Here is a 54,869-nt window from a genome sequence, read left to right as displayed (position 1 = left end):
CGAGATACGCGCCGACCTCCACCTCGGCCTGCTCCAACTCGCCTGCAGCATCATCTGCCTGCGAAAGCTCCGAACCTCATTCTGAAACGATCAGTAAGGGAGTCGACGGCCTCAAGGGTGATCTCTGTCCCCTCGCAGTCCGCGTGCGGTGCGGTGCCCTTCACGCACCACGGATGAGCACCGCAGCCGTCGGTGGCTCGCGGGGAGTGGGCGGCGGCGAGGCGCTCGGCCTCTTCGTCGATCCGGGAGGCTTGGTCGCGTAGTTGTGCGGCGAAGTCATGAGCCCCGGCCTGGTTCATCTCCAGGCTGGCGCCGTAGCCCCAGCCTTCGATGATCGGTTCGCAGCCTTCCGCTGCCAGCCAGGTGCGACGGACGGTGAAGACCGGATATCCGGAAGGATCACGGATCGTGTGCTCAGGTCCGTGGTGGTCGAACTGGTTGCACGGAACCACATAGCTGGCCGGGTCCGAGTGATCCATGATGCAGCCGAGCATCTCGGTGCAGGGCTGAGCGCCCGACAGGACGGCCTTTGCACCGGAAGTCGGGCGAGGTGGCACTGATGCCTGCGCAGGGAAGCTGGCGAGGAAGACATTGTCCGGCATATCGCTCCGTAGGTAGCGGGAATCGACGCATTCGTGACTCTTGCATCTGCCATCGAGCGACTGGATCTAGATTGGGAAACCGTGCTGACGCGCGTCGCCGGATAGGTACGCTGCTCGGGCTGTGAGCCGCCTTCGGCTGACGAATTCCGGCACTGCCGGATCCGGACTCATCTGCCGGCGCCTGCGCCAGCGGGGCGGCGGAGACAGGTCACCTCTCGATCCGCGTTGGCGGAACATCCTGTCGTGGAACCTCAGTGTGTTCCGCCGGGGTGCCGGGCTGGTCAGTTTGGGCGGCCGTTGAAGGGCTCTCCGCCGTTGTCGGAATGCGTAGTTTCCTCAGGACGAGGGCACCCGCCACAGTGATCACTGAGACGATGGGGGTCGCCACCACGTCGGGCAGTCCGATGAGATTGATGGCTACGCCTGTGCCGACAAGTGCCGCGACCAAGGCCAGGTTGCCGATCGCGCTGGTCATCGCGGAGGCAGGGCGTGAGTCCCGGTGCCACGCAGGGTCGTCGCTCAGGACCTCATCGTCGGCGAGCTTCACGGTGGCGCCGATCACGTTGGCTGGCCGGGTTGCGTGCCGGAGGACGGACGCCAGGATCCTGGCCAGGTCAGTCCGGGCCACAGTGTCTTCGGACAGCAGCCGGATCTTGGCTGCCTGCACATTGCGGACGATCAGGTAGGCGCGGTCCCGGACCCGCTGTCGGAGGATGTGATCGGCATCCTTCGGCACGAAGCGTGCTTGACGTTCCAGGGTCGAACAGAGCTCACCCATGGCCTTGGACACAGAACCGTCCGCAGTTCGGCCGCGACGCTCAGGCTTGTCCTCGGTGCAACTCTCCAGAGCAGCCAGGGCCGTGTGAACCGTCCACTCCCTCGGAACGGAACGCGTGGTTGCTCTGCGGTCTGCCTCGGCGAGGCACAGGGAGAGGAAGAGCAAGCCCCAAGGAAGCAGGGGCGCAGTGCTCTTGAAGGCATGGTGATCCGGGTCGCCAATGGAAAGACCCAGCCACATGGCGAACGAAGCAAGGAGTGGGGGAGCCCAGACCACACCCATGCCGACCAAGGACCGTGACCGGTCGGCGATGACTCGTTCCAGCAAGGCGACATCGGGGAGTTTGTCGGCACTCACCCCGCTGTCCTCCAGGAGGCGGCGAGCAGTCTGCGCGCGTCTGCGAGCCATGGAACGGAGAAGGGAATCGAGAGGGCGCAGACGGCGGAGCCAGTTGCCGGGCACGCGAGGCCCGCTGATCCACGCAGAGCTCACGGAGAACATGGCGAAGAGCAGGTAGATGCTGACGCAGTAAAAGGTCAGTTCGAGGGCGATGTTTGCTGACATGGGCAGAGCTTCGCAGGTAGGCCTGACACCGACAGAGGAACGCCCGGCGGAGTTCTGGGCGCGTCGCGGAGCAGGATCCTCTCTGCCGTATCGGCGGCCCGCGTTCCTTCGACTGCTTGCTTCGGCAGGCTACCGTTGGGCCGGACGCAACAGGCTGGGGCAGTGGTGAACCTTGCCCCACGAAGGACCGGGGGGTGGGTGCGGTGGATCCGTTGTCGTTGTCGATGGTGACGGCTTTCCTGGGCGCGGCCGGCGCGGGGATGGCCAACGAGGCGGGGAAGCGGGCCTGGGAGACGGTCGGCGGGCTGGTGGCCCGGGCGGTGGGGCGGGAGGTGTCGGCGCCGGTCGGGCAGGCCGAGCGGGAGTCCGTGGCGGGGCTGCTTATGGCGGAGGCGATGCGCAGCCCCGAGCAGGCCAGGGCGCTCGCCGCCGTGATGAGCGGGAAGGGCGCCGGTGGGGCGGCGGCGCACGGGGTGCCGCGGCTGCTGCCGGCCTCGGCCCGCTTCTTCACCGACCGGAAGGGGCCGTTGACGCTGCTGGACCGTGAGGCAGAGCGGAAGCCCGACGGTCTCCCGAAGGTGGCCGTCCTGCACGGCCCGTCGGGGATCGGTACCAGCGCGCTCGCCTTCCACTGGGGCGGCCTCGCGGCCGGCCGGTTCCCGGACGGAACCTTGTACGCGGACCTGCGGGGCGGATCGGCGAGCACCGCTCCGACGGCCGCGACGGTCCTGCGGCACTTCCTGCTGCGCTTGGGCGTGCCGGCGGAGTACGTTCCGCCCGCCTTGGAGGACCGGGTCGACCTCTTCCGCTCCCTGCTCTCCAATCGGCGACTGCTGGTCGTGCTCGACCACGCGCAGTCGGCGGCCCAGATCAAGCCGCTGATCACGGCCGCGCCCGGAGTCTTCACCCTGATCGTGGCCCGCCGTCCGCTCACCGGACTGGACGCGGTCACCATCCCGGTCGGCCCGTTGTCCGACAAGGACGCCAAGCGGCTGCTGGCCGACCTGGCGGGCCGACCGGCCATGGTGACGGCCCGCGCCGCGCTTCCCTCGGTGCTGGAGCGGTGTGCCGGCTCCCCGTTCGCCCTGCGGGCCGCGGCCCCGTACCTGGCGACCGGGCCGATCGGCAACGGCAGCCCGGCCGGCCCGCTGCCCCCGGTTCGGGCGGCGGCCGAGGACGCCTACCGGCGTCTCGGGGCAGAGACGGCGAGGATCTACCGGCTCGGGTCGCTGTGTCCGTGGCCCTCGCTGAACGCGGCCGCGGTGGCGGCGATGGCCGAAGTCCAGGAGGCCGAGGCGGAATCGGCCCTGGCCGAACTGGTGGAGCTCCAGCTGCTGGAGAGCACCGGGGACGGCCGCTACCGGTACCGGCCGGCGGTGCGCGCCCACGCGGAGGAGGCGGCGGCCCGCGAGGACGGCCTGGCGGGGTGTGCCGCGACCGTGGCCCGCGCCGTGGACTGGTACCTGCACTTCGCCGTCCGAGCGGACTATGCGGCGCTGAAGGAGCGTTGGCACCTCGGCCCGCTGTACGCAGAGCTGGGGCCGGGCCCGTACGAGGACGAGGGCGCGGCGGTCGCCGCGCTGGTGGCCGAGTCGGGCAACCTGGTGGAAGCCGTACTCGCCGCCGAGGAGTTCGGCCGCTTCGATACCGTCTGCCAGCTGGTGGAGGCGCTCTGGGCCGTCCAGCTCAAGGCGGGTTGCCACGATGCCCTGCTGCCCGCGCTGAGGGCCGGGGCCCGTACTGCCGGCCGGCACTGCCCGGGCACCCGGACGGCGGGCCGGATGCACACCCAACTGGCCTTCGCGCTGATGGAGTTGCGGCAGGACGAGGAGGCCGAGCGTGAGCTGCTGACCACTGCGGACGACGAGGCCAGGGCCGGGCACGCCCGCGGCCGGGCGACGGCGGTCGAGTCGCTGGGGCTGCTGCGGCTGCGCCAGTGGCGGTTCCGGTCGGCCTTGGAGTGCTTCGAGGAGGCGGACAGACTGCTGGATGGGATCGGCCCGGCTGGCGACGGTGCCGCCGACGTGCCGCGGGCCCGTGCGCTGCTGCACCGGCACCGGGGGCGGGCGCTACGAGGCCTTGGCCGGTTCGAGGAGTCGGAGCAGAGGCTCACCACGGCACGGGAGTTCTTCCGTGGCAGCGGCGAGCGCTACAACACCGCCCGGGTGTTGACGGATCTCGCGGAGCTTCACCTCGACGTGGTCGATCACGTCGGGGCGCTTCCCCTGATCGACGAGGCCGTCGCGCTGCTGAGCCGGGAGAACGCCACCATCCATCTCACCTACCTGGCCGGGCTGCGTGCTCAGTGTCTTCCCGAACAACCGTGACGTGCACTCGCGCGAGGTGGCTGCCGGTCTTGACGGTCAGGGTGGTGTCCTCCGGTGTCACGATCGGCGGGCCGGTGTGCAGCCGGGCGTAGAGCGCTGAGGCGTGCGCGGCCGGGTCTCCGGCGGTGTCGGAGGTTAGCTTGTACCGCAGTCCGCCGCGGTGCAGCACCTCGCATTCGTGAGGGCTGGTGACGTAGGCGGCGAGCGAGGCGGAACGGTACCGGTCGAGGACGTCGGCCGCCCACTCGTGAGGTGAGTCGAACCGGGGGTCGTCGGCCGCGCCGTACCGGAGGATCACATCGGCAATCGTCAGCGCGCCGGGATCGATGGTTTCCTCGTGCACGGCGAGGTGGCCCTCGCCTTCGGCGTCGTCGGGTTCGTACCGGGGCTCGGCGAAGCGCTGGACGGCGATGGTGTCGTCCGCGGTGGCGCGGGTCAGGACGCGCAAGGGCGCTGTGCGGAGCGGCGGCTCGTACGGTGGCAGCGGCAGCGGGTCGAGCACTGCCGGGGCGGCCGGTTCGGGGATGCCGATCATCCGGTAGAAGAGGTCGCGCAGCAGGGCTGCCGACTCTCCCGGCACCGAGCTGGTCAGCGTGGCCGGCCCTGCGAGGGGACGGTGTTCGGCCACCAGTTCGTCCAGTTGGGGCGGCAGCGCGCTGTACGGATCGAGGCGGGGCGCGTCCCGGACGAACGCCGCCACGGGGGACTCGGGTCCGAGTGCCTCCGGGTCGGCGGCGCCCAGCAGGACCGGCGTGCCGCAGGCGGCGGCGTAGTAGCTGACCGAACCGAAGTCGCCGAGGACCACGTCCGCGGCGATCAGGGCCTGGCGCCAGCCTTCGAGCGGGTCGACGAGGGCGAGCCCGGCTCGACGGGCCTTGTCCAGCCAGAGGCGGACCTGGCCGGGGCCGTGGCCGTGCCAGATGTTCGGGTGGAGGACGGCTGCGACCCGGTACTCGTCGGCGGGGAGCTCGGACGTCAGCCTGGGTAGTAGGAGTGGGAGGACGTCCTCGGGGCCGGAGTCGCCGAAGAGTGAGGTCGGGTTCCAGGTGGAGTTCAGCAGGACGAGACGCTGCCCGGGACGGACTCCCAGGGCCCTGCGGTAGCGGTCGCGGTGGTGCCGGGCGGCGAGGATGCGGTCGAAGCAGGGGTCGCCAGCCAGGACGGCGGTCGACAGGGCCGTGGGGCAGGACTCGGCGAGTCGGTCGATCTGCTCGGGGTGGGAGAAGACCATGGCGTCCGCGATCGGGACGCCTTCCGAGGTGAGGATCCACTCGGGCCCGAGCCCGAAGACGGCGTCCGGCGTCCGGCGTCCGGCGTCCGGCGTCCGGCGTCCGGCGTGGCCAGCTTCTTATTATATCCGACACCGTGAGATAGGACGGTCAACTTTCCCTTAATGCCGGCAAGTTGGCCGCCGAAGCTTGCCGATATGGCCAAGTCCACAGGAGTCGACATCGCTTGTTCCCAGGGCAGTACCGAAATGCCCGTCGATGCGAGCAGCTCTGTCACACCGGACTGGAATGGGGAAGACCCGGTACAGGTGGCCAGCAGTTGAAGGCGCAGATCGTCGCGGAACAGCGGAAGCACATCGAGCAGCCGCGTCGCGGACGTCACGTTGTGGACGACCAGCAGGACCCGTCGGCACCGCCCGCGGGTGGCCCATCGGGCCGCGTCAGGCCCCACCGGTACGCGAACCCAGTGCTTCAGGTCCTCGCCCACGTTGCCATCCCAACCCTTCCGCTTCGACGTCTGTGCAGCCACCGTGCCCGATCTTGGAATCGGAAGTGCCAACGTATCGCGTTGAGGGGTGAAGCCATGGCGGCTCCGGCATTCCGGCCCTTGCGCTGATGACGTCTCCTGGCTGCGGAGGCAGCACCGAGCCCGGTTCCTGGGGCGACGCAGTTGTCTCCGCTGATGCTGATGGGGTACGACGGCAACATGCTTCGTTGGTCACCGCTCAATGAGCGTCAGCTCGGTCTTCTTGCCCGCATCGGTGGGAGTGGGAGCCCGGTCACTTCTGGTGAGCCTGAGCTCGCCCTTACCGCTCGTGCCTTGAAGGGGCGCGGCCTCATTGCCATGCCGAAGGGCGAAGGGGTGAAGTGGCGGGCGGAGATCACCGATGCAGGCCGGTTCTACCTGGAGCACGGGCATCATCCGGATCGCCCGGCTGCGGCACCCAAGCCCGTGACCAAGGCCAAGGGCCTCGCCGGCCCGGCGCCCCAGAGCAGATCTGCGGAGGCGGGCCCGCCGGAAGCCCAGGCAGGCGCCCAGACGCCGACAGTGCGACAGCAACCGAAGACACCGAAGGAATCCAGGGCGGCGAACGGTCAGGCACTGATCGAACAGGTCCAGCAGGCAGGGGGAATCCTGAAGATCTCCGACCCGTCGCCGGAGGAACGGGCCAGGCTGCGCCGGGCCTTCGACGCGGCTCGTACATGCGCGCCCGACGGCTACCAGCTGAAGTACAGCGGCCGGGAGAAGGGTGACTTCTTCCTCGGTCTGCTACGCGACAACGGGCTGGACGAGACCGAGTGGAACCGGATCCGGCTCCAGCGCAGCCGGGTCATCACGGACGTGGACGATGTGATCGCAGCTCTGACGGCAGACCACAGCGCCTTCGAGATCTCCGAGGAGGTGCTCCCTCGCGTCCTGTCGATCGTCCGCCTCATCGCCCAGGAGGCGCTGGCACGCCATGGTGACGTGACGATCTCCAAGAAGCGGAAACAGCCGCGGCCACTGCTCTCGGTCCACGGCAGGACATGGGAGTTGAGCTTCAAGGAGCGGCAAAAGCAGGTCCAGTTCGTGCCCCGGGCCAATGGACGGCGCAAGACGTACGACTGGCAGCGGGTGACTCCGGCCTACCGATCCGAGCCGTCCGGCGAGCTCGACCTTCAGCTGGTGGAGACGCATGCCGGCGGTTACGGATACGGCGGCGGCTGGAAGAAGGACTGCGCCGACTCGCCGAAGCGGCCGTTGGAGGAGCAGATCACATCGCTCTTCCGGGCGCTGAAGGCACGCGCCGAGGAACAGGAGCGCCTCCGACTGGAGCGCGAGGCCGAGCAACGCCGACTGGGGGAGGAACGGGAGAGGGCCGAGGCCGAGCGGCGGCGGCTGGCCGCCGAGGAGAAGGCGCGCAGGCAGCGGGACTGGGAAGCCGTCGTTGCCGCAGCCCGGGGCAAGGCCGCGGAGGCGTCACGCCTGGAGAGGTTCGGGTCAGCTCTGGAACGCTGGCAAGGCGCGCGCGAGATCAGGGAGTTCTGCGCTGCGCTGGACGAAGCCGCCAGCCGGGCCGACGCGGTGGAGGCGCAACGATTCCGGGAATGGTCCGCCTGGGGAAGGGCCGAGGCAGACCGGATCGATCCGACGGCTCCCCGGAGCGGACTCGGCGTCGAGGTCTTCGACACCGAGCCCACCGGTGATGAGCTTCGCCCCTTCCTCGACGGGTGGAACCCGCACCGGCCGGAGAAGGAGGTGGCGCCCGCCGAGCCCGCCGTGTCACGGCAGCAGACCGATCCGTGGCGTGGTGTCAGCGCCGGACCTCGGGACCAAGGGTGGAGGCCCGGACCCCAAGGTCGCGCTCAATGGTGGAGGCGATGACGCCGTGTCCCCGATCGCGCAGCGCTTTCAGCGCCCGTTCGACGATCGTTCCGAGTCGCTCGACTTCGGCCCGCAGAGCAAGCAACTCATCGAAGCGGTCGACCCGATCTTGGCCGCACCACTCCCGGACGGTCCGGAGCATGTCGTCCTCGGCCTGCAGCTTCCGGTCGTCGCGGCGGTTCCACGATTGCCATGAGGGCTGCGCACGGTCTCGGTCGAGAACTTCCTGCCTGCGTTCGACCTCCGGGAGGAGGTCCTCGGCCAGGACCTCTGCGGCGCGCCGGGCGATTCGCTCGGTGACCGGCCAGCCTGCCAGGAACAGGCCGGTCCGGTTCTCATACAGCATCGGGTCGGCCCGGAGCGCGGCAGCATCGAGCCCGAACTGCTCGGCGACGGCGGCCAGAGAGGTGAACTCCAGAACACCGGCATCGGCCACGGTCGTGCGCAGTCGCAATCGGCTCTTGGGCCGGACGAAGCCGAGAACCATCCGGGCGGTCTCGAACTCCACAGTCTTCCGCACCTGCCGGGACGCCTCGGCCAGGGCGAGTTCGGCATTGTCATCGGCCTGGAAGGCCGCGACGCCGTCCCATGGCGAGACCAGGGATGCCGGAGTGACCCAGTCCTGTAGACCGGCATCCTCGCCTTCGAGGAACCGGACATGCACCTGCGAGGAACGGCGTGGGCCGCCGACACGGACGATCTCCACTTGACGGACCGCACTGCCGAGCAACTTGGGCTGGGCTCGGTAGGCCCACTTCTCGCCGATCTCCATCCTGCTATTGAGCCAGGTCAGGATGGATCTCCGCTACCACTTCCCGGTAGTTCGTCGTGCACGGGACGCCCGCACACGACGGAGCGGCGTACCAGTAGAACCGGTACGCCGCTCCGCCGTTCCGGCTCCGGAGCCCTCAGTGGCCGTCGGCGGGGATGGTGCCGAGGCGGCCGGCCTGGAAGTCCTCCATGGCCTGCTGGAGCTCGCGGTGGCTGTTCATGACGAACGGGCCGTAGTGGGCGACGGGTTCGCGGATCGGGAGGCCGCCGAGGAGGACGACCTCGAAGTTGTTGTCGCGGGAGTCCTGCTTCTCGTCGGCGCGGATGGTGATCGAGTCGCCGTCGCCGAAGACGACGGCCTGGCCGCGGTGGAAGGGGCGGTGCTCGGTGCCGGCCGAGCCGTTGCCGGCGAGGCCGTAGGCGAGGGCGTTGAAGTCGGAGCGCCAGGGGAGGGTGATCTGGGCGCCGGGGCTGATCGAGGCGTGGATCATGGTGATCGGGGTGAAGGTGGTGCCGGGGCCCTGGTGGCCGTCCAGCTCGCCGGCGATGACGCGCAGGAGCGCGCCGCCGTCCTCGGTGCTGAGGAGCTTGACGCTGCCGCCGCGGATGTCCTGGTACTTCGGGGCGATCATCTTGTCCGAGGCGGGCAGGTTCACCCACAGCTGGAGGCCGTGGAAGAGGCCGCCGGACTGCACCAGCGACTCCGGCGGGCTCTCGATGTGCAGCAGGCCGGAGCCGGCCGTCATCCACTGGGTGTCGCCGTCGGTGATGGTGCCGCCGCCGCCGTGCGAGTCCCGGTGGATGAACGTTCCGTCAATGATGTAGGTGACGGTCTCGAAGCCGCGGTGCGGATGCCAAGGGGTCCCCTTCGGCTCCCCGGCCGCGTAGTCCACCTCGCCCATCTGGTCCATCATGATGAACGGGTCGAGGTACTTGGTGTTGATCTTGGCGAAGGCGCGGCGGACCGGGAAGCCCTCGCCTTCGTAGCCCTCGGGCGCGGTGACCACGGTGAGGACCGGCCGGGCGCTCGTGACGGCGGGGTCGGGGGTGGCGACGCGCGGGAGGGTCAGCGGGTTGTCGACGGTCACGGCGGGCATGTCGGCCTCCTTCGGGAGTTTGTGGCCTGCATGCACGAGATTAGTTCAATCCTCAACAAGAAGCAAGTTGAATTTTGAACCATGTGGTGACGGGGGAGTCCCTGGGCTCCCGTCGCGGCGGATCAGCCGTACATGCGGCGCATGGTGAAGTCGACCATCTGCTCCACCGCCTTGGCGTCGAAGACCATCCGGTGCTCGCCCTCCATGTCCAGCGCGAAGCCGTACCCGGTCGGCAGCAGGTCGAGGACCTCCGCGCCGGTGACGGTGAAGTGCTTGGAGTCCTTGCCGGCGTAGCGGCGCAGCTCCTTCAGGGAGCTGAACATCGGGATCACCGGGGTCGGCGTGTTGTGCAGCGCCAGGAAGCCGGGGCGGTCGCCGCGCGGGCAGTGCACCCTGGAGGTGATGAAGATGGCCTGGAAGTCCTCCACCGCCATCGACCCGGTCGTGAAGGCCCGGACCGCGTCCGCCAGTGAGGGCGGCGACGGCTCGGGGTAGAGGGACTGCTGCGGCGCCTGCTGCTGCTCGCCGTACGGGCCGGGGCCGGGCATGCCGTTCATGCCCGGCTGCGGACCCGCCTGCTGCTGGTAGGGGTCGCCCGGGTATGCGTTCTGGTCATATCCGTACACACGGACAGGCTATCGGGAGCGCACCCGCCCGTGCGGGCGTCGATCCTGACAATGAGTGGTCGTCCCGGCTTGTGGGACGTGACCACGTTCATAGCGGATTCACCGCCAGGGGCTTGAAACAAGTTACCGCTGGGTAGCATCATGATGCTTACTGGTGGGTACGGGGCGCCCGAACGCGGCGGTCTCCCGGAAGCGACGAACCGGAGAAAACGGCCATGGGTCACTACAAGTCCAACCTGCGGGACGTGGAGTTCAACCTCTTCGAGGTGTTCGGCCGCGAGCAGGTGTACGGCACCGGACCGTTCGCGGACATGGACGTCGAGACCGCGAAGAACATCCTGAGCGAGATCGCGCGCCTCGCCGAGAACGACCTCGCCGCGTCCTTCGCCGACGCCGACCGCAACCCGCCGGTCTTCGACCCTGAGACCGGCACCGCTCCGGTTCCGGCCTCGTTCAAGAAGAGCTACGACACCTACATGGCCGCCGAGTGGTGGCGCCTGGGCATCCCGGAGGGCATCGGCGGCCAGGTCACCCCGTCCTCGCTGATCTGGGCCTACGCCGAGCAGGTGCTGGGCTCCAACCCGGCGATCTGGATGTACTCCTCCGGCCCCGCCTTCGCCGGCGTCGTCTACGACGAGGGCACCGAGGAGCAGCGTAAGGTCGCCCAGCGGATGACCGAGCGCCTCTGGGGCGCCACCATGGTGCTCACCGAGCCCGACGCCGGCTCGGACGTGGGCGCCGGCCGCACCAAGGCGATCAAGCAGGAGGACGGCTCCTGGCACATCGAGGGTGTGAAGCGCTTCATCACCTCGGGCGAGCACGACATGTCCGAGAACATCATCCACCTGGTGCTGGCCCGCCCCGAGGGCGGCAAGCCGGGCACCAAGGGCCTCGGCCTCTACATCGTGCCCAAGTTCGACTTCGACTGGGAGACCGGCGAGCTCGGCGAGCGCAACGGTGTCTACGCCACCAACGTCGAGCACAAGATGGGCCTCAAGGCCTCCAACACCTGCGAGATGACCTTCGGCGCCAAGCACCCCGCCAAGGGCTGGCTGCTCGGCGAGACGGTCGACGGCATCCGCCAGATGTTCAAGATCATCGAGTTCGCCCGGATGATGGTCGGCACGAAGGCCATCGCCACCCTCTCCACCGGCTACCTCAACGCGCTGGAGTACGCCAAGGAGCGCGTGCAGGGCGCCGACATCTCGCAGTTCGGGGACAAGGCCGCCCCGCGCGTCACCATCACCCACCACCCCGACGTGCGCCGCTCGCTGCTCACCCAGAAGGCGTACGCCGAGGGCATGCGCGCCCTGGTCCTGTTCACCGCCTCCACCCAGGACGACGTGCTGGCCGCCCGCCTGCGCGGCGAGACCGACGAGGCCGCCGAGCGCCTGAACGACCTGCTGCTGCCGATCGTCAAGGGCTACGGCTCCGAGCGGTCCTACGAGCAGCTCGCCCAGTCCCTGCAGACCTTCGGCGGCTCCGGCTACCTGCAGGAGTACCCGATCGAGCAGTACATCCGGGACGCCAAGATCGACACCCTCTACGAGGGCACCACCGCGATCCAGGGCCTGGACTTCTTCTTCCGCAAGATCGTCAGGGACGGCGGGCAGGCGCTCACCGCGCTGTCCGAGCAGATCCAGAAGTTCCTCGGCTCGGCCGAGGGCGGCGACGCCCTGGCCGCCGAGCGCGCCCTGCTCGCCAAGGCCGCCGGCGACCTGGAGGCCATCGTCGGCAAGCTGCTGGCCGACCTCACCTCGGTCGAGCAGGACGTCAGGAACATGTACAAGGTGGGCCTCAACACCACCCGCCTGCTGATGGTCTCCGGTGACGTCGTGATCGGCTGGCTGCTGCTGCGCCAGGCCGCGGTGGCCCTGGCCAGGCTGGAGTCCGGCGCCAACGGCAAGGACGTGTCGTTCTACCAGGGCAAGGTCGCGGCCGCCCGCTTCTTCGCCAGGAACGTCCTGCCGACCGTCACCCCGCAGCGGCTGATCGCCGAGGGCGTCGACAATGAGATCATGGAGCTCGCGGAGGAGGCGTTCTGATCCCGTCGGGATGAGTTCCTCCCCTGCCGCACAGGCCGCCTGACCCACCCTCAGCACGAAGGGGGCCCGCCATCACCGGCGGGCCCCCTTCGTGCTGTTCGGATCTTCTCCGCCGTGCCCCGCCGGGCTCAGCCGCTGCGCAGCGCCTTCAGGGGGTCGGTGCGGGCGGCGCGCACCGCCGGGTAGAGGCCGGCCAGCAGGCCGACCACGGTACCGACCAGCGGGGCCGGGAGGGTGGCGGCGGGCTGGAGGACGGCCGTCCAGTCGCGGGCGGCGGCGACGGCGACGACGGTGACCACGCCGAGGCCGGTGCCGATCAGACCGCCGAGGGTGCCCAGGGCCGTGGACTCGGTGAGGAACTGGGCGGCGATGTGCCCGGTCCGGGCGCCCAGCGAGCGGCGCAGACCGATCTCCTCGGTGCGCTCCAGGACGGCGACCAGCGTGGTGTTGGCGATGCCCACCGCGCCGACCAGCAGGCAGATCCCGGCCAGCGCCAGGAAGAGGCCGGTCAGGTCGGAGGTCACCTTGTCCTGGAGGCTGTGCGGGTCGGGTGGCGGGACGACGGTGAAGGAGTCCGGAGCGTCCGGCCGCAGCGCGAGCGGGATCTGCGCGGCCACCACGGAGGCGGCGCCGACCCGGGTGGCGACCAGGCCCTGGGCTGCGCGGTCCGGTTCGGCGCCGGGGTTGCCGTACCGCTCCAGCGCCGTACTGGCCGGGATCACCAGGCCGAGCAGGGCGTTGGGCTGCCGCTGGACGTCCGAGTAGATGCCGATCACCGTGTACGGCATCCCGTTGACGAAGACGGCCGGCTGGGAGTCGAGCCGGCTGACGCCGAGGCGTTTGGCGGCGGCCTGGCTCAGCAGCACCACCGGCTGGGCGGTCCTCTGGACGAAGTCGTCCATGGTGACCCCGGTGGCCAGGGTGGGTTCCATCGCCGCCACGGCGCCGGGGGTGGCGGCCAGCACGGTGAGGCCGGTTCCCTCGTTCTCGCCGTTCGGGCGGGTGGAGACGGTCAGGTTGCCGGGCACCGGCCACCAGACGCCGGCCGCCCGGACGCCGTCGATCGCGGCGAGCCGGCGGTCCGCGTCCGCCGGGAAGTCCGTCGGCGGGTTGGTGCCGGGGGCGAGGCCGTCGGTTCGGGGCCGGTCGGTCACCTGGACGGTGGTCGCCTTGGTCAGACTGAACTGCTCGCCGATCTGGCCGGAGGCCGTCGCGGTCAGGCCGAGGACGGCGACGAAGGCGCCGATGCCCAGCACCGTCCCGAGCATGGTCAGCACCGAGCGGCCGGGCCGCTGGAGGATGCCGGAGACCGCCTCCGAGCCGAGGTCCCTGAGGCCGAGCCGGGAGCCGGGCCCGGGCAGCACGCCGCGGGCCATCAGAGCGGCACCTCGGCTTCGACGGCGGGGGTTTCGGCGGAGGGGGTTTCGGCGGTCAGGGCGGCGGCGCCCGGGGGTTCGGTGGTCCCGGTTTCGCTGAGCACGCCGTCGCGGATGGCGACCTGGCGTCCGGCCCGGGCCGCGACCACCGGATCGTGGGTGATCACCACCAGGGTGAAGCCCTGCGCGTGCAGCTCGTCGAACTGGGTGAGCACCGCCGCGGCGTTGGCCGAGTCCAGATTGCCGGTGGGCTCGTCACAGAGCAGCAGGCTGGGCCGGTTGACCAGGGCGCGGGCGATCGCGACCCGCTGGCGCTCACCGCCGGACATGGTGGTGGGCAGCGCGTCCGTCCGGTGACCGAGGCCGACCTGGCGCAGCGCCGCCAGCGCGGTGGCCCGGCGGGTCCGGGCCGGGGTGCGGTTGTAGACCTGGGCCAGGACCACGTTCTCCTCGGCGGTGCGGTGGGGCAGCAGATGGAAGGACTGGAAGACGAAGCCGATCCGGCTGCCGCGCAGCGTCGAACGGTCCCGGTCACGGAGGCTTCCGGTGTCGATGCCGTCGAGTTCGTACCGGCCCCGGCTGGGGGTGTCGAGCAGGCCGAGCAGGTGCAGCAGGGTGGACTTGCCCGAGCCGGACGGCCCGGTGATCGACAGGTACTCCCCGCGGTGGACGGTGAGGTCGGACGGGTGCAGCGCGGTGACCGGGGGCTCGCCCGGGTAGCTGCGGCCGACCCCGGTGAGGGCGATGACCGGTGGTCCGTCGTTCACTTGCCGACCACCACCTGGTCGCCGGGCCTCAGTTCGGTCCCGGCGGCCGGGGTCACGGCGACCATGCCGTCGGCCGTCACCCCGGTGGTCACCGGCACGGTCGTCCGGGTGCCGGCGGCGTCCACCTTGGTGACGGAGGTCTGGCCGGCCGCGTTGGTGGTGATCGCGGCCACCGGGACGGCCGTCACGGGGGCACCGGCCTTGTCCTTCAGGACGGTGAGGCGGACGTTCTTGCCGTTCAGCGTGGCCGGCAGCGGGGCGGTCGGGCTGATCGTGATCGGGGTGTAACTCACTCCGCTGCCAGGAGCGTTGGGCTGGCCCCCGGCGGCTCCCGGGTTCCCGCCGGCCGTGCCGCCGGCGCCCGCGCCGCCGCCCGCGGCGGCTCCGCCGAGCGTGATCACCTTGCCGGCCGGGGGAGTGGTGGTGGGGGCGCCGACCTCGGCCACCGTGCCGGTGAGCGTGGTGTTGGTGTCCTCGACGAGGATCTCCACGGCCATCCCCGCCTTGACCCCGGCGGCCTGACCCGGGGTCAGCTGCCCGGTGAGGCTCAGGCCTCCGCTGGTGAGCGAGAGCAGGGTGCCGTTGACCGGCGAGCCGACCGAGCCGTTGACCGCCGTGACGGCGGCCGGCAGCGTGGGCAGGAACACCACGTGTGCGGCGGGGACCATCGGGCCGTTCGCCGCGGCGGCCTTGGCGAGGGCGGCCTTGTCGGCGGTCAACTGCTTCTTCGCGTCGGCGATCTGCCGGTCGAGGTCGAGCCCGGCGGTCGGGGCCGGGGCGCCGGTCTGGGGTATGCCGGTCTGGGGTGTACCGGGCTGGGGTGTACCGGGCTGGGGTGTACCGGGCTGGGGTGCGCCGGTCTGGGGTGCACCGGTCTGAGCCGGTCCCGGCGGAGCGGCGGGCGGTGCGGCGCCCGCCTTCTTCTGGGCGGTGAGCGAGTCCACGGCCTTCTGGCTCGCGTCCACCGCCTTCTGGGCGGTGTCGACGGCCTGTTGGGTGGTGGCGCCGGTGACGGGCACGGGATAGCCGAGCTTGCGGTAGAAGTCGCTCACCGCCTGCGCGGTGCCGGGGCCGTAGCTGCCCTTCTCGTCGGGCCTGCTCGAATACCCCAGTTCGGCCAGCGTGTCCTGGAGTTCGGTGACGTCCGGGCCGTTGCTGCCGGGCTTGATGTCGCGGTAGGCGGGCACCGGCCCCCTGAGCGCGAAGAGCGGCTGCCCGGAGACCTCGGCCAGCAGCTTCCCGCTGGCCACGCTGTCGCCCGTCTTCACCCCCAGCTTCGAGACGTACAGCTGGGTGACGTCGGCGGAGGCGGCGGCCGGGACGATGTTGTACTGCGTCGGCGGGTACACCACGCCGCGGGTCGGCACCGACTGGTTCACCACCTGGCTGGTCACCGGCGCGGTGATCAGGCTGTTCGCCGGCGGAGCGGTCCGGGCGGCCCGCTCGGCCGGGGACTTGACCAGTGTCGCGGCCCCGAGCCCGCCGACCGCGACCAGCGCCGATCCCGCCGCCACCGCCAGCAGCACCCGCTTGCGCCGTGCCGCCCGGGAACGGCCCGGCGACGGGGCGGCGGTGTCGTCGGCGTGGGCGTCGCGCAGTCGGTCGGCCTTCTTGCCTGTCATCAACAAAGCTGTCTCCCCGAGGACTTCACTACGGGAGAGTGTCGTCCATGGGTTGTCGGTGGGAGGTAAGGGGGTGGTCCGGAAGTCAGCCCTGGCTGCCCGCAAGGACTTGTGCGGCCCTCCTGAGGAGATCGTCGGTCTGTTGCCTGAACGTCGCGAGCTTGGCCGCGTTGGCCTCGACGTACTGCTTGGCGTAGGCATTCTGGACCGCCACGACGACCCCCACCGTGTTGCCGGCGAGCTTGCACTCGACATCGGCGGTGGCGGTGGCGACCTGCTCGGTGCTCGCCTGTTGAGTTTCTGACGGCTGGTGCCACTTCTGGTCGAGGTTGGCTGCCACAGGATCCTTGTAGCTGTAGCCCTTGGCCCGCATACAGGCCGACCACTTGGCATACGCCTCGACGATGCGAGGGTCGGTCGTGGGTATCTTCGGGCCGCCGTCGGGAAGCGAGGTGTCGGAGATTATGGGCGCGTTGCCGACCGTGTCCCGTCCCTTCCCCGAGCATCCACCAGGGGGAACGGACTTTCCGTTGATCTTGTCTGTGGCCTGGCCGGCCGTAATGCCGGAGCCGGTGAAGGCGATCTGTTCCTCGACGGAAGGGGTGTGTGCCGGACCGGATCCGGCAGGAATCGACTGATCCGGCCTGAGGACGTTGTCGTACCCCTTCGACTGGTTGCCGACCACGTCGAAGTAGCCGTACAGCGGGCTGTGTGTCAGCCGACGCCGGGGCTCCTCGTCGACTCCCACCAGGGTCGTCGTCTGCCCGGCGAATCCGAACTCCCGCATGCAGACTGCCGCCACCGCGTCCTGGGCCTGTACCACCTGGCGGACCTGCGCGACAGTGGGAAGGTAGGCGTCGGTCGGCAGGGTGATCTGGCTCGGGTCGGTGATCACGGGTATCGGGCCGGCCGCCGGCGGAGCGTCCTTCGTGTTCTCGCCGGGCCCTCCGCAGGCGGAGACCGTGACCGCGCCGACGATCATGATGGCCGCAGGCAGGAAACGGGTCGTCAGATGGTGTGCCAAAGTCTCTTCCTCGCGATCTGTCCGGACACGCACCCGGGGCTGCCGGTGGTGAGCCCTTTGCTGAACTCACCACCGACATGATGCTCAGTTTTCTTTCACGCCCGGTGTTCTCAGTGGATCAGCGGCCGTTGATGTAGATCCAGGTCACCTTGACCCGGGGGTCGAAGGTCTGGTAGTAGCCGTTGCCAAGGTGGCTCTGGTAGGAACCGCCGTTGGTGCTCTGCCAGTTGAAGTAGGAGTTGTTGTTGCCGGAGTTGACCTGGTAGACGTCGAAGATCTCCACATTCGCTGCGCCGTCGCCCGCGAAGCAGACCTTGGGCGGGTAGTTCCAGAGCGTGAAGAAGTCGCTGCGAGAGTTGCAGGTGTTGGTGTCGACCCGGTCGATCGCGGCGGCCGGGCCGGCGGCCACGACGGTGCCGGCGAGGGCGGCGCTGCCGGCGATGGCCAGGGCCGCTATGCGCTTGCGAAGTGCCATGATGGGGTCCAGCTCCTCTGGTCGTGCCACTGAATGGCTGATGACTGTGCGGTGGTGCGACGGAGCAGATGCGCGGTGGCCTCGCCCGGCATGGCGGGGCCGCCGCGTGCGGGTCGCCGGAGCGGTTCGCACGGCTTCGATCCTGGTTCGGGAGCGACCTGATGAACAGGAACTTGGGCCGGAACTTCTCTGCGGGTTACCCGTTCATGGGGATGGTCTCGCCATGTGAGACGGGGCGGGCCCAAGTTGCCCTTGTTCGGAGCGGATTGACTTGTGATTCAAGTCATATCAGAGGCTGGTGTCCGATCGATTACCTAAGGTGAGATCGGACGTGGCTGCCTCCGGGGGGACGGGGATGAAAGAGCGGCAGGAGTACTTTGGCGGGCTGCTGCGTTCTACGCGTGAGGCGGCCGGTTTGACACAGGAAGAACTCGCCGAGCGCTCGGGGCTGAGCGCGCGGGCCATCGGGAACCTCGAACGCGGCCGGGCCCGCCCGCGCGCGGATTCGCTGCGGCGGATCGTTCAGGCGCTGGGCGTGGCGAGCCGCGAGGAGGCGGCGCTGGTTGCGGCGGCCTGTCCGAAAGCGGGCCCGGGCGAAGCGCTGGAGGGGCCGGCCGACCCGTCGTCGGCCGGCCGGCTGACGGACGCCGAGGCGCTGCTGCTGCTGGAGCTGTTGGGTGGGGTCGATCCCGGGAGCTGGGAGCCCGGGGTGCGGGCGGCGTTGTTGCGGGCGTGCTCGGGATCCCCGGCGGCGGTGCGGCTGGCGGGGGTGGTGCTGGCGACGGTGCCGAGCCTGCCGCTGGAGGAGTTGACGCGGCGGCTCGACGGTCTTCAGCCGGTCTGACGGGCATTCAGGAGCGGCCTGTCGGTCGGGAGGCCTTGCGCAGTGCCTCGCCCGGCTTCTGTGCCCGGGCGGTGGCGGGGCGCGGCGGTGCGGTCGGCGTCGCCGGAACCGCAGCCGGTGACCACTGCGGCGAGTGCGGCGCAGCCGGCGAGTGCGGCGAGCGCGCGGTGCGTCACGGACGGGTTCCTGGTCACGGTGTGCGGCCTCCTGGTCGTGTGCGGGCCGGCCTGCCGCCGGTGCGTACCGGTCCCATCATTGCTTCAACTCGGTGGTTCGGGAGGGAAGTTCAGAAGAGTTCCGGCCGACTCCCGGCGCGCCGGGGATGACCGTCCGCGATCAGTCGAAACCCCTGGGTGCCGGGGGTCCTGAGGCGGCCACTTCACGGTTGTGTCTGCGTTCTGCATCCGTTGGGACGTTCCGAGTGTCATGTCCGTGTACGGGCATATGCTCAAGGTGCGAAGCCGATCCCCCATCCGGCTTCGGCCCTCCCTCGACTCAGGAGCAGCATGTCGACCGCCGCCCGCCAGGCTTTCTTCGACCGGACGCACACCGATGATCTGATCGCCTTCCTCGGCACGTCACCGTCGCCCTATCACGCGGTCGCGAGCGCCGCCGAGCGGCTGGAGAAGGCGGGCTTCCGGCAGGTCGCCGAGACCGACGCCTGGGACGCGACGGCCGGGGGACGCTACGTCATCCGCGGCGGCGCGCTGATCGCCTGGTACGTGCCGCAGGGCGCGGGCCCCGAGACGCCCTTCCGGGTGGTCGGCACGCACACCGACTCGCCGAACCTGCGGGTCAAGCCGGTGCCGGACACCGGTTCGGCGGGCTGGCGGCAGGTCGCGGTGGAGATCTACGGCGGCGTGCCGTTGAACACCTGGCTCGATCGCGACCTCGGCCTCTCCGGCCGGCTCGCGCTGCGCGACGGCAGCTCCCGGCTGGTGCAGCTGGACGAGCCGCTGCTGCGCGTGCCACAGCTGGCGATCCACCTGGACCGCCAGGTCAACGAGGGCATGAAGCTCGACAAGCAGCGCCACCTCACCCCGATCTGGGGCCTCGGCCCGGTCGACGAGGGCTCGCTGATCGAGTACGTCGCGCAGCGGGCGGGCGTCGAGGCGTCCGAGGTGGCCGGCTGGGACCTCATGACGCACGACGTCCAGCCCGCCTCCTATCTGGGCCGGGACCGCGAACTGCTGGCCGGCCCGCGGCTGGACAACCTGCTCTCGGTGCACGCCGCGACCGCCGCGCTGGCCGCCGTCGCGGGCGCCGACCTGCCGTACATCCCGGTGCTGGCCGCCTTCGACCACGAGGAGACCGGCAGCGAGTCGGACACCGGCGCGCAGAGCCCGCTGCTCGGCAATGTGCTGGAGCGCAGCGTCTACGCGCGCGGCGGCAGCCCCGAGGACCGCGCCCGGGCGCTGGCGGGCACGGTCTGCCTCTCCTCCGACATGGGCCACGCCGTCCACCCGAACTACAGCGAGCGGCACGAGCCGGGGCACCACCCGATGCCCAACGGCGGGCCGATCCTGAAGGTCAACGTCAACAACCGCTACGCGACCGACGGCATCGGCCGGGCGGTGTTCGCGGCGGCCTGTGAGAAGGCCGGCGTGCCGTGGCAGACCTTCGTCTCCAACAACGCCATGCCCTGCGGTACGACCATCGGCCCGATCACGGCGGCTCGGCTCGGCATCAGCACGGTGGACTGCGGCATCGCGGCGCTCTCCATGCACTCGGCGCGTGAGCTGTGCGGCGCGGAGGACCCGTACCTGCTGGCCAGCGCGATCAAGGCCTTCCTGGAGGGCTGAGGCCCCCGGTACGGCGAAGGGGCCCGGCGTGCTGCCGGGCCCCTTCGCGTTCGCGCGGGTACGGGCCTACTCCATCCCGGCCAGGACGAGCGGCAGCCGGCGTGCGCCGTCGGCGGCGAGCTTCACCGGCACGCCCCAGTCCTGCTGGTGGACGTGGCAGGCCGGGTACTCGATCTCCGGGTCGTCGTCGCAGGAGGCGGCCATCGCCGACACGTGCAGCACGCCCTCGGCCACCGCGTCGGAGAGCACCAGCTCGCGGGAGAGCGCCGAGTCGGCCCCCGCGCCGGAGACCAGCAGCTCGGGCGGGGTCGAGCTGACCAGCAGCCGGGTGGACGGGCCGTAGCGCTCGTCCAGCTTCTGGCCGCTCGGCGCCGAGAAGACCACGTCCAGCCGGAACGCGCCCGGCGCGACCTCGGTGGCCGCCCGCTGGGTGCGGTGCGCGACCGACTCGACCCGGACGGCCTCCTCGGGCAGCCGCAGCCTGGTCAGCCGGTGCCGGGCGGACTCGACGACGACGATGTCGCCGTCCACCAGTACCGCCCCGGACGGCTCGCGCAGGTCGGTGGCGAGCGTGGTGACCTCGCCGCGCGCCGGGTCGAAGCGGCGCAGCGCGTGGTTGTAGGTGTCGCTGACCGCCACCGACCCGTCGGGCAGCACGGTGACGCCCAGCGGGTGCTGGAGCAGCGCCTGATCGGCCGCGCCGTCCCGGTGGCCGAAGTCGAACAGGCCGGTGCCGACGGCGGTGTGGACGGTCTTTGTTTCACGTGAAACCGACCGCAGCGCGGAGGTCTCGGAGTCGGCGACCCAGAGCCGCTCGCCGTCCGCCGAGACGGCGAGGCCGGACGGCTGGGCGAACCAGGCCTCGGCGACCGGCCCGTCCACCAGGCCCTCGTTGGTGGTGCCGGCCGCGACGCCGACGGTGCCGGTGGCCGGGTCGTAGGCCCAGAGCTGGTGGACACCGGCCATGGCGATCCAGACCCGGCCGTCGAACCAGGCCACGTCCCACGGCGAGGAGAGGTCCACCTCGCGGGCCGGGCCCTCGGTGGCGGAACCCTGCCACCACTGCCGGCCGGTGCCGGCCAGGGTGGTGACGCCGCCGTCGGCCAGCCGCACGCCGCGCAGCGCGTGGTTGACGGTGTCGGCCACCACCACGTCGCAGCCCAGCGCGTCCCGGACGGGCCCCTCGGGGAGCAGCACCAGGCCCTGCGGCTCGCTGAACCGGGGGGCGGCGCCGTCGACCAGGCCGCGCTGCCCGTCACCGATCCGGCGGACGACGCGCTCGCCGTCCCCGGCCAGCTCGACCAGCGAGTGGTGGCCGGAGTCGGCGACCAGGAAGTGGCCGTTCGGCAGCCGGACGGCCTTGCCGGGGAACGCGAGGTCCCCGGCGGTCGGCTCGGGCGCCACGTACGGGCCGTCGCCGCGCCGCAGGGTGCCCTTGGCCGTGTGCTCGGCCTCCAGCTCCTCGACCAGCCGGGCGATCGCGTGCGCGTGCCCCTCACCGGCGTGCTGGGCCACCACGTACCCCTCGGGGTCGATCACCACCAGCGTCGGCCAGGCCCGCACCGCGTACTGCTTCCAGGTGGCGAGCGCCGGGTCGTCCAGCACCGGGTGGTGCACCTCGTACCGCGCGACGGCGTCCACGACCGCCTGGTGGTCGGCCTCGTGCACGAACTTGGGCGAGTGCACCCCGACGATCACCACGGTGTCGCGGTGCTTCTCCTCCAGCTCGCGCAGCTCGTCCAGGACGTGCAGGCAGTTGACGCAGCAGAACGTCCAGAAGTCCAGGATGGTGATCTTGCCCCGGAAGTCGGCAAGGGTCAGATCCCTGCCGCCGGTGTTGAGCCATCCGCCGTCGCCGACCAGTTCGGGGGCGCGTACCCGTGCACGAGAAGCCATGCCCCAATCAAACCTCACCCGGTCGGCGGGCATTCCAGCCGCCAGCGGAGTTCACCGTCCTGCCACACCTCGGTGGGGGTGAGGCCGAGGGCGCGGGCGATGGCGGCGGAGGCGTGGTGGTCGGGGTGGATGTGGGCGAGGACGGTGGTGGTGCCGGTCGCGGTGAGGTGGGCGAGCAGGGTGCGGGCGGCCTCGGTGGCGAGGCCGCAGCCCTGCCAGGGGGTGCCGAGCACCCAGGCGATCTCGGTGGCGTCCGGGCCGATGGTGGCCTGGACGTAGCCGGTCAGCCGGCCGTCGGCGCGCAGCCGCAGGGCCCAGTTGCCCCAGGCCTCGGCGGGGTCGGGGGAGCCGGCGGCGAGCCGGGCGTAGCGGGTGCGCAGAGCGTCGGCGGTGGCGGGTTCGCCGCCGGTGAAGACGTGCAGGGCGGGGTCGGCGAGGGCGGCGGCCATCTCCTCGGCGTGTTCGGGTCCGACCGGGACGAGGTCGAGGCGGTCGCCGTGGAGGGTCACGGTGGTGTCGGGGCGCATGGGGGCATTCAACACACGTGCGCGGCGGTGCTTTTCGGGGGGTGGGCGGATCGGGTCGAATGGTGCGGGCGTCCGCTGGGGGCGTCCGGACGGAGGAGGCGGGATGCGGTACCTGGTCAGGGAGAAGCTGTTCGCGGTCGGCGACGACTACTGGATCGAGGACGACCACGGGCACAAGGCGTACCTGGTGGACGGCAAGGTGCTGCGGCTGCACCACACCTTCGAGCTGAAGGACGCGCACGGCCGGGTGGTCGCGGTCCTGAAGGAGAAGGCGTTCACCGTCCGGGACGCGATGAGGATCGAGAACGCCGACGGTGAGGTGGTCGCCACCGTCCGGGAGAAGCTGTTCACCCCGTTCCGCGACAAGTACCTGGTGGAGCTGGCCGGCGGCGGTGAGCTGAGGATCCACGGGAACCTGATCGACAAGGACTACCGGATCGAGAACGGCCATGGTGACGACCTGGCCCGGATCTCCCGGAAGTGGTTCCGGGTCCGGGACACCTACGGCGTGGAGATCGCCGACGGCGCCGACACCGGCCTGCTGCTGGCGATCGCCGCCTGCCTCGACCACCTGGTGGCGGAGGACGACTGAGGCCGGTGCCGGCGGAGGGGCGCGGGAACGCTCCGGGTTTCCCGGCCCCGACCCGGTCCGATGGGTTATCTTTTGCCGGTCCTTGACCATCGGACACCGTCGGCGACCCGGGGGACCAGCCATGAACGACATCCTGCACGGCCTCGGTGCGGCGGCCGCTTTCGGCGGCGTCGGCGTGGTGCTGCTGCTCCTCGGCGTCGGCCTGGTGGACGTGCTCACGCCCGGCCGGCTCGGCCACCAGATCTGGGTCGAGCGCAACCGCAACGCCGCCGTGCTGCTCAGCTCCGCGCTGCTCGGGATCGGCGGCATCGTCTTCACCGCGATCATGTACACCTACGAGGACTTCGGCAAGGGCCTGCTCTCGACGGCCTGCTACGGCCTGCTCGGCCTGGTGCTGATGGCGGTCGCGTTCTGGGCGGTGGACCTCCTGACGCCGGGCAGGCTCGGCGCCATCCTGGTCGAGCCCGAGCCGCACCCGGCGGTCTGGGTCTCGGCCAGCTGCAACATCGCGGTGGCGGCGATCGTGTCGGCCGCGATCGCCTGAGCCTCCTCCGGGAGGCGCCGCACCGGGTGCGGGCCGCCGCCCAGGACGTGCTCGCGCCCCCAGGCGCCCAACGGGGCCAGCGCCGCGTTGAGCCGGGCCCCCGCCGCCGTCAGCGAGTACTCGACCCGCGGCGGCACCTCGTCATAGGACTCGCGGTGCACGATGCCGTCCGCCTCCAGCTCGCGCAGATGGGCGGCCAGCACCTTCTCGGTGATGCCCGGCACCAGACGGCGCAGCTCGCCGAAGCGGCAGCTCGGGCGCTCGTCCAGGGCCCAGAGGATCAGCACCTTCCACTTGCCGCCGATCACGTCCATCGCGGCGTCGATCCCGCAGACGTACGCGCCCGGCCTGGGTACGGTCGCCATGCCCCCACCTTTCCGACCTCTTCGCTCACCTCAGGGTAACCACCCACTTCGAAGTGCGTACTTGATCACCAGCGGGCCCGCGCCGAGGCTGAATGCCATGGCACACAACACCGTTGACACCACGGGCACGCTTGCGAAGACCCCCGTCACCCTGCTCGGCCTCGGCGCGATGGGCGGCGCGCTCGCCCGTACCTGGCTCGCCGCGGGTCACCCGCTCACCGTCTGGAACCGCACCGCCGCCCGGGCCGAACCGTTCGCCGCCGGGGGCGCGACCGTCGCCGCCGGCCCCGCCGAGGCGGTCGCCGTCAACCGGCTGGTGGTCGTCTGCCTGCTGGACGACGCCTCGGTCGACGCGTCGCTGGACGGTGTCGACCTGACCGGCAAGGACCTGGTCAACCTCGTCACCGGCACGCCCGGCCAGGCCCGTGCCCGCGCCGAGTGGGCCCGCGAGCGCGGCGCCCGGTACCTGGACGGCGGGGTGATGGCCGTCCCGCCGATGATCGGCGTCCCGGAGGCCGGCCCGTACGTCCTCTACAGCGGCTCGCGCGAACTGTTCGAGGAGCACCGGGCCGTCCTCGCCGTCCCGGCCGGGACCACCTACGTCGGCGAGGACGCCGGGTTCGCGGCGCTGCACGACGTGGCACTGCTCAGCGCCATGTACGGGATGTTCGCCGGGGTCGCGCACGCCTTCGCGCTGATCCGCGGGGAGTCCGTCGCGCCGGGCGGCTTCGCCCCGCTGCTGTCCGCCTGGATCAACGCGATGGCCGGGTCCGTGGCGAGGACCGCCGAGCAGCTGGAGAGCGGCGACTACACCAGGGGCGTGGTCTCCAGCCTCGCCATGCAGGTCGCGGGCACGCCGACCTTCCTGCGCACCGCCGAGGAGCAGGGGGTCAGCACCGAACTGATCGCCCCGTACTTCGATCTGATGAAGCGGCGGCTCGCGGAGGGCGGCGGGGAGGAGGACCTGACCGGGGTGGTCGACCTGCTCCGGCGGTAGCCGCGAATTCCCGGCCGGGTGACGGAAGCCTTCGGCGCCGTCCTACCCCGCCGTCCTACCCCGCCGCCCGGTCGGGGAGGGGGCGGCGGCGGAGGGCGGGGTCGGTGAGGGCCGGGGGGCCAGGCGCCGTCGGGGTGGTAGAGGTTGGTGCCGGGCGGGACGATCCCGTCGATGCGGTCGAGGGCGGCGTCGTCCAGGGCGAGGTCCGCGCCCTTCAGGGCGTCCTGGAGCCGCTCCATGGTGCGCGGGTCGAGGATCACCGGGGTGACGGCCGGGTGCGCCGGGGGGAAGGCGAGGGCCAGTTCAGGCAGGGTGCGGCCGAGTGCGCTCGGCGACGTGGTGGGCCTCCATGAGCTGCTCGGCGGGGAAGGTCGAGCAGCCGAAGGCGCGGATCTTGCCCGCGCGGACGAGGTCACCGAGGACGGCGAGGGTCTCCTCGATGTCGGTGGTGTGGTCGGGCCGGTGGATCCGGTCGGTACGCAGCCGCCGCAGGCTCTTCTCCACCGCCCGGACGATCCAACGCCGTGAGTTGCCGCCCCGGTTGCGGCCCCCGCCCATCGGGAAGTGCACCTTGGCGGCGAGCGCGACGTCGTCGCGGTCGCCCCGGCTCTCCAGCGCCTTGCCGACGATCTCCTCGGACTCGCCGGCCGAGTACATGTCGGCGGTGTCGACGAAGTTGACGCCCCGGTCGAGGGCGGATGATCCGGGCGGTGGTCCCTCCGGCGGGGGGAGGGGGTTCGTCCGGGCGGCGGGCCCCGTGCTCACCGCACGCGCTTTCGCGGAAACGGCAACAAAGCTTGCCGCAACGGTGGCGCCGGTCGCAGCCTGGCGACGGAGGTGATCGCCGTGAGCGACAAGAATGTGATGGCAGGCCCCGGGGCCGGCGGGGCCAGCGGGTCCGACGTGTACGACGTGTACGACGTGGTCGTGGTCGGCGCGGGCGCCGCCGGGCTGAACGCCGCACTGGTCCTGGCCCGGGCCCGCCGCCGGGTGGCCGTGGTGGACGCCGGACAGCCGCGCAACGCCCCCGCCGAGGAGATGCGGGGCTTCCTCTCCCGCGACGGCATGCCCCCGGCCGCCCTGCTGGCGGTGGGCCGGGAGGAGGTGGCCGGGTACGGCGTCGACCTGATCGACGCCCGGGTGGACCACATCGACCCCGGCTTCCTGGTCCACCTGGCCGGCGGCCCGGTGCTCCACGCGCGCCGGGTGGTCGTCGCCACCGGTCTGCGGGACGGGCTGCCCGAGATCCCGGGCCTCGCCGAACGCTGGGGCCGGGACGTGCTGCACTGCCCCTACTGCCACGCCTACGAGGTCCGCGACCGACCGCTCGGCGTGCTCGGCACCCACCCGGGCGCGGTGAACCACGCCCTGCTGCTGCGCCAGTGGTCGGACGACGTCGTGTTCTTCCCGCACACCATGGACCTGGCGGACGGCGAGCGGGAACAGCTCGCCGCCCGCGGTGTCCGGGTCGTCGAGGGCGCGGTCAAGTGGCTGGTGGTGGACGGCGACCGGCTGCGCGGGGTGGAGCTGGCGGGCGGCCGGGTCGTGCCCCGCGAGGCGGTGTTCGTCTTCCCGCGGATGGTCCCGCGGGACGCCCTGCTGTTCGGCCTGGGCTGTGCCCGCGACGGGAACGGCTGGGTCACCACCGACCGCTTCGGCGGCACCAGCGTGCCCGGGGTCTGGGCGGTGGGCAATGTCGCCGATCCGCGCGCGCAGGTCGTCACCGCGGCCGGGCAGGGTTCGGCCGCGGCGTTCGCGATCAATCACGACCTGGTGGAGGAGGACGTCCGGCAGGCCGTCGAGGCCCACCGTGCGGCAGCCACCGCAGTCACCGTCTGAAGTCCCCGAGAGAACCGCCCCTCCCGATCGGAGCGCACGATGCACGGCCACAACCACAAGCAGGACCACAGCCACAGCCACGAGCACAACCACGGCCACGACTACGACTGGGGTGCCCTCGGCGACCACCTGGAGCGCGAGGCCGAGCTGAGCGTCCCCGCCATCACCCGGGCCGCGCACTGGCTGCGCGAGCTGCTGAGCACGGACGGCGGGCCGGCCGGCGTCGGGCGGGTCCTGGACGTCGGCAGCGGCCCGGGCGTGGTCACCGGTCTGCTCGCCGACACCTTCCCGGACGCCGAGGTGGTCGCCGTCGACCAGGCGCCCGCCCTGCTGGCCCGGGCCCAGGCCCGGTCCGCCGGCCGGATCACCACCCACCGGGCCGACCTGCCGGGCGACTTCGGCACGCTCGGTACCGCCGATCTGATCTGGTCCGCCAACGCCGTCCACCATCTCGGCGACCAGCAGGCGGCGTTGACCGCCCTGGCCGCCTCGCTGCGGCCCGGCGGCCTGCTGGCCATCGCCGAACGCGGCCTGCCGCCGCGCTTCCTGCCCCGCGACATCGGCCTGGGCCGCCCCGGCCTGCAGGCCCGCCTGGACGCCGCCTGGGAGGGCGGTTTCGCCGACATGCGCGCAGACCTGCCGGATGCGACCGAGGAGGTGGAGGACTGGCCGGCCATGCTCACCCGGGCCGGTCTCACCCTCAGCGGCACGCGGACCTTCCTCACCGACTGGCCGGCCCCGCTCGCCCCGTTGGCCCGCGAGCACCTGCAGGCCCATGTGACCCGCCTGCGCGACCGGTTCGGTGAGTACCTGGACGCCGGGGACCGGGCCGCGCTGGAGGCCCTGGTGGACACCGACGCACCGACCGGTCTCCTGCACCGCCCGGACGTCTTCTTCCTCACCGCCACCACCGTGTTCACCGCCCGGGCGTCTTCCTAAGGCCGGTCGAGAGGCCGGTCGAGGAACCCCGCCAGCGTGCGGACGAACGCGTCGGCGTCGTCCAGCCACGGGTAGTGCCCGCCGGCGGGCAGGACGGCGGTCTCGCCGTTCGGGAAGAGCGCGGCGGCCTCCTTGGCGGCGTCCGGGCGCGGGACGGCGTCGAACTCGCCGGCCAGGACGAGGACGGGCGACGCCACCCCGGCGGCGGCCGCCCGGATCTCGTCCGGTCGGCAGCCGCCGCTGTAGTAGATCCGCGCGGCCTCGGGGTGGAGCTGGCCGGGGGCGACGGCGGCGTGGGCCTGCGCGGTGGCGTCCCAACGGCCGTAGTACAGGGGCGACAGGGTGGCCTCGTCGGCCTCGGTGGCCGTCCCGGCGAACGCGGCTTCGAGGGCGGCCCAGGCCGCCGGGAACCACGGTTCGCCCTCGACGCCGCGGGCGGCCGTGGCCGACCGGTAGTCCTCCTCGGTGGTGTCGAACCCGAACGCCCGCAGGCTCGGCGTCACCAGCGCCAGCTTCCCGGTGCGGTCCGGGTGGCGGAGCGCGTACAGGGTGGCCAGGATCGCTCCCGCCGAGTGGCCGAGCACGTCCGCGCGCTCCAGGCCGAGGTGCGCGCGGAGCGCCTCCACGTCCGCCACCTGCCGGTCGCACCGGTACGAGGACGTGTCAGCCGGGGTCTCCGACCGCCCCGTGCCGCGCAGATCGAGCATGTGCAGCGCGCGGTGCGCCGAGAGCCCGCCGAGGTCTCCCAGGTACGCGGAGTCGCGCATCGCCCCGCCCGGGAGCACGAGCAGCGGCTCGCCCTTGCCGATGACGTGGTAGGCCAGCCGGGTGCCGTCCGGCGCGGTGAAGGTTTCCATGGCGAGATCGTGCAGCGTCCGGGCCGCTCCCGCAACGGAGTTCAGCGGCGGGGCGGAACCGGTTTCCGGGGCCGGAAGGGCAGTCGGCGGCGGGGGAGACGCACTTCCGCGCGCCCTGTCACGCCCGGCGGTGCCGCCCGGTCCCCTTCCGCAGCAGCGGCACGGGCGTGTCCGCCTGCGGGAAGGCCTCCGCCCGGTCGACCCTGGCGATCAGCGGGTACGCCTCCCCGTAGTTCTCCGCCACGGCGACCGGCTGCCACGCGAAGCCGTCCCACTCGACCACCAGCCGCGGCTCGTCCGCGAACACGTGCGCCCCGCGCGGCGGTCCGTCGGCCAGCGTGATGGCGTCCCTTGTCCCGGGCGTCCGCCGTCGCTTCGACCGTGCGGCGTACCACTCGGCCAGCGGCTCGTCCTCGGCGTCCATCGTGACCTCCTCGCGTTCGTCGGGCGGGGCCCGTCTCGCCGATGCCAGTGTCGCGGATGCCGGCCGGGCGGGACGATTCCACGAACGGGTGAAGACCGCGGCCCACCGGCCGGCCGGTGGGCCGGTCGAGGCGGCGGGCGCGCCAGGGCGAATGACCCGTCAGACACCGCCGGAGGGCGTCGGGGTGAGGCCGCCGCACCCGGCGCGGCGGCGGTACTGTCCACCCCATGGCAGCTACCGACCACGCCGTCGTCGTGGTGACCACCAGCACCGAGACCGAGGACCAGGCCCGCGCCCTCGCCGCCGCCGTCGTGCGCGAGCGCCTGGCCGCCTGCGCCCAGATCCACCCGATCCAGTCGCTCTACCGGTGGGAGGGCACCGTCCGGGAGAGCCCCGAGTGGCGGGTCGACCTCAAGACCCGCGCCGACCTCGCCGACCGCCTCACCGCGTTCGTCGCCGAGCACCACGACTACGACGTCCCCGAGATCATCGTCGTGCCGGTGGTCGGCGGCGGCCCGGCCTACCTGGGCTGGGTCGCCGCCGAGACGGTCCCCGGGGAGGCCTCCGTCTGACCTTTTCCCGGGCCGGTGCGCTACTCGCCGCCGAACCGGGTGGTCCAGGCGGCCAGGTCCTCGTCCGTGATCTTGGCGAAGAGCACCGGCGGGACGGTGAAGGCGGTGCCGGCCGGCAGGAAGTCCAGCGCCCGGGCCTGCTCGGCGCTCACCCAGGCCGCGGTACGGGCCGGGGCGTCCTCGGCGAGCGCGAACGACTGCCGCATGGCCGCCGCCGCGGTCGGGATGAACGGCTCGGAGACCACCGCGTAGAGGTGGATCAGGTTCATCGCCGTGCGCAGGGTCAGCGCGGCGGCCTCCGGGTCGGTCTTCGCCTGGAGCCAGGGCGCCTTCTCGTCCAGGTAGGCGTTGCCCGCGCTCCACAGCGCGCGCAGACTCCGCGCGGCCTTGCGGAAGTTCAGCGCCTCCAGATCGCCCTCGTAGTCGGCCAGCAGCCCGGCGATCTGCGCGCCCAGCCGCTGCTCGGCCTCGCCCGGCTCGTGGCCGCCCGGTCCGTGGCCGCCCGGGACCGCGTCGCCGAACCGCTTGCGGCTGAACGACAGCACGCGGTTGACGAAGTTGCCGAGGGTGTCGGCCAGGTCCTTGTTCACCACCGAGGCGAAGAGGTCCCAGGTGAAGCTGGAGTCGTCCGACTCCGGTGCGTGCGCCATCAGGAAGTAGCGCCAGTAGTCGGCCGGCAGCAGCTCCAGGGCGACGTCGGTGAAGATGCCCCGCTGCTGGCTGGTCGAGAACTTGCCCCCGTAGTAGGTGAGCCAGTTGAAGGCCTTGACATAGTCGACCTTCTTCCACGGCTGCCGGGAGCCCAGGAGGGTCGCCGGGAACATCACCGTGTGGAACGGGACGTTGTCCTTCGCCATGAACTCCGTGTACCGGACGGTTCCGTCGGCCTCGTACCACCAGGACCGCCAGTCCCGGACCTCGCCGGCCGGGGCCGCGTCCGCCCACTCCCTGGTGGCGCCGATGTACTCGACCGGGGCGTCGAACCAGACGTAGAAGACCTTGCCCTCGGCCGCCAGCTCCGGCCAGGTGTCGGCGGGCACCGGGACGCCCCACTCCAGGTCACGGGTGATCGAGCGGTCCTGGAGGCCCTCGGTCAGCCACTTGCGGGCGATCGAGGAGGCGAGCACGGGCCAGCCGTCGCCGTTGGCCGCGATCCACGCCTCGACCTCGTCGGTCAGCTTCGACTGGAGCAGGAAGAGGTGCCTGGTCTCGCGGACCTCCAGGTCCGAGCTGCCGCTGATCGCGGAGCGCGGCTCCAGCAGGTCCGTGGGGTCGAGGACACGGGTGCAGTTCTCGCACTGGTCGCCGCGGGCCTTGTCGTAGCCGCAGTGCGGGCAGGTACCGACGATGTACCGGTCCGGCAGGAACCGCCCGTCGGCGATCGAGTACACCTGCCGGATCGCCCGCTCCTCGATGAAGCCGTTGGCGTGCAGCTCGCGGGCGATCTCCTGGGTGATCTCCCGGTTCTGCGGGGAGGAGCTGCGGCCGAAGAAGTCGAAGGACAGCCGGAAGCCGTCGTACACCGCCTTCTGCCGGTCGTGCGCCCGCGCGCAGAACTCCGCGACCGGCAGGCCCGCGTCCTGGGCGGCCAGCTCGGCCGGCGTCCCGTGCTCGTCGGTCGCGCAGATGTACAGCACCTCGTGGCCCCGCTGACGCAGATAGCGTGCGTAGACGTCCGCCGGGAGCATCGACCCGACCATGTTGCCCAGGTGCTTGATCCCGTTGATGTACGGAAGGGCGCTGGTGATCAGGTGCCGAGCCATCCTCGGATGCTCCGATTTCTCCCGCACGCACCCCACCCGGAGTGCCATGACGGGCGCAGGCTCTGGGGGCCGCGACGGGAACCCGACGCGTGGCCGGCTCCCGGGCCGCCGCACAGAGCGACGTTCCACTGTGGGCGGCCCGATCGTACCGAAACCGGCCCTTTCCCCTCCTCCCCATTTTCCGGGCCCGACCACCCGCGAAGCGCTTCGGCGGCTCAGCCCGTGTCCTCCCCGCAGGCAGGCAGGCAGGCGGGTCGGCAGTGCTCCGAGTTCTGCTGAACCGCGCGGGCCTGACCTTTTCCGGCGCGGGAGTTCGCCGGCCGGCCCTGGGTTCCCACGCCTCAGCCACAGTGGCCGCTGTCGCCGCTCCGGCGCACGAGCTTGTCCGAGGGGACGGTCCGACGCGGCCCGTCCGGCTCGAACAGCGGGTGCACCACGGCCATCCCGCCTTCCTCGCTGACCAGTTCGACCAGCGATCCGGGCTCCAGTGAGCCCGGATCGCTCGCGCAGTTCCCTCAGTGCTTCAGGTGCCGACCGGTGGCCCCTTGCGGTGAGCAAGGGGCCACCGGGGGAGGCTTGTCCAGGCGCAGAAGTGGTCGAACTCGCCGACCTGGACGCCGAGGATGAAGGCGGCCCACGGGGGGCCGGTGGCCGGGGCCTGGGCATCGTCGACGTGCTCGCCGAGAAGTGGGGCGTCGAGCCCATCGGGCAGTACAGCAAGGCGATTTGGGCCGTCGCCGCAGTCGGCGTCCGGTGAACGGGCGGGTCGTCACCGGCTGGCCGACCTGGCTGGTCGGCGCTCAGCCGCGGGCGAGCCGTTCGACCAGCCGTGACTTCGCCGCCGGCCACTCCTCGGCCAGCAGCGAGTAGTAGGCGCTGTCGCGCCAACTCCCGTCCGGCCGCCGCCGTTCACGGCGGTGGACGCCCTCGAAGGTGGCCCCCAGCCGCAGGATCGCGCTGCGGGAGCGCTCGTTGAGGCTGTCCGTCTGCCAGCAGACCCGGCCCATGCCCAGTTCCTCGTACGCATGGGTGAGCAGCAGCAGCTTGGACTCCGTGTTCACCGCCGTCCGCCACACGGCCCGGGCGTACCAGGTCCAGCCGATCTCCACGTACTCGTCCACCGTGCTGAAGCGGTGGTAGCACGTCCACCCCACCGCCCGCCCGCTGCCGCCGAGGCCGATCACCGCGAACGCCACCCGCTCACCGCGTTCCACCTCGGCGAGGCGCGCGTCGAGGACCGCCCCCAGCTCGGCCTCGGTCCGCGGGGTGGTATCCGGCAGCCAGCGCCACACCTTTTCGTCCCCGCCCCCGGCGGCGAAGAGCTCGGCGAGGTGGTGGCGCCCGAGCGGCTCCAGGCGGACGTGTCGCCCGAGGAGCGTCACCGGGGCCGGCCGCCGGGCGCTCACCGGGTGGCCAGCCGGTCGCTCAGGCGCTGCTTCGCGGCCGGCCACTCGTCCGCGAGCATCGAGAAGTACGCGGTGTCCCGCCAGACCCCGGTCGCGCGGCGCTTGTCGCGCCGGTGGGTGCCCTCGTACGTGGCCCCCAGCCGCAGGATCGCGTTGCGGGAGCGTTCGTTGAGCGCGTCCGTCTTCCAGAACACCCGGCCCATGCCCAGTTCCTCGAAGGCGTGGGTGAGCAGCAGCAGCTTGGACTCCGTGTTCACCGCCGTCCGCCAGACCGACCGGGCGTGCCAGGTGCCGCCGATCTCGACCAGCTCGTCGACGGCGCTGAAGGCGTAGTACCCGGTGATGCCGACGGCGCGGCCGGACGGGAGGTCGATGACGGCGAACTTCACCGCCCGCCCGGCGGCCACCTCGGCGAGCCGGATGTCGAGGATCGCGCCCAGCTCCTCCTCCGTCGTCGGGGCGCTGAACGGGATCCACCGCCAGACCTCCGGGTCCGCGCCCACACCGGCGAACAGCTCGGGCAGGTGGTGGCGCCCCAGGGGCTCCAGACGGACATGGCGGCCGGTCAGGGTGACGGGCGCGGGCAGCTTCGCGGTCATGGCCGCAAGGTAGCGCCACTCTGCACTAGATGCAATGGAATATTGGACTAGTGCAAAATTACGCAACAGGTGAGAGGGGATGCGGAAGGGCCCTGCGGGACGCATCCCGCAGGGCCCTTCACACGACCGAAGGCAGGCCTAGATGAACGAGTTGATCTCGATCGTCTCGGTCCGGCCCGGGCCGACGCCGATGGCCGAGATCGGAGCGCCGGACATCTCCTCCAGCGCCTTCACGTACGCCTGGGCGTTCTTCGGCAGGTCGGCGAAGGTCTTCGCCTTGCTGATGTCCTCGGTCCAGCCCGGCAGCGTCTCGTAGATCGGCTTGGCGTGGTGGAAGTCCGACTGGTTGTACGGGAGCTCCTCGACGCGGCGGCCGTCGATCTCGTACGCGACGCAGACCGGGATCTGCTCCCAGCCGGTCAGCACGTCGAGCTTGGTGAGGAAGAAGTCGGTCAGGCCGTTGACCCGGGTCGCGTAGCGCGCGATGACCGCGTCGAACCAGCCGCAGCGGCGGTCACGGCCGGTGGTCACACCGCGCTCGCCGCCGATCCGGCGCAGCGCCTCGCCGTCGGCGTCCAGCAGCTCGGTCGGGAACGGGCCCGAGCCGACGCGGGTGGTGTACGCCTTCAGGATGCCGATGACCCGGTCGATCTTGGTCGGGCCGATGCCGGCGCCGGTGCAGGCGCCGCCCGCGGTCGGGTTCGACGAGGTGACGAAGGGGTACGTGCCGTGGTCGACGTCCAGCAGGGTGCCCTGGCCGCCCTCCAGCAGGACGACCTTGTTCGCCTTCAGCGCCTCGTCCAGGACCAGGGTGGTGTCGGCGAGGAACGGCTTGATCTTGTCCGCGTAGCCGAGGTACTCCTCCAGCACCAGCTCGGCCGGGATGGCGCGGCGGTTGTAGAGCTTGACCAGCAGCTGGTTCTTGTCGTGCAGCGCGGCTTCGATCTTCTGCTGCAGGATCGACTCGTCGAAGAGGTCCTGGACCCGGATGCCGACGCGGTTGATCTTGTCCGCGTAGGACGGGCCGATGCCGCGGCCGGTGGTGCCGATCCGGCGCTTGCCGAGGAAGCGCTCGGTGACCTTGTCCAGGGTGCGGTGGTACGGCGTGATCAGGTGGGCGTTGCCCGAGATCAGCAGCTTGGAGGTGTCGATGCCGCGCTCGTCGAGACCCTTGAGTTCGGAGAGCAGCACGCCCGGGTCGATGACGACGCCGTTACCGATCACCGGCGTCACATTCGGGCTGAGGATGCCGGAAGGCAGGAGGTGCAGGGCATACTTCTGATCGCCGATGACCACCGTGTGACCGGCGTTGTTGCCGCCCTGGTAGCGAACGACGTAGTCGACGGAGCCACCGAGGAGGTCGGTCGCCTTCCCCTTGCCCTCGTCTCCCCACTGAGCGCCAACGAGCACGAGTGCCGGCACAGGCGTACACCCCTTCCGGTTGGGGCATCCTGCGTAGGCCGCAGTCTGCCCCGAGATAGACGAAGCCCCTGGCGCAATAGCGCAAGGGGCTCTTGCACCGAGAGATTACCTGAGGAAGGACCGGTCGTGTCGTCCCTGTCCACGCCTGCAACCGGCGGCCCCGAGCCGCTCCTGCTGCTCCTCGACCCGGCGGCCCGGCAGTCCGACGGCGAGTCGGTGCGGATCGCGAAGGACGTCCTCTGCGGAGGTGCGGACGTCAAGGTGGCCTATCCGGAGAGCCCGTCCGAGCTCGACCGGGTGCTTTCGCACCGGGGTCGCCGCCGACCGGTGGTGATCGGATCCGACCTTGCGCTGCAACGGGTGCTCCAGGCCCTCTACCGCCAGCGTGAGCTGGGGACGGACCCGGTGGGCATGGTCCCGGTCGGGCGGGCGAACGAGCTGACGGCGGCCCGCGCGCTCGGCGTGCCGGGTGCGCCGGTCCCGGCCGCGCGGGCGGTGCTCTCGGGCGCGCCGCGCAAGCTTGACCTGCTGGTGGACGACGGTGGCGGGGTCGCGCTCGGCGGGGTCCGGATCTCCGGGAGCGGGGTGCGTCGAATGGCCGGCCGTACGGGTGGTTGGCGTTCGCTATGGGCGAAACTGGCTGCGGCCGAGCAGGCGAGTCCACTCACCTCCGAGAACGGCAAGAACGACCACAGCTCCCGGATCCGGGTCGAGGCGGACGGACGGCTGCTCGCGGACGTCCACCGGCCGGTCCGGCTGGTCCAGGTGACCCTGCCGGGCGGCGAGGCGGCCGGCGCGGGCGTGATGGAGGTCGTGGTCCGTGCGCCGGGCGCACTGGTGCGCACCCGGGCGGCGACCGTCTCGGTGGCCGGACGGGGCTTCGGCTACGAGGCGGACGGCCACCCGGTCGGCCCGGTCCGGACCCGCACCTGGACGGTCCACCCGGGCGCCTGGGGCCTGCTGCTGCCGGCCGTGTGAGCGGGGCGGGCACCCGTGAGCGGTGCGGGCGCCGGGGGCCGTGAGCCCGGCGCCCCCCGCGAGCGGTGCGCACCGGGTGCCCCGGCGTCCCGGGTGAGCAGGCTCACGTTCGCCGCCGCCCGCCACCGGGCGGTCCGTGCACGGAATGCCCCAACGGGCGCGAACCGCAAGGCCAAGCGGCCCCTCGCCGAATTCCCGGACCCTCAATTACGCGTTGGGTAAGGGGTTTCGTCTACGCGCGTTACTGAACGTTCGGCCAACAATCCGCGCCTCCCTGGTTCCGGAAGCCCGCGCCAACTGCCCTAGACTCGAAGGCGTGCCACGTGGTGACGGAAGACTCAACCACGATCTTCTTCCCGGTGAGAAAGGCCCCCAGGACGCTTGCGGCGTCTTCGGTGTCTGGGCTCCCGGCGAGGAGGTCGCCAAGCTCACGTTCTTCGGCCTTTACGCCCTGCAGCACCGCGGTCAGGAATCCGCGGGCATCGCAGTGAGCAACGGCTCCCAGATTCTCGTCTTCAAGGACATGGGGCTCGTTTCCCAGGTCTTCGACGAGGCCTCCCTGGGGTCGTTGCACGGGCATATCGCCGTCGGACACGCCCGCTACTCGACCACCGGTTCCTCGGTCTGGGAGAACGCCCAGCCGACCTTCCGGGCGACCGTTCACGGTTCGCTGGCCCTCGGGCACAACGGAAACCTGGTGAACACCGCCGAACTGGCGGCCATGGTCGCCGAACTGCCCGGTGAGGAGCACGTCTCCCGCTCGGGCCGGGCCGCCGCGACCAACGACACCGACCTGGTGACCGCGCTGCTCGCCGGCCACCCGGACCTCTCCATAGAGGAGACGGCCAAGCTCGTCCTGCCCAAGGTCAAGGGCGCGTTCTCGCTCGTCTTCATGGACGAGCACACGCTCTACGCCGCCCGCGACCCGCAGGGCATCCGCCCGCTGGTCCTCGGCCGGCTGGAGCGCGGCTGGGTGGTCGCCTCCGAGACGGCGGCGCTCGACATCTGCGGCGCCTCCTTCATCCGCGAGGTCGAGCCCGGCGAGCTGATCGCCATCGACGAGAACGGCATGCGGACCTCCCGCTTCGCCGAGGCCAAGCCCAAGGGCTGCGTCTTCGAGTACGTCTACCTGGCCCGCCCCGACACCTCCATCGCCGGCCGCAACGTGCACCTCTCCCGCGTGGAGATGGGCCGCAAGCTGGCCGCCGAGGCGCCCGTCGAGGCCGACCTGGTGATAGCGACCCCGGAGTCCGGTACTCCGGCCGCCATCGGCTACGCCGAGGCCAGCGGCATCCCGTACGGCTCCGGCCTGGTGAAGAACGCCTATGTGGGCCGTACCTTCATCCAGCCCAGCCAGACCATCCGCCAGCTCGGCATCCGCCTCAAGCTCAACCCGCTGAAGGAAGTCATCGCGGGCAAGCGCCTGGTCGTGGTCGACGACTCGATCGTGCGCGGCAACACCCAGCGCGCGCTGGTCCGGATGCTGCGCGAGGCCGGCGCGGCCGAGGTGCACATCCGGATCTCCTCGCCGCCGGTGAAGTGGCCGTGCTTCTTCGGCATCGACTTCGCCACCCGCGCGGAGCTGATCGCCAACGGGATGACCGTCGAGGAGATCGGCCGCACGCTCGGCGCCGACTCGCTCGCCTACATCTCGATCGACGGCATGATCGAAGCCACCAAGCAGCCGAAGGACCGGCTCTGCCGGGCCTGCTTCGACGGCGAGTACCCGATGGAGCTGCCCGACCCGGCGCTGCTCGGGAAACTCCTGCTGGAGGCCGAGATCAAGGGCGGCCAGCAGCCGCCGGCGGTCCGCGGCAAGCCGACCGGCAGCGATCTGGACGGTGTCCAGTCCCTGCTCGGCGGAGCGGGCGCGGCCGACGCCCTGCGCCGCCCCTAGCAAGCCCTGGTGGGGTCCCGGAACCGGGGCCCCACCGCTGTTCCATCCCCCCACTGACCCGAAAGGGCCGCACCGCAGTGACCACGAACCAGAACGGCGCCACCTACGCCGCCGCCGGCGTCGACATCGAGGCGGGCGACCGCGCCGTCGAGCTCATGAAGCAGTGGGTGAAGAAGGCGAGCCGCCCCGAGGTGGTCGGCGGCCTCGGCGGCTTCGCCGGGCTCTTCGACGCGTCCGCCTTCAAGCGCTACGAGCGGCCGCTGCTGGCCTCGGCCACCGACGGTGTGGGGACCAAGGTCGCCATCGCCGCCGCCATGGACAAGCACGACACCATCGGCCACGACCTGGTCGGCATGGTCGTCGACGACCTGGTGGTGTGCGGTGCCGAGCCGCTGTTCATGACCGACTACATCTGCGTCGGCAAGGTCGTGCCCGAGCGGGTCGCCGCGATCGTCAAGGGCATCGCCGAGGGCTGTGCGCTGGCCGGCTGCGCCCTGGTCGGCGGGGAGACCGCCGAGCACCCGGGTCTGCTCGGCCCGGACGAGTACGACGTCGCGGGCGCGGGCACCGGCGTGGTCGAGGCGGACGCGCTGCTGGGCGCGGACCGGGTCCGGGCCGGCGACGTGGTGATCGCGATGGCCGCCTCCGGCCTGCACTCCAACGGCTACTCGCTGGTCCGCCACGTGCTGCTGAACGAGGCCGGCTGGAAGCTGGACCGCAAGGTCGAGGAGTTCGGCCGCACCCTCGGCGAGGAGCTGCTGGAGCCGACCCGGATCTACTCGCTGGACTGCCTGGCGCTCACCCGCGCCACCGAGATCCACGCCTTCTCGCACGTCACCGGCGGCGGCCTGGCGGCCAACCTGGCCCGGGTCATCCCGGAGGGCCTGCACGCCCGCCTGGACCGCGGCACCTGGACCCCGCTGCCGGTGTTCCAGACCGTCGCCCAGGTCGGCAAGGTGGCCACCCTGGAGATCGAGAAGACGCTCAACATGGGCGTCGGCATGGTCGCGGTCGTCCCGCCGCACTCGGTGGACGTCGTGCTGTCGGTCCTGGAGGACCGCGGCGTCGAGTCCTGGCTGCTCGGTGACATCGTCGAGCGCGCGGACGGGCACGAGGGCGGCGCGGCGCTCTACAACGCGTACGAGGGCTTCACGGCGGGCTGAGCAGGCCTCCGGATACCCGAAGAGCCCCTCCGGTACCGGAGGGGCTCTTCCCGTCGGGGGCGGACCGCCGGTCCGGCGCCGGACCGGCGAGCCCGGGACGCCCGGTGCGACGGTCCGGCGGAACGGTCACGGAACAACCCGCGGAACGGCCGCGGGGACGCCGAAAACCGGCCCGGCGCTCTGAGCGCCAGGGCCGGTCAGGCCAGACTGTGACTACGCGCGGCGGCGGGCCTGGGATGGCCCGGTACCCGACTCGGTGTCGTCGTCCTCGTCGTCGTCGGCGTAGCGAGCCGCGTATTCCGCGTAGGGGTCGTCGTCCTCTTCTTCTTCGATCGGCTCTGGCTCGATCGAAGCGGTAGAGGGCGATACGCCCAGCTCGTTGGACAGACGATTGGCGTCAAACCCGCCGCTGTTGTACTTCAGCTCGCGGGCGACCTTCGTCTGCTTGGCCTTGGCCCGGCCGCGCCCCATGGGTCGACCCCCTCAACGATGGGGCTCACGGCCCCGAGTCTGACACGTGTTCATGATCAGGAGCGGCCTGCCCGAATGGGGAGAACCGTCCCTTGGAGCATTAACGGTACCTGTTTCTGCCGCTGGACGGTACGTCGTCAGTGTGACGTGGCGCGCACCTGCCGCACCCGCGACCAGGTCGTCCCAGGTCAGGGGAGGTATTGCGGCGTTTTGCGCGCTGTCCGTAGGTATCTCAGGTCCGTCGTTCCCGGATCGATTATCCCCCCAAGGGGGGCGTTGGATCACCCGATCGGGCGCAGAAGTGAGAATCCGGTTCCACATTGTGATGCGCGGGGGACGGAAGGGACCGTCCCCCGCGCACCGGGGTCACGTGAGCGGGCGTCAGCCCCGGCGGGAAGCCGGCAGCAGGACCGAGCGCAGCGCGCTGATCTCCCGCATCCGCTTCTCCGCCAGGCGGTCGGCGGCGACGGCCGGCGGGACGCCGTCGGCGGTGGCCCGGGTGAAGATCTCCAGAGTGGTGTCGAAGATCTTGGTGGCCTTGTTCTTGGCCCGCTCGAAGTTGAAGCCGTCGATCTCGTCGGCGACCTGGATCACGCCGCCGGAGTTCACCAGGTAGTCCGGGGCGTAGAGGATGCCGCGGTCGGCGAGGTCCTTCTCGACGCCGGGGTGGGCCAGCTGGTTGTTGGCCGCGCCGCAGACGACCGCGGTGCCGAGCTCGCCGAGGGCGGCCACGGTGTCGTCGGTGAGCGCGCCGCCGAGGGCACAGGGGGCGTAGACGTCCAGGCTGGCCCGGAGCAGGGCGGCGGTGTCCGCGACGACCTCCACCTCCGGGTGGGCGGCGCGGACGCGGTTGACGGCGGCCTCGGCGACATCGGTGATGACGACGGTGGCGCCGTCCGCGACCAGGTGGCCGACCAGGTAGTGGCCGACCTTGCCGACGCCCGCGACGCCGACCCGCTTGCCGCGCAGCGTCGGCTGGCCCCAGCGGGCCTGGGCGGTGGCGCGCATGCCCTGGAAGACGCCGAAGGCGGTCAGGATGGAGGAGTCGCCGGCGCCGCCGTGCTCGGGGGAACGGCCCGTCACGAACTCGGTCTCGCGCGCGATGACGTCCATGTCCTGGACGTAGGTGCCCACGTCGCACGCGGTGATGTAGCGGCCGCGCAGCGACTGCACGAAGCGGCCGTAGGCGCGGAGCATCGCCTCGTTCTTGTCCTTGCCGGGATCGCCGATGATGACGGCCTTGCCGCCGCCGAGGTCGAGCCCGGCGAGCGCGTTCTTGTAGGACATGCCGCGCGAGAGGTTCAGCGCGTCCTCCAGTGCCGCCTCCTCGGAGGCGTACGGGAAGAAGCGGGTGCCGCCGAGGGCCGGGCCCAGCGCGGTGGAGTGGATCGCGATGATCGCCTTGAGGCCGGAGCTGCGGTCGTGGCAGAGAACGACCTGCTCGTGGCCGTCGCCGGGGACGCCGTCCTGTTCGGTACGGAAGATCCTGCCGAGCACGCCGGGTGCGGGGTACGTGGCGGATGCGGTCTGTACGTCGGTCACTGTGGTGACTCCAGTATCCGAGGCCCGCTGCTGTGGTGCGGGCGCCTAGGGCGAAGCGTAGTCGTGGGGGCGCCGCCGATCCGCCCTCTTGTCCGAGCTTGCCCAGGTTGTCCGAGGAGTGAGACGGGGGCATGGGGAGAGGGGCGGCGAACGGTTCCCGGCCCGCGCCCTCCCGGGCGGAGGGTGGCGCGTGCGACGATGCAGAACGTGACCGTCGTACGCACCTCCGTACTTCCGCCCTACGCCGCCCACCTGCGGGTCTACGAGCCGCTGGCCGCCTACCCGGAGCCCGACCGCACACGCTGGCAGGTCTATGCGGCGGAGCACGGCCCGGACGCGGCGGCGGCGGAGCGGCCGGTGGCGGCGGCGGTGCTGGAGGAGCAGCGGGAGGCCCTGGCGGAGCTGGTCGGCCGCACGCCCCGGGCGCTGCCGGAGCGGGAGAGCGAGCGGGCCTTCGTCCGGGCCCTGGACGGGGTGCTGTACGTCTGCCCGTGGGCGACCAGGCTGCGCAGCTGGCAGGCGCTGGAGGAACTGCGGTCGGGGGCGCCGGTGGCGCTGGTGGACACCGCGCTGCCGCCGGCGACCCGGGAGGCCGCGGAGGCGGACCGGGAGCGCTGGCGGGCCGAGCACCCGGACGCCCGGCCGTGGATCCTGACCAGCCGGTGGGAGGTGCCGGTGCGGTGGTTCCTGCCGTTCGGGGAGGAGGACCGCTGCTTCGTTCCGGCCGTGGAGGGGGAGGAAGAGGAGGGGGCGGCGACACTGTTCTATCTGACGCCGATGGCGCAGGCGCGCCGGCGGGTGGCCCGGGCGTACCGGGCGCTGCGCGAGGCGGTGCCGGAGGGGGAGCTGGTGCGGGGGGCGGAACAGGTGGGCCGGTGGCTGGAGGAGTTCCATCCGCGTTCGCTGGTGGAGCTGGACTACGGGGGGCTGGTGCATCTGCTGGGGCCCGAGCGGCTGCTGGCGGACCGTTCGGCGGGGGAGCTGGAGGGCGGGCTGCGCGCGCTGCGGGCGGGGGACATGACGGAGGCGCTGCGGGCGTACGAGGAGCTGACGGCGCGCTGGCGGCGGGTGCTGGCGCTGCGGTACGCGAACTGAGCGGTCCGGGCCGGCCCGGTCGAGGAGACGTCATCGCTGGCCGGGCCCAGTGTCGGTGGTACTTGTAAGACTGTAAGAGTCCTACGGCCTGAGCGTTATGACCAAGGTCCTGGTTCGGGTCAATAGCTATCGAACGTGACACTACTCACCGTTGACGCGAACTCACCCCTATGTGCAAAAATGGGACAACCAGCCCAACTTCACGTGAGCGTGCCCACTTTTGGGTGGTTCTGGAGTCGATGCGTGCTTTGCGGGGAAACGGAGGGTCTGGTCCCCTCGTAACCGGATGTCGCGATAGCGTGACCGTCCGTTATGGGGTGGTCCATCGCCATCCGTCGGCCTTGAACCCGTGAGGGGTCAATTTTGGCGGTTTGGTCGATAGGGCTGGACGGATGGTGTAGTTGTAGACACCAGGACAAGCCGTTCGTCCTATAACCGACTCGGCCCGTCTATGCCATTTCGGGCATCGCGGGCCAAGGTGCAGAATTTGAAGGATAGAACCGCCCTGGTTCGGTTCTCCCGAGGAGGCCGCTCATGACCGCTCGTACCCCTGATGCTGAGCCGCTGCTGACGCCGGCAGAGGTTGCCACCATGTTCCGCGTAGACCCGAAGACGGTCACCCGCTGGGCCAAGGCGGGCAAGCTGACATCCATTCGCACGCTTGGCGGGCACCGCCGTTATCGCGAGGCGGAGGTGCGTGCTCTGCTGGCCGGCATTCCGGCTCAGCGCACCGAAGCCTGATAGGCCAAAGGCTCTTTAAAGGGGCTGCTAACCGGACTCCGCCGGGTCCGGTAAGCGGCCCCTTTGCCATGCCCGGAGGGCGGTCCGGACGCCCGGCCGGATGTGTCCGGCGGGTTCCGCTCCGACCGGTCGGAATGTTGAACTCCGGATAACGATTTGATGGTTATGAGGTGGGGGGGATTTACTGGTAATGGATGTGCAATTTTATATATTAAATTAGTGCCCGTGCGGAGGGGGTGTCGGCTGCCCGGTTTCAGGGAAAGATAAGTGACGACCATCACACGCACGGTCACTTGTGGTCTAGACCTAGTGCGAGGTAATGCGCTGCGCGGTGAAACGCGAGAGGCCCGGAACCAATACGGTTCCGGGCCTCTCGGCTACGGCGATCCCGACGGGACTTGAACCCGCGACCTCCACCTTGACAGGGTGGCGAGCTAACCAACTGCTCCACGGGACCAGAGTGTTCTGATCTCGTTCACTCGCTTGCTGCGCTGCGAACAAGACAGATCGTAGCCCATGGTGGGCCCCCAGGTCGAACTGGCTCCTGAGGGCCCCCGCCCAGCTCAGAGAGCGGCCCGGGCCGCCTCCATCGCCTTCATGATCCGCTTCTCCGAGACGGGCGTCGGCGTGCCGAGCGCCTGGGCGAAGAAACTGACCCGCAGCTCCTCGATCATCCACCGGATCGACCGCAGCTCCGGGGACGGCTGCTGCCCGGCCGGGACGGCCGCCAGCAGCTCCCCGTAGGCCTGCTGCACCTGCTGGACCTTCAGCAGCTGCTGGGCGTCCCGCTGCGGGTGGTTGGGCAGTGCCTCCAGCCGGCGGTCCACCGCCAGCAGATAGCGCTTGAGGTCCGGCAGCCGCTGCCAGCCGGTGGCCGTGACGAAGCCGGGGTACACCAGCGAGGCCAGATGCAGCCGGATGTCGTTCACGGCGTTCAGCAGCACCGGGCTGCTCACCGACTTCAGCCGGGTCGACGCCTTGTGGAAGGCGATCAGGGCGGTGGCCGTCTTCAGCGTGGTGTCCGCCGAGAGGTCGTACAGATCGGCCCGCACCTTGTCGTGCAGCTTGCCGAAGGCCGCCTCGTCCCAGGCCGGGCCTCCGGCCAGGGTCATCAGCCGGTCGGTGGCGCAGGCGACGACGTCCTCGAACAGCGCCGGGATCGAGCCGTGCGGGTTGTAGGAGAGCGCCAGCTTCGCCTGGTTGCCCAGCCGGCCCTGGATCGACTTGGCGGGGGAGTTGGTGGTCAGCGTCAGCAGCCGCCGGGTGCCCTCCCACATCGCCTGGGCCTGCGCCTGCGGGGTGTCGAACAGCTTGATGCCGACGGCCTCGCGCTCGTCCACCAGCGCCGGGTAGGCGCGCAGCGAGTGGCCGCGCGAGCGCTGCTCGAAGGTGCGCTGGAGCACCGGCAGCGAGGCCGGCCAGGCGGTCAGCCCGCTCTGCTCGATGCCCTGGCCGGAGGCGGCCGAGGAGAGCGTCTCCTTCAGCTTGGGCTTCAGCAGCAGCCGCAGTTCCTCGAGGTCCTTGGACTCGGCGAGCTTCTTGCGGCCGTCCACCACCCGGAAGGTCACCCTGAGGTGGTCGGGCACCCGCTCGTCGTCCCAGGCCTCGGGCGGTACGGTGACCGCCGTCAGCCGCTTGAGGACGTGCTCCAGGGTCGGCAGCAGCGGCTCCTGCCGGTCCTTCACCTGGCGCAGCGCGGCCTTCGCGAAGTCCGGGGCCGGGACGAAGTTGCGCCGGATCGCCTTGGGCAGCGCCCGGATGTAGGCGGTGACCAGCTCCTCGCGCAGGCCCGGGATCTGCCAGTCGAAGCCCTCGGCGGTGACCTGGTTGAGCACCGGGAGCGGGATGTGGACGGTCACGCCGTCCGCGTCGCTGCCCGGCTCGAACTGGTAGGTCAGCTTGAAGCGGAGCTTGCCCTGCTGCCAGTAGTCCGGGTAGTCCGCCTCGGTGACGCCGTCCGCCGAGTCGTTGATCAGCATCGACTTCTCGAAGTTGAGCAGGTCCGGCTGCTCGTGCCGGGCCTTCTTCCACCAGGAGTCGAAGTGCCGGGTGGAGACGATGTCGTCCGGCAGCCGGCTGTCGTAGAAGTCGAACAGGGTCTGGTCGTCGACCATGATGTCCCGGCGGCGGGCCCGGTTCTCGAGCTCCTCGACCTCGCTCAGCAGCTTGCGGTTCTCGGCGAAGAACTTGTGGTGGGTCTCCCAGTCGCCCTCGACCAGCGCGTTGCGGATGAACAGCTCGCGGCAGAGCTCGGGGTCGATCCGGCCGTAGTTGATCTTCCGCTGGGCGACGACCGGCATCCCGTAGAGGGTCACCTTCTCGTACGCCAGCACCGCGCCGGCCTTCTTCTCCCAGTGCGGTTCGCTGTAGCTGCGCTTGATCAGGTGGCCGGCCAGCGGCTCCACCCACTCGGGCTCGATCTTCGCGTTGATCCGGGCCCAGAGCCGGGAGGTCTCGACCAGTTCGGCGGACATCACCCAGCGCGGGGGCTTCTTGAACAGGCCGGAGCCGGGGAAGACGGCGAACCGGGCGCCGCGCGCGCCGCCGTACTCGCGCTTCTCCACGTCGTACAGGCCGATGTGCGAGAGCAGGCCGGCCAGCAGGGACTGGTGGATCCGGTCGGCGTCCGGCTCGGCGTCCGGGTGCGGCTCCTCGATCGTCACGCCCAGCTGCCTGGCGACGGTGCGCAGCTGGGAGTAGATGTCCTGCCACTCCCGTATCCGAAGGTAGTTCAGGAACTCCGCCTTGCACATCCGGCGGAAGGCGGAGGAGGAGAGCTCCTTCTGCTGCTCCCTCACATAGCGCCACATGGCGAGATAGGCGAGGAAGTCGGAGGTCTCCGAGGCGAAACGGCGGTGGCGGTCGTCGGCGGCCTGGCGCTTCTCGGTGGGGCGTTCGCGCGGGTCCTGGATGGAGAGCGCGGCGGCGATCACCATGACGTCGCGGACGCAGCCGTTCTTGTCGGCCTCCAGCACCATCCGGGCCATCCGCGGGTCCACCGGGAGCTGGGCCAGCTGGCGGCCCAGCGGGGTGAGGCGCTTGCGGACGTCCTGCTCGGCCGGGTCGAGGGCGCCGAGCTCGTGCAGGAGGTTGACGCCGTCCTTGATGTTGCGGGAGTCCGGCGGGTCCAGGAACGGGAAGGCGGCGATGTCGCCGAGGCCGGCGGCGGTCATCTGGAGGATGACCGAGGCCAGGTTGGTGCGCAGGATCTCGGCGTCGGTGAACTCGGGGCGGGCGAGGAAGTCCTCCTCCGAGTACAGCCGGATGCAGATGCCGTCCGAGGTACGGCCGCAGCGGCCCTTGCGCTGGTTGGCGCTGGCCTGGCTGACCGCCTCGATCGGCAGCCGTTGCACCTTGGTGCGGTGGCTGTAGCGGGAGATGCGGGCGGTGCCCGGGTCGATCACGTACTTGATGCCCGGGACGGTGAGGGAGGTCTCGGCGACGTTGGTGGCGAGCACGATCCGGCGGCTGCTGGAACGCTGGAACACCTTGTGCTGCTCGGCCGAGCTCAGCCGGGCGTAGAGCGGGAGGACCTCGGTGAACTTCAGTTTCAGTTTGTTGAGCGCGTCGGCGGTGTCGCGGATCTCGCGCTCGCCGGAGAGGAAGACCAGGATGTCGCCCGGGCCCTCGGCCTGGAGTTCCTCGGCGGCGTCGCAGATCGCCTGGATCTGGTCGCGGTCGCGGTCCACGTCGGAGGCCTCGTCGGCGTCGTCCGTCTCGTCGACGATCGGGCGGTAGCGGACCTCGACCGGGTAGGTGCGGCCGGACACCTCGACGATCGGGGCATCGCCGAAGTGGCGGGCGAAGCGCTCGGGGTCGATGGTCGCCGAGGTGATGACGACCTTGAGGTCCGGGCGGCGGGGGAGCAACTGCTTGACGTACCCGAGGATGAAGTCGATGTTGAGGCTGCGCTCGTGCGCCTCGTCGATGATCAGGGTGTCGTACTGGCGCAGCTCGCGGTCGGTCTGGATCTCCGCGAGCAGGATGCCGTCGGTCATCAGCTTGACCAGGGTGTCCTGGCCCACCTGGTCGGTGAACCGGACCTTCCAGCCGACCGCCTCGCCGAGCGGGGTGCGCAACTCCTCGGCGACGCGCTCGGCCACGGTACGGGCGGCGATCCGGCGGGGCTGGGTGTGGCCGACCAGGCCCTTGACGCCGCGGCCCAGCTCCAGGCAGATCTTCGGGATCTGGGTGGTCTTGCCGGAGCCGGTCTCGCCCGCCACGATCACCACCTGGTGGTCGCGGATGGCCGCCAGGATCTCGTCCTTCTTCTGGCTGACCGGCAGCTCCGCCGGGTAGGTGATCTCCGGTACGGCGGCGCGGCGCTGCTCCACCAGCAGCTCGGCCCGGTCGATGTCGGCGGCGATCTCGGAGGTGATCTTCTGCTGGGCGTCGGGCTTGCGGACCCGCCGGGCGCCCTCCAGCCGGCGCCCGATCCGTACCTGGTCGCGCAGGGTCAGCTCGGGCAGACGGGCGGCCAGCTCGCCGATGCCGAGGCCCACGATGGGCGCGTTGGCGGACTGGACTGCGGGAGAACTCACTGCGGGCATCCCTCTAGGTTCGCAAGGAGGTGCGGCGGCGCGCACCTCAGTTTTCGAGCTCCTCCAGTGTCACAGCCGGTGGCGGAGAAGTGCGAACCCCGGGCGGGCGGGGCGCGCGAGCCACCCGGAGGCGTGCGGTACGGCGGCGCGCCGGGCCGTGCAACGGAACCGACGGATTCAGGGCCGGTCGAGGCGGGACACCTGGTAGTGGCCGATGAACCAGCCGCCCTCCGCCGCGCGCCGCACCAGCACGCCGAGGCGGACGCCCAGCGTGGGCCGGTCGGTGAACGAGAAGTCGACGTCCAGGTAGCCGAGCACGAGATCGTCGGCGAGCCGTCTGGTCTCCAGAATCCGGTACTCGGCCGTCATCCCGAGGGGCTGGGAGTCGTAGTAGTCGGCGACGCCCTGCCTCCCGACGCTGTAGGGGTGCAGCCCCTGGAAGATCGCGTCCTCGGTGAAGCAGGCGGCGACCCGTTGCGGCTCGTGCGCGTCGACGGCGGCCTTCCAGCGGTCGAGGACGCCGCGCAGGACCGCTTCGGGGCCGGCCGTGCCGCTGGTGGCCGTCGGAGTGTGCTCCTGGGCCGGTCCGGGCGCCGGGCGGCCCGGGTCGCTCGGGTGCGGGGACAGCGCCGTCACCGTGTCGTGCCGCCACACCCGCAGCGGCATCGACGCCAGCACCTGCTCCAACCGCTCGGCGTCGTCCGCGCTGAACAGCCCCCAGGTGCGCCACTCACCCGGGGCGAACGGCGGCCGCCAGAGGCGCAGCAGGCTTCCCCGCGCGGCCAGTTCCCGCGCCCGCACCGACTCCCGGGTCCGGATCTCCGCCACCTCCTCCTCGGAGGTGCCCTCCGGAACAGCGGTCACCATGTCGACCAGGAACTCCATGCGTGGCTCTCCTCATCACGGCAGCCCCCTCCGACACCGCAGACCCTAACGCCGGAACCGGACCGCCCGGCGGTCACACCCGGGCACGGCGCGGCTCGGTGCGGTGACGGCCTCCACCGCCACCGTGCCGGGCGCGTCGGGGTGCGCCGGGCGGGCGGCGGGCCGGCGGGGGAGAATGGAGCCTCCGGATCCGGGCAGGTGGTGACGATGCCAGCGTGGCGTCTGCGCGACTATCACGACGACGACCTGGACCAGGCGATCCAGATCTGGGACCAGACCCGCCAGGCCGACGACGGGGATCCGGCGTTCTCCGTCTCCGAGGCGATGGCCGCGGGCCAGTCCGGCCGGACGGCGGTGGTCGCGGTGGTCGGCGACGAACTGGCCGGCATGGTGGCGGCGCAGGCGAACGGTGAGCGGGCGTGGATCCTGCTCGTGGCACTGGCGTCCCGGTGGCGCAACCGGGGGATCGGCAGCGCCCTGCTCGCCGAGCTGGGAAAGCGGCTGCGGGCACTGGGCGTGCGCCGGATCGGCGCCCTGCTGCCGGCCTCCGCCACCGGCGCGAAGGCCCTGGAGAACTCCGGCTACCTGCCGCGCGACGGCCTCACCTACTACGAACGGCTGGAGCCGCCCGAAACCGCCAACGCCGACGTGATCGCGAGCCTGGGCGGACTGATGCTGCCCCCGGGCCGCTGGGAGGCGATGGCGGGCATGGAGCGGGAGAAGCAGGTCGTCGAACGCCGGATCGTGCTGCCGCTGACGGAACCCGCGCTGGCCGACCGCTACGGCGTCGCGCCACCGAAGGCGGCCATTCTCTTCGGCCCGCCCGGCACCGGGAAGACCAGCTTCGCCAAGGCCGTCGCCTCCCGGCTGAACTGGCCGTTCGTGGAGCTGTTCCCGTCCCGGCTGGCGGCCGACACCGATGACGGCCTGGCCGCCGCGCTGCGGGACGCCTTCGCCGAACTCGCCGGGCTGGACGCGGTGCTGGTGTTCATCGACGAGGTCGAGGAGATCGCCGGGACACGCTCGGGCCACGCCGTCGACGCCAGCCACGGGGTGACCAACGAACTGCTCAAGCTCATCCCCGGTTTCCGCGAGCACGACGCCCGGCTGCTGATCTGCGCCACCAACTCCGTACGCTCCCTCGACCAGGCCTTCCTGCGCCCGGGCCGCTTCGACTACGTCATCCCGATCGGGCCGCCGAATCCGGCGGCCCGGAAGGCGATCTGGGTCCGGTACCTCGGGGCGTCCGCCGAGGTGGTGGACGTGGACGAACTGGTGCGGGCCAGCGAGCTGTTCACCCCGGCCGACATCGAGTTCGCCGCCCGCAAGGGCGCGCAGACGGCGTTCGAACGTGAGGTCGTCCACCGCCGTGGCGAGCCGGCCACCACCGAGGACTATCTCACCGCGGTCGCCGACACCCGGCCGACCCTCACCGCCCAGGCGATCCAGGAGTTCACCGAGGACATCGAGACCCGCAGCCGCCTCTGACCCCGCCGGGCCGCCCGGCGGGGCCCCACCGCCTCGTGGCCGGAGCCGGGTGGTGTCCTCCCGGTTCGGTCCTGGCGATGCCGCCGATTCACTGCGCTCGGTGGGGTGAAGACCGCACAGAGCCTCGCGGCCTCGCTTGCCGACCGCGATCCAGCCGGCGAGGCCTCGGACCTGTTCGACAGTGGGTGGCCGCTCGCGTTCCATCGGCGCTTCCTGCCTGCCTTGGGCCTGACGGATTCCGTCATCGAGGACCGGCGCGCCGCCCTTCCCGAGGCGGAGAAGAACGACCTTCTGCTGCGCCTTGCACGTACTTGCTGCGGGGGAGGGGAGCGTGGCCATCCGCTGTCCCGGTGGCGCCGAACAGCACAAAAAAAGATGCCCCGAAGCGAATCGCTTCGGGGCATCTTGCCTTTTCAGGCCTTTGTGGCCAGGGCCGGGGTCGAACCGGCGACCTTCCGCTTTTCAGGCGGACGCTCGTACCAACTGAGCTACCTGGCCGTACTGCACCGTCTCTTGCGAGACGAGCGATCCCGACGGGACTTGAACCCGCGACCTCCACCTTGACAGGGTGGCGAGCTAACCAACTGCTCCACGGGACCTTGTGTGGTGTGACACCACTAGGTCTTGCGGTACTGCACTGTACTACGGTACTGCGTGCCCCCAACGGGATTCGAACCCGTGCTACCGCCTTGAAAGGGCGGCGTCCTGGGCCACTAGACGATGAGGGCTTGCGGCCTGTCCCGCTGTTTCCAGCGCTCGGGGACGTCGAGAAGCATATGGGATGTCGGGCGGATCGCCAAAACGGGTTTCGGCCAGGTGGGGCGAGGGTCCCGGGGCGGGGCGGTCAGGACCAGCCGAGCTCGTCGAGCTCGTGGTCGTCGAAGCCGAAGTGGTGGGCGACCTCGTGGATCACCGTGGTGCGGACCTCGTCGACCACCTGCTCACGGGTCTCGCACTGCCGCAGGGTCGGGCCCCGGTAGACGAGGATCCGATCGGGCAGGACGCCCGCGTACCACTCGCCGCGCTCGGTGAGCGGGGTGCCCTCGTAGAGGCCGAGGAGTTCCGGGTCGGCGGGGTCGGGCTCGTCCTCGACGAACACCGCCACGTTGTCCATCATCGCCGCGAGCTGGGGGGGAATCTGATCGAGGGCGTCACTGACCAGCATCTCGAACTCTTCCCGGGTCATCTCCACCGGATCATTGTCGGGTCTGCGGTGACGGTGTGCCAGGTGGCCGGGGCCGGTGTTTGATGGGCCCATGGCGACCTCGGACGACACGGCGAGGGCGCGGCCCGGGGCGGTGGCACCACGCCGGCCCCCGGTGCTGCGCGGGCAGGGGCCGGTGGTGGCGGTGGTCGCGGCGGGCGGGGCGCTCGGCGCGTCGGCCCGGTACGGGGCCGCGCTGCTCTGGCCGAACGGGCCGGCGCAGTTCCCGTGGGCCACGCTGGTGGTGAACGTGCTCGGCTGCGCGGTGATCGGCGTCTTCCTGGTGGCGATCACCGAGGGACGGCCCGCGCATCCGCTGCTGCGGCCGTTCTTCGGGACCGGGGTGCTGGGCGGGTTCACCACGTTCTCCACGTACGCGGTGGACATCCGGCGGCTGGTCGGGGAGGGGCGTCCGGGGGTCGGGCTGGCGTACCTGGGGCTGACGCTGCTGGCGGCGCTGGCCGCGGTGTGGGCGGCGGCCGCCGTGACGCGCCGTCTGATCCGGCGGGGCACGGGGGAGCCGCGAGGGGAGCAGGGGTGAACTGGCTGCTGGTGGTGGCCGGAGCGGTGGTCGGCGCGCCGCTGCGGTACCTGACCGACCGGGCGGTGCAGGCCCGGCACGACTCGGCGTTCCCGTGGGGCACCTTCGCCGTGAACGTGGCCGGCAGCCTGGTGCTCGGGCTGGTGGCGGGCGCGGTGGCGGCGGGCGCGGCGTCCTCGCACGTCCAGCTGCTGCTCGGCACCGGGTTCTGCGGGGCGCTGACCACGTACTCGACCTTCTCGTACGAGACGCTGCGGCTGGTCGAGGGCGGGGCCGGCGGTTACGCGCTCGCCAATGTGGCGGGCAGCGTGGTGGCGGGCCTGGCGGCGGTGTACGCGGGGACGGGGCTGGCCTCGGCGCTCTGGGGGTAGGGCCCGGCCGGGGAGGGGGCCGGGGCGTCGGCGTTGCGCCGGGTGGATGGTGTCCGCCGCTTCCTGCCGCGCTGCCCGTGTCCCGGTGGCCCGCGCGCGCGTTGGGCACCGAAAGTGGCCGTGCGCAGCGGGCGGCCGGGTGGGGCGTAGAGAGGGAGCTCGGTGGTTTCGGTGCGGGAGGTGGCGGTCCGGCGGACGGATCCGCGGGCGACGGCCGTGCGGACAGGTGTGGTGCGGGTCGCGGCGGCGCTGGCGGCGGCCGGACTGGGACTGACCGGGTGCATGTCGGTGGGGTCGGGTGCGGACGAGAAGCGCGGCGCGGTGCCGGTCGGGGCGGTCGGGGCGTCCGGCAAGCCCACCGGCGGGGCGTCGGCCACGCCGGGTGCCGTCGGTCACCAGGGCGGTGCCTCGGGGCGTGCGGAGCGTCCCGGGGGCTTGCAGGGCGCGAACGCGCCGGGCGTGAGCCTGGCCCCGATGTCCGGCGATGGGGCGCCCGGCGTGAACGGCGCTCCCATCGATGCGGCGCCCGTACCGGACGCCGCCCCGGGTGGGGCCGCGCCCGGCGCGAACGGCGCGGCCGGGGGCGTGAGTGCCAGCCCTCCACCTCATCCGGGGGCCGGTTCGGCAGCCGGCGGGTCGACCGGCGGCGCGGGCGGCTCCGACGGCACGGGCGGCGGCACCGGCGAGGGGCGGTCCGGCGGCGGTACGGCGAGCACCCCGGCGGCGAGCCCGACCGGGGGGCCCGCCACGCCGCCCGGTGCCGGGCACACCTCGCCCGCCTCGACCGTCCCACCGGGGCCGGGGCCGTCGCCCAGCAGCTCCGGATCCTCGGCCCCGAGCCCTGGCGCGGGTGGGCACTAATGGTCTGGCCAGGGCATTTGCCTCTGATCCCCAGGTTCGTCTATGGTGGTAGATCGTTCGTTTGATTCATTTGACTGGCGCCCTATCCCCATCTGGCGCCCTTGGCGCGTTCCGGCGATCCGTGGCTGACCGCATAGAGGCGGTTGTGAAACAGAACCCGGACTTTGGCGCGTGCCACTTCCGGAAGGTTTTGCATGTCTCTCGTTGACGACGCCCGCTTCGCCATGCCTGCGAGCGAGTCCGCCGCCGATGTCACCACCGAATCCACCACCGACGCGGTCGAGGTCGAGCTGATCGACGACGCCGCCGAGGCCACCGACGCCGCCGAGGTCGAGACCGACGAGGTCGCGGCCGAGGAGGACGCCGAGCCCACCCTCACCTTCGGCGACCTGGGCCTGCACGACGACGTCGTGCGTGCCCTCGCCAAGCGCGGTGTCACCACCCCGTTCCCGATCCAGGCCGCGACCATCCCGGACGCCCTGGCCGGCAAGGACGTCCTGGGCCGCGGCCGCACCGGCTCCGGCAAGACCCTCAGCTTCGGCCTGCCGCTGCTGACCCGCCTCGCCGACGGCGAGCGCACCAAGCCCAAGCACCCGCGCGGCCTGATCCTCGTCCCGACCCGCGAGCTGGCGATGCAGGTCGCCGACGCCCTGGAGCCGTTCGGCTCGGTGCTCGGCCTCAAGCTGAAGGTCGTCTGCGGCGGCACCTCGATGTCGAACCAGATCTACGCGCTGGAGCGCGGCGTCGACATCCTCGTCGCCACCCCCGGCCGTCTGCGGGACCTGATCAACCGTGGCAGCGCCAAGCTCGCGGACGTCCGGACCGTCGTGCTCGACGAGGCCGACCAGATGGCCGACATGGGCTTCCTGCCCGAGGTCACCGAGATCCTCGACCAGGTGCCGGCCGGCGGCCAGCGCCTGCTGTTCTCCGCCACCCTGGAGAACGAGATCGACACCCTGGTCAAGCGCTACCTGAAGAACCCGGTCACCCACGAGGTCGACCCGTCGGCCGGCGCGGTCACCACCATGACCCACCACATCCTCGTGGTGAAGCCCAAGGACAAGGCGCCGATCACCAACGCGATCGCCGCCCGCAAGGGCCGCACGATCATCTTCGTCCGCACCCAGATGGGCGCCGACCGCGTCGCCGAGCAGCTCATCGAGGCCGGCGTGAAGGCCGACGCGCTGCACGGCGGCATGACCCAGGGCGCCCGTACCCGCGTCCTCGGCGACTTCAAGGACGGCTACGTCAACGTCGTCGTCGCCACCGACGTCGCCGCCCGCGGCATCCACGTCGACGGCATCGACCTGGTCCTCAACGTGGACCCGGCCGGCGACCACAAGGACTACCTGCACCGCTCCGGCCGCACCGCGCGGGCCGGCCGCTCCGGCGCCGTCGTCACCCTGGTGCTGCCGCACCAGCGCCGTGGCGTCTTCCGCCTGATGGAGGACGCGGGCGTCGACGCCTCGCGTCACATCCTCGACCACGCCTTCGACGCCGAGGTCGCCAAGATCACCGGCGCCCGTTCGCTGATCGAGGTCCAGGCCGAGAGCGCGGCCGGCATCGCCGGTGCCGCCGAGCGCGAGCTCGCCGACATGACCCGCCAGCTGGAGCGCGCGCAGCGCCGCGCCACCGAGCTGCGCGAGGAGGCCGACCGCCTGTCCGCGCGTGCCGCGCGCGAGCGGGCCGAGCTGGGCATCGAGGACGAGGCGCCGGCCGCCGAGACCACCGAGGCCACGGACGAGGCGGCCGCCGCCGCGCCGGTGGCGACGGAGGAGCGCACCCCCGCGTACCGCGAGGCCCGCAACGAGCGTCCGTCGTTCAACCGCGACCGTGACCGCGATGACCGTGGTGGTCGTTCGGGTGGTTTCGACCGCGAGCGTTCGGGCGGCTTCAACCGTGACCGTGACGACCGTGGTGGCCGTTCGGGTGGCTTCAACCGTGACCGCGATGACCGTGGTGGTCGTTCGGGTGGTTTCGACCGCGAGCGTTCGGGCGGCTTCAACCGTGACCGTGACGACCGTGGTGGCCGTTC

The 54,869-nt window shown here is 71.4% G+C and carries 45 protein-coding genes, 4 tRNA genes and 3 pseudogenes; 21 read left to right on the top strand and 31 right to left on the bottom strand.

Annotation, left to right across the window (positions count from 1 at the left end):
* Positions 1-50 precede the first annotated feature (50 nt).
* Together ACIP82_RS28150 and ACIP82_RS28145 are read right to left on the bottom strand one after the other, a co-directional pair.
* The gene (locus tag ACIP82_RS28150; RefSeq protein WP_400657309.1) at positions 51-602 is read right to left on the bottom strand and encodes a hypothetical protein; all 552 of its coding nucleotides are present in this window, start codon (positions 600-602) and stop codon (positions 51-53) included.
* A 208-nt stretch (positions 603-810) separates the two neighbouring features.
* On the bottom strand, positions 811-1,944 hold the full coding sequence (locus ACIP82_RS28145) for a hypothetical protein (RefSeq protein ID WP_363605324.1): 1,134 nt from the start codon (positions 1,942-1,944) through the stop codon (positions 811-813).
* Between the two features lie 194 nt (positions 1,945-2,138).
* Here ACIP82_RS28145 and ACIP82_RS28140 point away from each other — a divergent pair, with 194 nt between their 5' ends.
* Entirely contained in the window at positions 2,139-4,271 is a 2,133-nt protein-coding gene (locus ACIP82_RS28140) for a tetratricopeptide repeat protein (RefSeq protein ID WP_400657307.1), read from the top strand.
* Here ACIP82_RS28140 and ACIP82_RS28135 read toward each other — a convergent pair.
* On the bottom strand, positions 4,222-5,502 hold the full coding sequence (locus ACIP82_RS28135) for a hypothetical protein (RefSeq protein WP_400657305.1): 1,281 nt from the start codon (positions 5,500-5,502) through the stop codon (positions 4,222-4,224). The genes ACIP82_RS28140 and ACIP82_RS28135 overlap by 50 nt on opposite strands.
* A 686-nt stretch (positions 5,503-6,188) precedes the next feature.
* On the opposite strand from ACIP82_RS28135, the gene ACIP82_RS28130 reads away from it, so the two are divergent.
* Entirely contained in the window at positions 6,189-7,865 is a 1,677-nt protein-coding gene (locus ACIP82_RS28130) for a PE-PGRS family protein (RefSeq protein ID WP_400657303.1), read from the top strand.
* Here ACIP82_RS28130 and ACIP82_RS28125 read toward each other — a convergent pair.
* The 3 genes from ACIP82_RS28125 to ACIP82_RS28115 form a co-directional block, all read right to left on the bottom strand.
* Positions 7,795-8,637 carry a PE-PGRS family protein gene (locus ACIP82_RS28125; protein ID WP_400657300.1) on the bottom strand — a complete coding sequence of 281 codons (843 nt, stop codon included), beginning with the start codon at positions 8,635-8,637 and terminating at the stop codon, positions 7,795-7,797. The two genes, ACIP82_RS28130 and ACIP82_RS28125, sit on opposite strands and share 71 nt — an antisense overlap.
* A 136-nt stretch (positions 8,638-8,773) precedes the next feature.
* On the bottom strand, positions 8,774-9,733 hold the full coding sequence (locus ACIP82_RS28120) for a pirin family protein (protein ID WP_363605332.1): 960 nt from the start codon (positions 9,731-9,733) through the stop codon (positions 8,774-8,776).
* 122 nt (positions 9,734-9,855) lie between these two features.
* Positions 9,856-10,359: an SseB family protein gene (locus tag ACIP82_RS28115; RefSeq protein WP_400657297.1), complete on the bottom strand. Its 504-nt coding sequence runs from the start codon at positions 10,357-10,359 to the stop codon at positions 9,856-9,858.
* 215 nt (positions 10,360-10,574) lie between these two features.
* On the opposite strand from ACIP82_RS28115, the gene ACIP82_RS28110 reads away from it, so the two are divergent.
* Positions 10,575-12,404: an acyl-CoA dehydrogenase gene (locus ACIP82_RS28110; protein WP_400657294.1), complete on the top strand. Its 1,830-nt coding sequence runs from the start codon at positions 10,575-10,577 to the stop codon at positions 12,402-12,404.
* Between the two features lie 128 nt (positions 12,405-12,532).
* Here ACIP82_RS28110 and ACIP82_RS28105 read toward each other — a convergent pair whose 3' ends face one another.
* The 5 genes from ACIP82_RS28105 to ACIP82_RS28085 all read right to left on the bottom strand — a co-directional run bounded on the left by ACIP82_RS28105 (position 12,533) and on the right by ACIP82_RS28085 (position 17,668).
* Positions 12,533-13,780, bottom strand: coding sequence for an ABC transporter permease (locus tag ACIP82_RS28105; RefSeq protein ID WP_400657291.1), 1,248 nt, complete (start codon positions 13,778-13,780; stop codon positions 12,533-12,535).
* A complete protein-coding gene (locus ACIP82_RS28100; RefSeq protein ID WP_400657288.1) occupies positions 13,780-14,547 on the bottom strand; it encodes an ABC transporter ATP-binding protein in 768 nt (255 codons plus the stop codon). The genes ACIP82_RS28105 and ACIP82_RS28100 overlap by 1 nt, the downstream gene beginning before the upstream one ends.
* Complete coding sequence (locus tag ACIP82_RS28095; protein WP_400657286.1) at positions 14,544-16,169, bottom strand: peptidoglycan-binding protein; 1,626 nt, start codon at positions 16,167-16,169, stop codon at positions 14,544-14,546. The genes ACIP82_RS28100 and ACIP82_RS28095 overlap by 4 nt, the downstream gene beginning before the upstream one ends.
* A gap of 85 nt (positions 16,170-16,254) precedes the next feature.
* On the bottom strand, positions 16,255-17,193 hold the full coding sequence (locus tag ACIP82_RS28090) for a hypothetical protein (protein WP_400657284.1): 939 nt from the start codon (positions 17,191-17,193) through the stop codon (positions 16,255-16,257).
* A gap of 118 nt (positions 17,194-17,311) precedes the next feature.
* Positions 17,312-17,668: a beta/gamma crystallin domain-containing protein gene (locus ACIP82_RS28085; protein WP_400657282.1), complete on the bottom strand. Its 357-nt coding sequence runs from the start codon at positions 17,666-17,668 to the stop codon at positions 17,312-17,314.
* Positions 17,669-18,023: 355 nt separating this feature from the next.
* Between ACIP82_RS28085 and ACIP82_RS28080 the strand changes: the two genes are divergently transcribed.
* Both ACIP82_RS28080 and ACIP82_RS28075 read left to right on the top strand, forming a co-directional pair.
* Positions 18,024-18,512: a helix-turn-helix domain-containing protein gene (locus ACIP82_RS28080; protein WP_400657280.1), complete on the top strand. Its 489-nt coding sequence runs from the start codon at positions 18,024-18,026 to the stop codon at positions 18,510-18,512.
* Positions 18,513-19,018: 506 nt separating this feature from the next.
* A complete protein-coding gene (locus ACIP82_RS28075) occupies positions 19,019-20,314 on the top strand; it encodes a M18 family aminopeptidase (RefSeq protein WP_363605344.1) in 1,296 nt (431 codons plus the stop codon).
* 66 nt (positions 20,315-20,380) lie between these two features.
* Here ACIP82_RS28075 and ACIP82_RS28070 read toward each other — a convergent pair whose 3' ends face one another.
* Both ACIP82_RS28070 and ACIP82_RS28065 read right to left on the bottom strand, forming a co-directional pair.
* Positions 20,381-22,210 (bottom strand): NHL domain-containing thioredoxin family protein, encoded by a 1,830-nt coding sequence (locus ACIP82_RS28070; protein ID WP_363605346.1) that lies wholly within the window; start codon positions 22,208-22,210, stop codon positions 20,381-20,383.
* A 14-nt stretch (positions 22,211-22,224) separates the two neighbouring features.
* Positions 22,225-22,737, bottom strand: coding sequence for a GNAT family N-acetyltransferase (locus ACIP82_RS28065; protein ID WP_400657277.1), 513 nt, complete (start codon positions 22,735-22,737; stop codon positions 22,225-22,227).
* 103 nt (positions 22,738-22,840) lie between these two features.
* On the opposite strand from ACIP82_RS28065, the gene ACIP82_RS28060 reads away from it, so the two are divergent.
* Both ACIP82_RS28060 and ACIP82_RS28055 read left to right on the top strand, forming a co-directional pair.
* On the top strand, positions 22,841-23,329 hold the full coding sequence (locus ACIP82_RS28060) for an LURP-one-related family protein (RefSeq protein ID WP_363605348.1): 489 nt from the start codon (positions 22,841-22,843) through the stop codon (positions 23,327-23,329).
* Positions 23,330-23,450: 121 nt separating this feature from the next.
* Positions 23,451-23,873, top strand: a complete 423-nt coding sequence (locus tag ACIP82_RS28055; protein ID WP_363605349.1) for a DUF350 domain-containing protein — start codon at positions 23,451-23,453, stop codon at positions 23,871-23,873.
* Between the two features lie 107 nt (positions 23,874-23,980).
* Here the strand turns inward: ACIP82_RS28055 and ACIP82_RS28050 are convergent.
* Positions 23,981-24,187: pseudogene (locus ACIP82_RS28050) on the bottom strand (winged helix-turn-helix transcriptional regulator); the annotation flags it as partial.
* A 148-nt stretch (positions 24,188-24,335) separates the two neighbouring features.
* Here ACIP82_RS28050 and ACIP82_RS28045 point away from each other — a divergent pair.
* The gene (locus ACIP82_RS28045; protein ID WP_400657274.1) at positions 24,336-25,235 is read left to right on the top strand and encodes an NAD(P)-dependent oxidoreductase; all 900 of its coding nucleotides are present in this window, start codon (positions 24,336-24,338) and stop codon (positions 25,233-25,235) included.
* A 55-nt stretch (positions 25,236-25,290) separates the two neighbouring features.
* Here the strand turns inward: ACIP82_RS28045 and ACIP82_RS28040 are convergent.
* Positions 25,291-25,934: pseudogene (locus ACIP82_RS28040) on the bottom strand (aldo/keto reductase); the annotation flags it as partial.
* Between the two features lie 165 nt (positions 25,935-26,099).
* On the opposite strand from ACIP82_RS28040, the gene ACIP82_RS28035 reads away from it, so the two are divergent.
* The gene (locus ACIP82_RS28035) at positions 26,100-27,074 is read left to right on the top strand and encodes an NAD(P)/FAD-dependent oxidoreductase (RefSeq protein ID WP_400657316.1); all 975 of its coding nucleotides are present in this window, start codon (positions 26,100-26,102) and stop codon (positions 27,072-27,074) included.
* Positions 27,075-27,113: 39 nt separating this feature from the next.
* A complete protein-coding gene (locus ACIP82_RS28030; protein WP_400657271.1) occupies positions 27,114-28,013 on the top strand; it encodes a methyltransferase domain-containing protein in 900 nt (299 codons plus the stop codon).
* Here the strand turns inward: ACIP82_RS28030 and ACIP82_RS28025 are convergent.
* Entirely contained in the window at positions 28,010-28,870 is an 861-nt protein-coding gene (locus ACIP82_RS28025; RefSeq protein ID WP_400657268.1) for an alpha/beta fold hydrolase, read from the bottom strand. The genes ACIP82_RS28030 and ACIP82_RS28025 overlap by 4 nt on opposite strands.
* Positions 28,871-28,988: 118 nt before the next feature.
* The gene (locus tag ACIP82_RS28020) at positions 28,989-29,294 is read right to left on the bottom strand and encodes a DUF6087 family protein (RefSeq protein WP_363605357.1); all 306 of its coding nucleotides are present in this window, start codon (positions 29,292-29,294) and stop codon (positions 28,989-28,991) included.
* 227 nt (positions 29,295-29,521) lie between these two features.
* Between ACIP82_RS28020 and cutA the strand changes: the two genes are divergently transcribed.
* Positions 29,522-29,866 carry a divalent-cation tolerance protein CutA gene (gene cutA, locus ACIP82_RS28015; protein WP_363605359.1) on the top strand — a complete coding sequence of 115 codons (345 nt, stop codon included), beginning with the start codon at positions 29,522-29,524 and terminating at the stop codon, positions 29,864-29,866.
* A gap of 20 nt (positions 29,867-29,886) precedes the next feature.
* Here the strand turns inward: cutA and metG are convergent, their stop codons facing one another.
* Positions 29,887-31,629: a methionine--tRNA ligase gene (gene metG / locus ACIP82_RS28010; protein WP_400657265.1), complete on the bottom strand. Its 1,743-nt coding sequence runs from the start codon at positions 31,627-31,629 to the stop codon at positions 29,887-29,889.
* 592 nt (positions 31,630-32,221) lie between these two features.
* Between metG and ACIP82_RS28005 the strand changes: the two genes are divergently transcribed.
* Positions 32,222-32,386: a hypothetical protein gene (locus tag ACIP82_RS28005; RefSeq protein WP_400657263.1), complete on the top strand. Its 165-nt coding sequence runs from the start codon at positions 32,222-32,224 to the stop codon at positions 32,384-32,386.
* A 43-nt stretch (positions 32,387-32,429) separates the two neighbouring features.
* Here ACIP82_RS28005 and ACIP82_RS28000 read toward each other — a convergent pair whose 3' ends face one another.
* The 3 genes from ACIP82_RS28000 to ACIP82_RS27990 form a co-directional block, all read right to left on the bottom strand.
* A complete protein-coding gene (locus ACIP82_RS28000; protein WP_400657261.1) occupies positions 32,430-33,035 on the bottom strand; it encodes a GNAT family N-acetyltransferase in 606 nt (201 codons plus the stop codon).
* The gene (locus ACIP82_RS27995; protein WP_400657259.1) at positions 33,032-33,634 is read right to left on the bottom strand and encodes a GNAT family N-acetyltransferase; all 603 of its coding nucleotides are present in this window, start codon (positions 33,632-33,634) and stop codon (positions 33,032-33,034) included. Before ACIP82_RS27995 ends, ACIP82_RS28000 begins: the two co-directional genes overlap by 4 nt.
* A 138-nt stretch (positions 33,635-33,772) precedes the next feature.
* Entirely contained in the window at positions 33,773-35,056 is a 1,284-nt protein-coding gene (locus ACIP82_RS27990) for an adenylosuccinate synthase (RefSeq protein WP_363605435.1), read from the bottom strand.
* Positions 35,057-35,182: 126 nt separating this feature from the next.
* Here ACIP82_RS27990 and ACIP82_RS27985 point away from each other — a divergent pair, with 126 nt between their 5' ends.
* The 3 genes from ACIP82_RS27985 (at position 35,183) to purM (ending at position 39,094) form a co-directional block, all read left to right on the top strand.
* Positions 35,183-36,034 carry a diacylglycerol kinase family protein gene (locus ACIP82_RS27985; protein ID WP_400657258.1) on the top strand — a complete coding sequence of 284 codons (852 nt, stop codon included), beginning with the start codon at positions 35,183-35,185 and terminating at the stop codon, positions 36,032-36,034.
* A 316-nt stretch (positions 36,035-36,350) separates the two neighbouring features.
* Positions 36,351-37,931: an amidophosphoribosyltransferase gene (gene purF / locus ACIP82_RS27980; protein ID WP_363605438.1), complete on the top strand. Its 1,581-nt coding sequence runs from the start codon at positions 36,351-36,353 to the stop codon at positions 37,929-37,931.
* Between the two features lie 77 nt (positions 37,932-38,008).
* A complete protein-coding gene (gene purM, locus ACIP82_RS27975; RefSeq protein ID WP_363605440.1) occupies positions 38,009-39,094 on the top strand; it encodes a phosphoribosylformylglycinamidine cyclo-ligase in 1,086 nt (361 codons plus the stop codon).
* Between the two features lie 213 nt (positions 39,095-39,307).
* Here purM and ACIP82_RS27970 read toward each other — a convergent pair whose 3' ends face one another.
* Positions 39,308-39,565, bottom strand: a complete 258-nt coding sequence (locus ACIP82_RS27970) for a DUF3073 domain-containing protein (protein WP_363605442.1) — start codon at positions 39,563-39,565, stop codon at positions 39,308-39,310.
* A 381-nt stretch (positions 39,566-39,946) separates the two neighbouring features.
* Complete coding sequence (locus ACIP82_RS27965; RefSeq protein ID WP_400657256.1) at positions 39,947-41,107, bottom strand: Glu/Leu/Phe/Val dehydrogenase dimerization domain-containing protein; 1,161 nt, start codon at positions 41,105-41,107, stop codon at positions 39,947-39,949.
* A gap of 198 nt (positions 41,108-41,305) precedes the next feature.
* Between ACIP82_RS27965 and ACIP82_RS27960 the strand changes: the two genes are divergently transcribed.
* Together ACIP82_RS27960 and bldC are read left to right on the top strand one after the other, a co-directional pair.
* Positions 41,306-42,202 carry a hypothetical protein gene (locus ACIP82_RS27960; RefSeq protein ID WP_363605444.1) on the top strand — a complete coding sequence of 299 codons (897 nt, stop codon included), beginning with the start codon at positions 41,306-41,308 and terminating at the stop codon, positions 42,200-42,202.
* Between the two features lie 534 nt (positions 42,203-42,736).
* Positions 42,737-42,943 carry a developmental transcriptional regulator BldC gene (gene bldC / locus ACIP82_RS27955; protein ID WP_014137253.1) on the top strand — a complete coding sequence of 69 codons (207 nt, stop codon included), beginning with the start codon at positions 42,737-42,739 and terminating at the stop codon, positions 42,941-42,943.
* Positions 42,944-43,326: 383 nt separating this feature from the next.
* Here bldC and ACIP82_RS27950 read toward each other — a convergent pair.
* From ACIP82_RS27950 to ACIP82_RS27935, 4 genes and pseudogenes are all read right to left on the bottom strand, one after another.
* Positions 43,327-43,400, bottom strand: a tRNA-Asp gene (locus ACIP82_RS27950).
* Positions 43,401-43,506: 106 nt separating this feature from the next.
* Positions 43,507-47,493: an ATP-dependent RNA helicase HrpA gene (gene hrpA / locus ACIP82_RS27945; RefSeq protein WP_400657252.1), complete on the bottom strand. Its 3,987-nt coding sequence runs from the start codon at positions 47,491-47,493 to the stop codon at positions 43,507-43,509.
* A gap of 168 nt (positions 47,494-47,661) precedes the next feature.
* Entirely contained in the window at positions 47,662-48,012 is a 351-nt protein-coding gene (locus tag ACIP82_RS27940) for an SgcJ/EcaC family oxidoreductase (RefSeq protein WP_363605494.1), read from the bottom strand.
* A gap of 90 nt (positions 48,013-48,102) precedes the next feature.
* A pseudogene (locus ACIP82_RS27935) lies at positions 48,103-48,369 on the bottom strand (muconolactone Delta-isomerase family protein); the annotation flags it as partial.
* Positions 48,370-48,576: 207 nt separating this feature from the next.
* Between ACIP82_RS27935 and ACIP82_RS27930 the strand changes: the two are divergent.
* Positions 48,577-49,857, top strand: coding sequence for an ATP-binding protein (locus tag ACIP82_RS27930; protein ID WP_400657250.1), 1,281 nt, complete (start codon positions 48,577-48,579; stop codon positions 49,855-49,857).
* Positions 49,858-50,281: 424 nt separating this feature from the next.
* Here the strand turns inward: ACIP82_RS27930 and ACIP82_RS27925 are convergent.
* From ACIP82_RS27925 to ACIP82_RS27910, 4 genes are all read right to left on the bottom strand, one after another.
* Positions 50,282-50,355: transfer RNA gene (locus ACIP82_RS27925), tRNA-Phe, on the bottom strand.
* A 27-nt stretch (positions 50,356-50,382) separates the two neighbouring features.
* A tRNA-Asp gene (locus ACIP82_RS27920) sits at positions 50,383-50,456 on the bottom strand.
* Between the two features lie 56 nt (positions 50,457-50,512).
* Positions 50,513-50,585: transfer RNA gene (locus ACIP82_RS27915), tRNA-Glu, on the bottom strand.
* A gap of 116 nt (positions 50,586-50,701) precedes the next feature.
* Positions 50,702-51,043: a metallopeptidase family protein gene (locus tag ACIP82_RS27910; RefSeq protein ID WP_363611053.1), complete on the bottom strand. Its 342-nt coding sequence runs from the start codon at positions 51,041-51,043 to the stop codon at positions 50,702-50,704.
* Between the two features lie 70 nt (positions 51,044-51,113).
* On the opposite strand from ACIP82_RS27910, the gene crcB (ACIP82_RS27905) reads away from it, so the two are divergent.
* From crcB (ACIP82_RS27905) to ACIP82_RS27895, 3 genes are all read left to right on the top strand, one after another.
* Positions 51,114-51,602 carry a fluoride efflux transporter CrcB gene (gene crcB, locus ACIP82_RS27905; protein ID WP_400657247.1) on the top strand — a complete coding sequence of 163 codons (489 nt, stop codon included), beginning with the start codon at positions 51,114-51,116 and terminating at the stop codon, positions 51,600-51,602.
* Positions 51,599-51,973 carry a fluoride efflux transporter CrcB gene (crcB, locus tag ACIP82_RS27900; protein ID WP_363611049.1) on the top strand — a complete coding sequence of 125 codons (375 nt, stop codon included), beginning with the start codon at positions 51,599-51,601 and terminating at the stop codon, positions 51,971-51,973. The genes crcB (ACIP82_RS27905) and crcB (ACIP82_RS27900) overlap by 4 nt, the downstream gene beginning before the upstream one ends.
* Positions 51,974-53,028: 1,055 nt before the next feature.
* A partial coding sequence (locus ACIP82_RS27895; RefSeq protein ID WP_400657244.1) for a DEAD/DEAH box helicase occupies positions 53,029-54,869 on the top strand: 1,841 nt, incomplete at its 3' end.

The sequence above is a fragment of the Kitasatospora sp. NPDC088548 genome, assembly GCF_044753005.1.
Lineage (GTDB): Bacteria > Actinomycetota > Actinomycetes > Streptomycetales > Streptomycetaceae > Kitasatospora.
This window is presented reverse-complemented; position numbering and strand designations above follow the sequence as displayed.

Excerpts from the sequence above, each read along its gene's own strand:
- ACIP82_RS28150 (WP_400657309.1), bottom strand. The coding sequence starts at position 602 with ATGCCGGACAATGTCTTCCTCGCCAGCTTCCCTGCGCAGGCATCAGTG.
- ACIP82_RS28145 (WP_363605324.1), bottom strand. The coding sequence starts at position 1,944 with ATGTCAGCAAACATCGCCCTCGAACTGACCTTTTACTGCGTCAGCATC.
- ACIP82_RS28135 (WP_400657305.1), bottom strand. The coding sequence starts at position 5,502 with ATGGTCTTCTCCCACCCCGAGCAGATCGACCGACTCGCCGAGTCCTGC.
- ACIP82_RS28130 (WP_400657303.1), top strand. The coding sequence starts at position 6,189 with ATGGGGTACGACGGCAACATGCTTCGTTGGTCACCGCTCAATGAGCGT.
- ACIP82_RS28125 (WP_400657300.1), bottom strand. The coding sequence starts at position 8,637 with ATGGAGATCGGCGAGAAGTGGGCCTACCGAGCCCAGCCCAAGTTGCTC.
- ACIP82_RS28120 (WP_363605332.1), bottom strand. The coding sequence starts at position 9,733 with ATGCCCGCCGTGACCGTCGACAACCCGCTGACCCTCCCGCGCGTCGCC.
- ACIP82_RS28110 (WP_400657294.1), top strand. The coding sequence starts at position 10,575 with ATGGGTCACTACAAGTCCAACCTGCGGGACGTGGAGTTCAACCTCTTC.
- ACIP82_RS28105 (WP_400657291.1), bottom strand. The coding sequence starts at position 13,780 with ATGGCCCGCGGCGTGCTGCCCGGGCCCGGCTCCCGGCTCGGCCTCAGG.
- ACIP82_RS28095 (WP_400657286.1), bottom strand. The coding sequence starts at position 16,169 with ATGACAGGCAAGAAGGCCGACCGACTGCGCGACGCCCACGCCGACGAC.
- ACIP82_RS28085 (WP_400657282.1), bottom strand. The coding sequence starts at position 17,668 with ATGGCACTTCGCAAGCGCATAGCGGCCCTGGCCATCGCCGGCAGCGCC.
- ACIP82_RS28080 (WP_400657280.1), top strand. The coding sequence starts at position 18,024 with ATGAAAGAGCGGCAGGAGTACTTTGGCGGGCTGCTGCGTTCTACGCGT.
- ACIP82_RS28075 (WP_363605344.1), top strand. The coding sequence starts at position 19,019 with ATGTCGACCGCCGCCCGCCAGGCTTTCTTCGACCGGACGCACACCGAT.
- ACIP82_RS28070 (WP_363605346.1), bottom strand. The coding sequence starts at position 22,210 with ATGGCTTCTCGTGCACGGGTACGCGCCCCCGAACTGGTCGGCGACGGC.
- ACIP82_RS28065 (WP_400657277.1), bottom strand. The coding sequence starts at position 22,737 with ATGCGCCCCGACACCACCGTGACCCTCCACGGCGACCGCCTCGACCTC.
- ACIP82_RS28060 (WP_363605348.1), top strand. The coding sequence starts at position 22,841 with ATGCGGTACCTGGTCAGGGAGAAGCTGTTCGCGGTCGGCGACGACTAC.
- ACIP82_RS28055 (WP_363605349.1), top strand. The coding sequence starts at position 23,451 with ATGAACGACATCCTGCACGGCCTCGGTGCGGCGGCCGCTTTCGGCGGC.
- ACIP82_RS28045 (WP_400657274.1), top strand. The coding sequence starts at position 24,336 with ATGGCACACAACACCGTTGACACCACGGGCACGCTTGCGAAGACCCCC.
- ACIP82_RS28035 (WP_400657316.1), top strand. The coding sequence starts at position 26,100 with ATGGCAGGCCCCGGGGCCGGCGGGGCCAGCGGGTCCGACGTGTACGAC.
- ACIP82_RS28030 (WP_400657271.1), top strand. The coding sequence starts at position 27,114 with ATGCACGGCCACAACCACAAGCAGGACCACAGCCACAGCCACGAGCAC.
- ACIP82_RS28025 (WP_400657268.1), bottom strand. The coding sequence starts at position 28,870 with ATGGAAACCTTCACCGCGCCGGACGGCACCCGGCTGGCCTACCACGTC.
- ACIP82_RS28020 (WP_363605357.1), bottom strand. The coding sequence starts at position 29,294 with ATGGACGCCGAGGACGAGCCGCTGGCCGAGTGGTACGCCGCACGGTCG.
- cutA (WP_363605359.1), top strand. The coding sequence starts at position 29,522 with ATGGCAGCTACCGACCACGCCGTCGTCGTGGTGACCACCAGCACCGAG.
- metG (WP_400657265.1), bottom strand. The coding sequence starts at position 31,629 with ATGGCTCGGCACCTGATCACCAGCGCCCTTCCGTACATCAACGGGATC.
- ACIP82_RS27995 (WP_400657259.1), bottom strand. The coding sequence starts at position 33,634 with ATGACCGCGAAGCTGCCCGCGCCCGTCACCCTGACCGGCCGCCATGTC.
- ACIP82_RS27970 (WP_363605442.1), bottom strand. The coding sequence starts at position 39,565 with ATGGGGCGCGGCCGGGCCAAGGCCAAGCAGACGAAGGTCGCCCGCGAG.
- ACIP82_RS27960 (WP_363605444.1), top strand. The coding sequence starts at position 41,306 with ATGCAGAACGTGACCGTCGTACGCACCTCCGTACTTCCGCCCTACGCC.
- bldC (WP_014137253.1), top strand. The coding sequence starts at position 42,737 with ATGACCGCTCGTACCCCTGATGCTGAGCCGCTGCTGACGCCGGCAGAG.
- hrpA (WP_400657252.1), bottom strand. The coding sequence starts at position 47,493 with ATGCCCGCAGTGAGTTCTCCCGCAGTCCAGTCCGCCAACGCGCCCATC.
- ACIP82_RS27930 (WP_400657250.1), top strand. The coding sequence starts at position 48,577 with ATGCCAGCGTGGCGTCTGCGCGACTATCACGACGACGACCTGGACCAG.
- ACIP82_RS27910 (WP_363611053.1), bottom strand. The coding sequence starts at position 51,043 with ATGACCCGGGAAGAGTTCGAGATGCTGGTCAGTGACGCCCTCGATCAG.
- crcB (WP_400657247.1), top strand. The coding sequence starts at position 51,114 with ATGGCGACCTCGGACGACACGGCGAGGGCGCGGCCCGGGGCGGTGGCA.